Annotated in this window: 54 protein-coding genes; 17 read left to right on the plus strand and 37 right to left on the minus strand. The window is 64.8% G+C overall.

The window, feature by feature from the left end; genetic code table 11:
• From BLS61_RS23760 to BLS61_RS12780, 7 genes are all read right to left on the minus strand, one after another.
• Window positions 1-247: hypothetical protein (locus BLS61_RS23760; protein WP_208598802.1), on the minus strand; the 247-nt coding region annotated here is incomplete at its 3' end.
• 19 nt (window positions 248-266) lie between these two features.
• Window positions 267-452 carry a PA3371 family protein gene (locus BLS61_RS12755; protein WP_090431383.1) on the minus strand — a complete coding sequence of 62 codons (186 nt, stop codon included), beginning with the start codon at window positions 450-452 and terminating at the stop codon, window positions 267-269.
• A gap of 18 nt (window positions 453-470) precedes the next feature.
• Window positions 471-770 carry a hypothetical protein gene (locus BLS61_RS12760; RefSeq protein ID WP_090431385.1) on the minus strand — a complete coding sequence of 100 codons (300 nt, stop codon included), beginning with the start codon at window positions 768-770 and terminating at the stop codon, window positions 471-473.
• A 172-nt stretch (window positions 771-942) separates the two neighbouring features.
• Window positions 943-2,130, minus strand: coding sequence for a hybrid sensor histidine kinase/response regulator (locus BLS61_RS12765; protein WP_090431387.1), 1,188 nt, complete (start codon window positions 2,128-2,130; stop codon window positions 943-945).
• Window positions 2,124-2,735, minus strand: coding sequence for a chemotaxis protein CheB (locus BLS61_RS12770; RefSeq protein ID WP_090431389.1), 612 nt, complete (start codon window positions 2,733-2,735; stop codon window positions 2,124-2,126). Before BLS61_RS12770 ends, BLS61_RS12765 begins: the two co-directional genes overlap by 7 nt.
• Window positions 2,732-3,541 carry a CheR family methyltransferase gene (locus BLS61_RS12775; RefSeq protein WP_090431391.1) on the minus strand — a complete coding sequence of 270 codons (810 nt, stop codon included), beginning with the start codon at window positions 3,539-3,541 and terminating at the stop codon, window positions 2,732-2,734. Before BLS61_RS12775 ends, BLS61_RS12770 begins: the two co-directional genes overlap by 4 nt.
• Window positions 3,541-7,032 carry a response regulator gene (locus tag BLS61_RS12780; RefSeq protein ID WP_090431393.1) on the minus strand — a complete coding sequence of 1,164 codons (3,492 nt, stop codon included), beginning with the start codon at window positions 7,030-7,032 and terminating at the stop codon, window positions 3,541-3,543. Before BLS61_RS12780 ends, BLS61_RS12775 begins: the two co-directional genes overlap by 1 nt.
• A gap of 128 nt (window positions 7,033-7,160) precedes the next feature.
• Here BLS61_RS12780 and BLS61_RS12785 point away from each other — a divergent pair, with 128 nt between their 5' ends.
• Window positions 7,161-7,568, plus strand: a complete 408-nt coding sequence (locus BLS61_RS12785; RefSeq protein WP_090431395.1) for a response regulator — start codon at window positions 7,161-7,163, stop codon at window positions 7,566-7,568.
• 114 nt (window positions 7,569-7,682) lie between these two features.
• A complete protein-coding gene (locus tag BLS61_RS12790; protein WP_090431397.1) occupies window positions 7,683-8,087 on the plus strand; it encodes a DUF1330 domain-containing protein in 405 nt (134 codons plus the stop codon).
• Between the two features lie 3 nt (window positions 8,088-8,090).
• Here BLS61_RS12790 and BLS61_RS12795 read toward each other — a convergent pair whose 3' ends face one another.
• Entirely contained in the window at window positions 8,091-8,873 is a 783-nt protein-coding gene (locus BLS61_RS12795; protein ID WP_090431399.1) for an N-acetylmuramoyl-L-alanine amidase, read from the minus strand.
• Complete coding sequence (locus tag BLS61_RS12800; protein WP_037001645.1) at window positions 8,870-9,460, minus strand: MarC family protein; 591 nt, start codon at window positions 9,458-9,460, stop codon at window positions 8,870-8,872. Before BLS61_RS12800 ends, BLS61_RS12795 begins: the two co-directional genes overlap by 4 nt.
• Window positions 9,461-9,689: 229 nt before the next feature.
• On the opposite strand from BLS61_RS12800, the gene BLS61_RS12805 reads away from it, so the two are divergent.
• A complete protein-coding gene (locus BLS61_RS12805; RefSeq protein WP_090431401.1) occupies window positions 9,690-11,207 on the plus strand; it encodes a nucleobase:cation symporter-2 family protein in 1,518 nt (505 codons plus the stop codon).
• A gap of 18 nt (window positions 11,208-11,225) precedes the next feature.
• On the opposite strand, the gene BLS61_RS12810 is transcribed toward BLS61_RS12805, so the two are convergent.
• From BLS61_RS12810 to BLS61_RS12830, 5 genes are all read right to left on the minus strand, one after another.
• Window positions 11,226-13,061 (minus strand): GGDEF domain-containing protein, encoded by a 1,836-nt coding sequence (locus BLS61_RS12810; protein WP_090431403.1) that lies wholly within the window; start codon window positions 13,059-13,061, stop codon window positions 11,226-11,228.
• Between the two features lie 5 nt (window positions 13,062-13,066).
• On the minus strand, window positions 13,067-13,939 hold the full coding sequence (locus BLS61_RS12815; protein ID WP_090431404.1) for an endonuclease/exonuclease/phosphatase family protein: 873 nt from the start codon (window positions 13,937-13,939) through the stop codon (window positions 13,067-13,069).
• Between the two features lie 18 nt (window positions 13,940-13,957).
• The gene (locus BLS61_RS12820) at window positions 13,958-14,584 is read right to left on the minus strand and encodes a thiol:disulfide interchange protein DsbA/DsbL (RefSeq protein WP_090431405.1); all 627 of its coding nucleotides are present in this window, start codon (window positions 14,582-14,584) and stop codon (window positions 13,958-13,960) included.
• Between the two features lie 163 nt (window positions 14,585-14,747).
• A complete protein-coding gene (locus BLS61_RS12825; protein ID WP_090431407.1) occupies window positions 14,748-15,353 on the minus strand; it encodes a c-type cytochrome in 606 nt (201 codons plus the stop codon).
• A 50-nt stretch (window positions 15,354-15,403) separates the two neighbouring features.
• A complete protein-coding gene (locus BLS61_RS12830; protein ID WP_090431409.1) occupies window positions 15,404-15,694 on the minus strand; it encodes a c-type cytochrome in 291 nt (96 codons plus the stop codon).
• A gap of 241 nt (window positions 15,695-15,935) precedes the next feature.
• Between BLS61_RS12830 and yihA the strand changes: the two genes are divergently transcribed.
• Window positions 15,936-16,583 carry a ribosome biogenesis GTP-binding protein YihA/YsxC gene (gene yihA / locus BLS61_RS12835; protein WP_090431411.1) on the plus strand — a complete coding sequence of 216 codons (648 nt, stop codon included), beginning with the start codon at window positions 15,936-15,938 and terminating at the stop codon, window positions 16,581-16,583.
• A gap of 401 nt (window positions 16,584-16,984) precedes the next feature.
• Here the strand turns inward: yihA and polA are convergent, their stop codons facing one another.
• Entirely contained in the window at window positions 16,985-19,780 is a 2,796-nt protein-coding gene (gene polA, locus BLS61_RS12840; protein ID WP_090431412.1) for a DNA polymerase I, read from the minus strand.
• Between the two features lie 216 nt (window positions 19,781-19,996).
• Here polA and BLS61_RS12845 point away from each other — a divergent pair, with 216 nt between their 5' ends.
• Window positions 19,997-20,281 carry a DUF2782 domain-containing protein gene (locus BLS61_RS12845; RefSeq protein WP_090431415.1) on the plus strand — a complete coding sequence of 95 codons (285 nt, stop codon included), beginning with the start codon at window positions 19,997-19,999 and terminating at the stop codon, window positions 20,279-20,281.
• Window positions 20,282-20,297: 16 nt separating this feature from the next.
• Complete coding sequence (locus BLS61_RS12850) at window positions 20,298-21,248, plus strand: homoserine kinase (RefSeq protein WP_090431417.1); 951 nt, start codon at window positions 20,298-20,300, stop codon at window positions 21,246-21,248.
• 173 nt (window positions 21,249-21,421) lie between these two features.
• Here BLS61_RS12850 and BLS61_RS12855 read toward each other — a convergent pair whose 3' ends face one another.
• Genes BLS61_RS12855 through BLS61_RS12875 form a run of 5 tightly spaced genes read right to left on the minus strand, consistent with a single transcriptional unit; the run spans window position 21,422 to window position 25,381 of the window.
• Complete coding sequence (locus tag BLS61_RS12855) at window positions 21,422-22,054, minus strand: SCO family protein (protein WP_090431419.1); 633 nt, start codon at window positions 22,052-22,054, stop codon at window positions 21,422-21,424.
• An 8-nt stretch (window positions 22,055-22,062) separates the two neighbouring features.
• The gene (gene cyoE, locus BLS61_RS12860; RefSeq protein WP_090431421.1) at window positions 22,063-22,962 is read right to left on the minus strand and encodes a heme o synthase; all 900 of its coding nucleotides are present in this window, start codon (window positions 22,960-22,962) and stop codon (window positions 22,063-22,065) included.
• Window positions 22,963-22,985: 23 nt separating this feature from the next.
• The gene (locus BLS61_RS12865) at window positions 22,986-24,041 is read right to left on the minus strand and encodes a COX15/CtaA family protein (protein WP_090431423.1); all 1,056 of its coding nucleotides are present in this window, start codon (window positions 24,039-24,041) and stop codon (window positions 22,986-22,988) included.
• Window positions 24,042-24,096: 55 nt separating this feature from the next.
• Window positions 24,097-24,675 carry a hypothetical protein gene (locus BLS61_RS12870; protein WP_090431424.1) on the minus strand — a complete coding sequence of 193 codons (579 nt, stop codon included), beginning with the start codon at window positions 24,673-24,675 and terminating at the stop codon, window positions 24,097-24,099.
• A complete protein-coding gene (locus BLS61_RS12875; protein ID WP_090431426.1) occupies window positions 24,650-25,381 on the minus strand; it encodes an SURF1 family protein in 732 nt (243 codons plus the stop codon). The genes BLS61_RS12870 and BLS61_RS12875 overlap by 26 nt, the downstream gene beginning before the upstream one ends.
• Window positions 25,382-25,452: 71 nt before the next feature.
• Here BLS61_RS12875 and BLS61_RS12880 point away from each other — a divergent pair, with 71 nt between their 5' ends.
• A complete protein-coding gene (locus BLS61_RS12880; RefSeq protein WP_013713318.1) occupies window positions 25,453-25,656 on the plus strand; it encodes a twin transmembrane helix small protein in 204 nt (67 codons plus the stop codon).
• Window positions 25,657-25,673: 17 nt separating this feature from the next.
• Here BLS61_RS12880 and BLS61_RS12885 read toward each other — a convergent pair whose 3' ends face one another.
• The 4 genes from BLS61_RS12885 to coxB are packed head-to-tail and all read right to left on the minus strand — an operon-like array spanning window position 25,674 to window position 29,871.
• Window positions 25,674-26,570, minus strand: a complete 897-nt coding sequence (locus BLS61_RS12885) for a cytochrome c oxidase subunit 3 (RefSeq protein ID WP_090431430.1) — start codon at window positions 26,568-26,570, stop codon at window positions 25,674-25,676.
• Window positions 26,571-26,581: 11 nt separating this feature from the next.
• On the minus strand, window positions 26,582-27,148 hold the full coding sequence (locus BLS61_RS12890; RefSeq protein ID WP_024306257.1) for a cytochrome c oxidase assembly protein: 567 nt from the start codon (window positions 27,146-27,148) through the stop codon (window positions 26,582-26,584).
• Between the two features lie 10 nt (window positions 27,149-27,158).
• A complete protein-coding gene (gene ctaD, locus BLS61_RS12895) occupies window positions 27,159-28,742 on the minus strand; it encodes a cytochrome c oxidase subunit I (protein ID WP_090431432.1) in 1,584 nt (527 codons plus the stop codon).
• Window positions 28,743-28,746: 4 nt separating this feature from the next.
• Window positions 28,747-29,871, minus strand: coding sequence for a cytochrome c oxidase subunit II (gene coxB, locus BLS61_RS12900; protein ID WP_090431434.1), 1,125 nt, complete (start codon window positions 29,869-29,871; stop codon window positions 28,747-28,749).
• 405 nt (window positions 29,872-30,276) lie between these two features.
• On the opposite strand from coxB, the gene BLS61_RS12905 reads away from it, so the two are divergent.
• A complete protein-coding gene (locus BLS61_RS12905) occupies window positions 30,277-30,918 on the plus strand; it encodes a hypothetical protein (RefSeq protein WP_090431436.1) in 642 nt (213 codons plus the stop codon).
• Here the strand turns inward: BLS61_RS12905 and BLS61_RS12910 are convergent.
• Window positions 30,908-31,837, minus strand: coding sequence for an AEC family transporter (locus BLS61_RS12910; RefSeq protein ID WP_090431438.1), 930 nt, complete (start codon window positions 31,835-31,837; stop codon window positions 30,908-30,910). The two genes, BLS61_RS12905 and BLS61_RS12910, sit on opposite strands and share 11 nt — an antisense overlap.
• Before the next feature lie 142 nt (window positions 31,838-31,979).
• On the opposite strand from BLS61_RS12910, the gene glsB reads away from it, so the two are divergent.
• Window positions 31,980-32,888, plus strand: coding sequence for a glutaminase B (gene glsB, locus BLS61_RS12915; protein WP_090431440.1), 909 nt, complete (start codon window positions 31,980-31,982; stop codon window positions 32,886-32,888).
• A 176-nt stretch (window positions 32,889-33,064) separates the two neighbouring features.
• On the opposite strand, the gene BLS61_RS12920 is transcribed toward glsB, so the two are convergent.
• From BLS61_RS12920 to BLS61_RS12930, 3 genes are all read right to left on the minus strand, one after another.
• Window positions 33,065-33,508 (minus strand): GNAT family N-acetyltransferase, encoded by a 444-nt coding sequence (locus BLS61_RS12920; protein ID WP_090431442.1) that lies wholly within the window; start codon window positions 33,506-33,508, stop codon window positions 33,065-33,067.
• Window positions 33,509-33,535: 27 nt separating this feature from the next.
• On the minus strand, window positions 33,536-34,525 hold the full coding sequence (locus BLS61_RS12925) for an asparaginase (protein WP_090431444.1): 990 nt from the start codon (window positions 34,523-34,525) through the stop codon (window positions 33,536-33,538).
• Between the two features lie 122 nt (window positions 34,526-34,647).
• Window positions 34,648-36,087: an alanine/glycine:cation symporter family protein gene (locus BLS61_RS12930; protein ID WP_090431446.1), complete on the minus strand. Its 1,440-nt coding sequence runs from the start codon at window positions 36,085-36,087 to the stop codon at window positions 34,648-34,650.
• A gap of 160 nt (window positions 36,088-36,247) precedes the next feature.
• Here BLS61_RS12930 and BLS61_RS12935 point away from each other — a divergent pair, with 160 nt between their 5' ends.
• Window positions 36,248-37,066 (plus strand): helix-turn-helix domain-containing protein, encoded by an 819-nt coding sequence (locus tag BLS61_RS12935; protein ID WP_090431448.1) that lies wholly within the window; start codon window positions 36,248-36,250, stop codon window positions 37,064-37,066.
• 8 nt (window positions 37,067-37,074) lie between these two features.
• Here BLS61_RS12935 and BLS61_RS12940 read toward each other — a convergent pair whose 3' ends face one another.
• Both BLS61_RS12940 and BLS61_RS12945 read right to left on the minus strand, forming a co-directional pair.
• Window positions 37,075-37,515, minus strand: a complete 441-nt coding sequence (locus tag BLS61_RS12940) for a GNAT family N-acetyltransferase (RefSeq protein WP_090431450.1) — start codon at window positions 37,513-37,515, stop codon at window positions 37,075-37,077.
• A 19-nt stretch (window positions 37,516-37,534) separates the two neighbouring features.
• Window positions 37,535-38,167, minus strand: coding sequence for an FMN-binding negative transcriptional regulator (locus BLS61_RS12945; protein WP_090431452.1), 633 nt, complete (start codon window positions 38,165-38,167; stop codon window positions 37,535-37,537).
• A gap of 97 nt (window positions 38,168-38,264) precedes the next feature.
• Between BLS61_RS12945 and pdxR the strand changes: the two genes are divergently transcribed.
• The gene (gene pdxR, locus BLS61_RS12950) at window positions 38,265-39,731 is read left to right on the plus strand and encodes a MocR-like pyridoxine biosynthesis transcription factor PdxR (RefSeq protein ID WP_090431454.1); all 1,467 of its coding nucleotides are present in this window, start codon (window positions 38,265-38,267) and stop codon (window positions 39,729-39,731) included.
• 115 nt (window positions 39,732-39,846) lie between these two features.
• Here pdxR and BLS61_RS12955 read toward each other — a convergent pair whose 3' ends face one another.
• Together BLS61_RS12955 and aspA are read right to left on the minus strand one after the other, a co-directional pair.
• Window positions 39,847-41,100 carry a dicarboxylate/amino acid:cation symporter gene (locus BLS61_RS12955; RefSeq protein ID WP_090431456.1) on the minus strand — a complete coding sequence of 418 codons (1,254 nt, stop codon included), beginning with the start codon at window positions 41,098-41,100 and terminating at the stop codon, window positions 39,847-39,849.
• Between the two features lie 129 nt (window positions 41,101-41,229).
• The gene (gene aspA, locus BLS61_RS12960; protein WP_011920457.1) at window positions 41,230-42,654 is read right to left on the minus strand and encodes an aspartate ammonia-lyase; all 1,425 of its coding nucleotides are present in this window, start codon (window positions 42,652-42,654) and stop codon (window positions 41,230-41,232) included.
• A gap of 298 nt (window positions 42,655-42,952) precedes the next feature.
• Here aspA and BLS61_RS12965 point away from each other — a divergent pair, with 298 nt between their 5' ends.
• Window positions 42,953-43,858, plus strand: a complete 906-nt coding sequence (locus tag BLS61_RS12965) for a LysR substrate-binding domain-containing protein (protein WP_090431458.1) — start codon at window positions 42,953-42,955, stop codon at window positions 43,856-43,858.
• 142 nt (window positions 43,859-44,000) lie between these two features.
• Here BLS61_RS12965 and BLS61_RS12970 read toward each other — a convergent pair whose 3' ends face one another.
• Window positions 44,001-45,095: a polyamine ABC transporter substrate-binding protein gene (locus BLS61_RS12970; RefSeq protein ID WP_090431460.1), complete on the minus strand. Its 1,095-nt coding sequence runs from the start codon at window positions 45,093-45,095 to the stop codon at window positions 44,001-44,003.
• A 63-nt stretch (window positions 45,096-45,158) separates the two neighbouring features.
• On the minus strand, window positions 45,159-46,187 hold the full coding sequence (locus BLS61_RS12975) for a histone deacetylase family protein (RefSeq protein WP_090431462.1): 1,029 nt from the start codon (window positions 46,185-46,187) through the stop codon (window positions 45,159-45,161).
• Between the two features lie 212 nt (window positions 46,188-46,399).
• Here BLS61_RS12975 and BLS61_RS12980 point away from each other — a divergent pair, with 212 nt between their 5' ends.
• Genes BLS61_RS12980 through BLS61_RS13000 form a run of 5 tightly spaced genes read left to right on the plus strand, consistent with a single transcriptional unit; the run spans window position 46,400 to window position 50,932 of the window.
• A complete protein-coding gene (locus tag BLS61_RS12980; RefSeq protein ID WP_090431464.1) occupies window positions 46,400-46,669 on the plus strand; it encodes a PepSY domain-containing protein in 270 nt (89 codons plus the stop codon).
• A gap of 53 nt (window positions 46,670-46,722) precedes the next feature.
• On the plus strand, window positions 46,723-47,025 hold the full coding sequence (locus BLS61_RS12985; protein WP_090431465.1) for a PepSY domain-containing protein: 303 nt from the start codon (window positions 46,723-46,725) through the stop codon (window positions 47,023-47,025).
• A gap of 10 nt (window positions 47,026-47,035) precedes the next feature.
• The gene (locus BLS61_RS12990) at window positions 47,036-48,316 is read left to right on the plus strand and encodes a sialidase family protein (protein WP_090431467.1); all 1,281 of its coding nucleotides are present in this window, start codon (window positions 47,036-47,038) and stop codon (window positions 48,314-48,316) included.
• Window positions 48,309-48,899 carry a hypothetical protein gene (locus BLS61_RS12995; RefSeq protein ID WP_090431469.1) on the plus strand — a complete coding sequence of 197 codons (591 nt, stop codon included), beginning with the start codon at window positions 48,309-48,311 and terminating at the stop codon, window positions 48,897-48,899. Before BLS61_RS12990 ends, BLS61_RS12995 begins: the two co-directional genes overlap by 8 nt.
• Window positions 48,896-50,932 (plus strand): LTA synthase family protein, encoded by a 2,037-nt coding sequence (locus BLS61_RS13000; protein ID WP_090431471.1) that lies wholly within the window; start codon window positions 48,896-48,898, stop codon window positions 50,930-50,932. The genes BLS61_RS12995 and BLS61_RS13000 overlap by 4 nt, the downstream gene beginning before the upstream one ends.
• Before the next feature lie 412 nt (window positions 50,933-51,344).
• On the opposite strand, the gene BLS61_RS13005 is transcribed toward BLS61_RS13000, so the two are convergent.
• From BLS61_RS13005 to adhP, 3 genes are all read right to left on the minus strand, one after another.
• A complete protein-coding gene (locus BLS61_RS13005) occupies window positions 51,345-52,337 on the minus strand; it encodes an AraC family transcriptional regulator (protein WP_090431473.1) in 993 nt (330 codons plus the stop codon).
• Window positions 52,338-52,417: 80 nt separating this feature from the next.
• Window positions 52,418-53,212 carry a hypothetical protein gene (locus BLS61_RS13010; RefSeq protein ID WP_090431475.1) on the minus strand — a complete coding sequence of 265 codons (795 nt, stop codon included), beginning with the start codon at window positions 53,210-53,212 and terminating at the stop codon, window positions 52,418-52,420.
• A gap of 114 nt (window positions 53,213-53,326) precedes the next feature.
• Entirely contained in the window at window positions 53,327-54,349 is a 1,023-nt protein-coding gene (gene adhP, locus BLS61_RS13015; RefSeq protein ID WP_090431477.1) for an alcohol dehydrogenase AdhP, read from the minus strand.
• Between the last annotated feature and the right edge of the window lie 143 nt (window positions 54,350-54,492).

Raw genomic sequence — 54,492 nt, forward strand, 5'->3', positions numbered from 1 at the left:
CTTTCTTTGCACAAGCAAGAGCTACGAAGCGCAGCGAAGTAACAGCCGCAGGCTGGCCCGAAGGGTGAGCGCAGCGAATCAAGTGAGTCGCCCGTGAGGGGCGAAACCAAGACGAAAGATCGACACGCCAATGATCTTTGCCCGGATATAAATAGCGCAACAAACTTGCCAGTCCGGTGTCAAGCGTATCTTCCCCGCGAGAACGCGAAGAATCATGAAAAACGCCGCGATCTTCGCGGCGTTTCAATTGGCCTTGCTGATCAGGCTCAGCGCAGCACCGGGTCGAACTTGATGCGCCGCCCGGCCATCAGTGCCACCAGAAAGGCCAGGCCGAAAATGACGCTGGCGCCCTTGAGCAGCAGGGCGCCCCCCTCTTCCAGGCCTGGGCTCAACCATAGCGCAATCAGGCTCGACAGGGTCATGATCAAAAACAGGATGGCACTTCGGGACATGGCGGGACTCCTTGTCGGTCAGAACACCCAGCGCGGGGTGCCGTTGGCGGGACGCTCGCGGTTGGCGATGGCGGCGTCGCCCTCGTTGGAGATGCGCAGCCATTGCGCATCGTCACCCAGGCTGCGGCTGCCCTGCTGGCTCGACTCGGCGGCGCCATTGGGCTGGACCGCAACGCGCGACTCGCGCAGCGACGAGTTGGAGAGGGTGAGTTCGGCCGTCTTGGCGCTGGCGCCGGACGAATCGCTGAAATCCTTGGCGTAAGCCCCGTTGACCAGCAATGCAGCGACGCAGAACAGGCTCAGTCGGATAATGTACATGACGCTTCTCCATAGCAGGTCAGTCGGGGCTTACGGGACTGAAGCTGCAGCGCTCATGCCAATTTCAAATATAAAAAATATCCTTATTTTTCAACGATTTATATAGGTAATAAGCCCCCTTTCCCATGCACTTTGCAAGATGCATGAATTGCGACACATGCAATTTGCACGATCAGCTGCGGCGCGGCAGCACGACGCTGAAGCAGGAGCCCTCGCCCAGGCGGCTGCTCAGCTCGATACGGCCACCATGGGCCTGGACGATCTGCTCGCTGATGAACAGGCCAAGCCCCAGCCCCTGGGGAGCATCGGCAGAAGAAACACGCTCGAACTGTTCGAACACTCGCCGCTGATCCGCTTCGGAAATGCCGATACCCTGATCACGCACCTCGGCACGCACCTTCTCGCCCTCGGTGCGGACCCGTACCGATACCGGCTTGCCGTCGCCATAGCGCAGGGCATTGGTCAGCAGGTTGGCCAGCACCTGCTCGATGCGGAACTCGTCCATCATCACCGGTGCCGGGCCATCGACCTGCAGATCGACATGACTGCCGGTGCTGGTGAACTGCGCAGCCAGGCTCTCCACCACGTTGCCGGCCAGCACGCCGAGGTCGCCCGGCTCCGGGCGCACGGAAAGCTTGCCGGTACGAATGCGCGAGACATCCAGCATGTCGTCGATCAGCCGGCTCAGGCTGCGAATCTGCCGCTCGTCGCGGGTGATCATCTCGCGCAACTTGTCGGCGCTGAAGGCATCCATGCGCCCCTGCTCCAGGCGCAGCCGGCGCAGTTGCACGTCGAGGATCAGACCGTTGAGCGGCGTGCGCAGCTCGTGCGAGGCGATGGACATGAACACGTCGCGCATCTTCACCGCCTTCTGCAGCTCGGCCTGGGTTTCGCGCAGTTCGGTAAGCAGGGCCTCCTGCTCGCGGCGCGCGGCCTCGACCACCTCCAGCTGCATGCTCAGGGCTTTGCGGTGGCGATACAGGTCGACGAACATCGACACCTTGCTGCGCACCTCGAAGGGCGACAGCGGCTTGTGCAGGAAGTCCACCGCGCCGCTCTCGTAGCCGCGGAAGGCGTAGTCCATGTCACGACCGACCGCGCTGACGAAGATGATCGGAATGTGCTTGGTCTTCTCCGTACCGCGCATCAGCTCGGCCAGTTCGAAACCGTTCATCCCCGGCATCTTCACGTCGAGGATCGCCAGGGCGAATTCGTGTTCGAGCAGGAGTGACAGGGCCTCGTCGGCGCTGCTGGCCTGGAACAGGGTGCGGTCCTCGCTCTGGATCAACGAGCGCAGCGCCAGCAGGTTTTCCGGCAGGTCGTCGACGATCAGTACCTTGGCTTCGATCTTCCTTAACATGGCAGGGCATCCAGTTCGGCCAGCAGCGAGCGCATGGCGTTGATAGGCAGGAGAAAATCCGGTTCGAGCAGTGCCAGCGCGGCATTCGGCATGGTCGGTACCAGCGCGTCGGCCGGGTCCTGGACCAGGGTCAGGCCGCCGGCCTGGCGAATGGCCAGCAGGCCGGCGGCACCATCCTCGTTGGCGCCGGTCAGCAGCGCGGCGGCCAATTGCTCGCCGTAGGCGTCGGCAGCGGACTCGAAGAGAATATCGATGGACGGCCGGGAAAAATGCCGCGGTTCTTCACGACTCAGGGAAAAACTGCGCTCGGTTTCGATGGACAGGTGATAACCGGCAGGCGCCACGTAGACCACGCCGCCACTCAGGTATTCCTTGTCCTCGGCTTCCTTGACGGGCAGCCACAGGCGCCGCGCGAGCAGCTCGGCGAGCAGGCTGTCGTTGCGATCGGGCTGGTGCAGCAGACATACCACCGGCAGGCGATAGTCCGCCGGCAGATCCTGCAGCAGGCTGAGCAAGGCTTCCACGCCGCCGGCCGACGCCCCGATCAGCAAGGCCTGCAACGGCGCACGAAGCTGCCCGCGCAGATTGATCCGCGGGCCGCTCATCGCTTGCGAAAGATCCGCTCGGGCCGCGACACCGCCTCGAACTGCCGGGCATAGGCGGAAAAATCCAGGCTTTCCTTGCTGCCCAGGCCGAGAAAACCGCGGTGGCAGAGCGATTCGTGGAACAGGCCGAGGGCACGGTCCTGCAGGTCGCGGTTGAAGTAGATGAGCACGTTGCGGCACGACACCAGATGGGTTTCGGCGAATACGCTGTCGGTGGCCAGGCTGTGGTCGGCGAAGGTCACGTTGGCGCGTAGCGACTTGTCGAACAGCACGCGGTCATAGGCTGCCGAGTAGTAGTCGGAAAACGCCCGCTTGCCGCCGGACAGCTGGTAGTTCTGGGTGTAGGTGCGCAGGTTGTCGAGGGCGAAGATGCCCTGCTCGGCCTTTTCCAGCGAATGCGGGTTGATGTCGGTGGCGTAGATCATGGTGCGTTCCAGCAGGCCTTCCTCGTGCAACAGGATAGCCAGGGAATACACCTCCTCGCCGGTGCTGCAGCCGGCCACCCAGACCTTCAGCGACGGGTAGGTATGCAGCAGCGGCACCACCTGCTCGCGCAGGGCAAGAAAATAACCAGGGTCGCGAAACATCTCGCTGACCGGGATTGTGAGGTACTGCAGAAGCTGCATGAAGGCCTGCGGCTCGTGCAGGATGCGCTCCTGCAGCGCCGAGATGGTCGGGCAACCGAGCTGCGCCTGGGCCTGGCGCACGCGGCGCTTGAGCGAGGCTTTCGAATAATCGCGAAAGTCGTAGCTGTAGCGCAGATAGATCGCTTCGATCAGCAGGCGCAGCTCGATTTCATCAGGCATCAGAGACGCTCCAGCTTGGGCATCCACACGCGGATCAGGGAGAACAGGCGATCCAGGTCGATGGGTTTGGCCAGGTAATCGTTGGCGCCGACCGCGCGGCAGCGCTCCTGATCGTCCTTCATCGCCTTGGCCGTCACCGCGATGATCGGCAGGTTCTTCCAGCGCGGTTCCAGGCGAATCAGGCGGGTGGCCTCGTAGCCGTCCATCTCCGGCATCATCACGTCCATCAGCACCAGGTCGATATCCTCGCGCGCGCGCAGCTTGGCCAGCGCCTCATGGCCGTTGCGCGCCACCTCCACCGCAGCGCCCTTCTGCTCCAGCGCGCTGGAGAGGGCGAAGATGTTGCGCACGTCGTCATCCACCAGCAGCAGGCGCCGGCCCTCGAACAGCTTGTCGCGACTGCGGGCAGTCTTGAGCATGCGTTGATGCTCGCTGGACAGCTCGGCCTCGACCTTGTGCAGGAACAGGGTGACTTCGTCCAGCAGCCGCTCCGGCGAGCGCGCGCCCTTGATGATGATCGAGCGCGAGTACTTGAGCAGCTCGGTTTCCTCGTCGCGAGTCAGGTTGCGCCCGGTGTAGACGATCACCGGCGGGAAGGAGCAGATATCCTCCTCGGCCATGCGCCGCAGCAGTTCGTTGCCGAGCATGTCGGGCAGCTTGAGGTCGATGATCATGCAATCGAACACGGTGTCGCGCAGCTTCTCCAGCGCTTCGCCGGCCAGGGCGACGGCGGTGATTTCGACGTCTTCGTCGTTGATCAGCCGCGCCACGCTGTCGCGCTGCAGCGGGTCGTCCTCCACCAGCAGGACGCGCTTGACCTGCTGGTTGAGCTTGGCTTCCAGCTTGCCGAACACCTCCTTGAGCTGGTCGCGGCTGGTGGGCTTGAGCGCATAGCCGACTGCGCCCAGGTGCAGCGCCGCCTCGCTCTGATCCTCGACCGAGATCACGTGTACCGGAATGTGGCGGGTCTGTGCATCGTCCTTCAGGCGCTGAAGCACGCTGAGGCCGGAGCCGTCGGGCAGGCGCATGTCGAGCAGGATGGCATCGGGGCGGTACTGCCGCGCCAGCTCCAGGCCTTCGTCGGCGCAGGTAGCGACCAGGCAGGCGTAACCCAGCTCGTGGGCCAGATCGAAGAGAATGCGGGCGAAACGGACCTCGTCCTCCACCACCAGCACGCGACGACCGCCGCGCTCATCGAGATGCTCGCGATCATCGGCGAACGGCGCCGGGAGACGCGGCATCGCCGTAGTGGCCGGCACCTCGGGAGTCGCCGGCAGCGCGGGCGGCGGGGTCATCGCCAGCGGCGTCGCCGGCGGGGCAGCACCCTCGACCATCCGCTCGGGCAGCAGCAAGGTGAACAGGCTGCCCTCGCCGGGCACGCTGCTGACGGAGATGGAGCCACCCAGCAGCCCGGCCAGGTCGCGCGAGATGGAAAGCCCCAGACCGGTGCCGCCATAGCGGCGATTGGTGGTGCCATCGGCCTGGCGGAACGCCTCGAAGATGGCCTGTTGCTGATCCGCGGCGATGCCGATGCCCGTATCACGCACGGCAAAGGCCAGATAGTCGGCATCCCGGCGCGACACGCTGAGGGTCACGCCACCGCGGTCGGTGAACTTGAAGGCGTTGGACAGCAGGTTGCGCAGAATCTGCTCGGCACGCTGGCGATCGGTGAACAGCGTCTGCGGCAGCTCGTCCTGCTGCTCGATGGTGAAACTCAGGCCGCGCTCGCCAGCCAGCGGCGTGAACACGTCGCGCAGGCTTTCCAGCATGCTCGCCAGAGGCGTGCGCTCGGGGCGCACCTCGAGCTTGCCAGCCTCGACCTTGGCAATGTCGAGGATGTCATTGATCAGATTGAGCAGGTCGTTGCCAGCCGAATAGATCGACTCGGCGAACTTCACCTGTTCATCGTTGAGGTTGCCGCCAGCGTTCTCTGCCAGCAATTTGGCCAGGATCAGCGAGCTGTTCAGCGGCGTGCGCAGTTCATGGCTCATGTTGGCGAGGAACTCGGACTTGTAGCGACTGGCGCGCTGCAGCTCCTCGGCACGCTCCTCCAGCTGCGCCTGGATGCGGCCCAGGGTGGTGTTGCGCTGGTCCAGCTCGTCACGCTGGTCGGCCAGGGTCTGCGCCTGCTCGGAAAGCTTCTCGTTGGTCTGTTCCAGCTCGGCCTGTTGCGTCTCCAGGTGGGCCTGGGACTCCTTGAGCACCCGCGCCTGCTGTTCGAGCTCCTCGTTGGCGGCGCGCAACTCTTCCTGCTGGGTCTGCAGCTCCTCGTTGAGCTGCTGGGTATGGCCGAGCACCTCCTGCAGGCGCTGACGGTAGCGCGCCGCTTCCAGCGCCGTACCGATGCTGCCGGAGATGGCTTCGAGGAATTCGCGTTCGCGCGGCTCGAGCCTGCGCATGAAGGCCAGTTCGATCACGCCGTTGATACGATCCTCGGATTGCAGCGGCACCAGCGCCACGCTGACCGGTTGGCCTTCACCCAGGCTCGAGGCCACCTTGATGTAGTCCGCCGGCAGATCCTCCAGGCAAACCAGACGGCGGCCGCGCGCGGCCTGCCCGACCAGCCCTTCACCGCGGTAGAAATGCTCCTTGAGGTTGGCGTCCTGGCTGAAGCCGTAGCCGGCTACCCGTCTCAGGTCGCCGCCTTGGCTATCGCGCAGGTAAAGGGCGGCCACCACGCAGTTGAGATACTCGGCGAGAAATTCGAGGGAGCGATCGGCCAGCTCCTGCACCTGCGGCTGGCCGAGCAGACGCTCCGACAACAGCGTCTGCCCCCCGCCAAGCCAGGCGCGGCGCCCCTGTTCCTCGGCATGCTCGGCCTGCCGCGCCAGGGCCTGGGAGTAGGTGCGCGAAAGGTTCAGCAGTTCGCGGCGACCGAAAAAAGCCAGCAAGGCGCTGAACAGGATGCTGATCACCAGGTAGGTGCCGGCGCCCCAGCTCGTGGTGCTGCTGACCTCGGCGTTGCGCACCCGCCGCAGCTCGCGCTCGCTGTTGATGAAGGTGTCGAGCTCGCGGCGCATGCCATCGGTGAGGTTCTTGCCGCGACCGCGACCGACCTCGGCCAGATAATCGCCATCATTACGCCGGATACCTATGATCTCCTGGGAGAAACGGTCCCACTGTTCCTGCAGCGCCAGCAGGCGCTCGATTCGCTGCACCTGCGGCGGGTTGTCGCCGACCATGCCGATGATCTGCTCGGCCAGCGGACGATATTTGCCGCGCGCTTGCTCGTAAGGCGCGAGGTACTCCTCGTTGCCACTGAGCAGGAAGCCGCGCATGCCGGTTTCCAGATCCAGGGTCAGCTTGTACAGCTCGCTGGCCCGGTTGAGCACCTGGTCGGTGTGCTCGACCCAGCGAATGACGTTGAGCAGATAGCCAATCAACAGCGCGAAGAACAGCGCGCCAGCCAGCCCCAGACCGAGCGGCAGCCCGACGTTACGATTGAGAATGCGGCGAAAACCTCTTTCGTCCATTGCGGACTCATTCGACATTGGGGCATCCATTCGATGATTGTCTCGCTCTTCTTGTCTATCCGGGGAAGGTGTGTGGCACACTGGCTGCGCATGAACGTCGAAGTTTGCCAAACATTTGCGCATTCTGCGCGCTAACAGAGAGCCTAATGACCGAAATCGATTGCGCCAGCGCCAAGACCATTCTGCTGGTCGAGGACGACAATGTCGTGCGCGAACTCACCGCAGAAGTGCTTAGCGAGTTCGGCTATCGCGTGCATGCCCTGCGTGACGGCCCCAGCGCCCTCGATTTTCTGCGCAGCGCACAACAGGTCGACCTGCTGATGAGCGACATCGGCCTGCCCGGCATGGACGGGCGCGAGCTGGTGGAGGCCGCGCGCCAGTTGCGGCCGACTCTGTCGGTTCTGTTCGCCAGCGGCTACGACGAGCGTGAACTGCTCGAGGAAGTACGCGCCCGCGACAGTGCAGCAGCCACTGGCAGTATCGTCAAACCCTATGATCTCAAGGTGCTGGCCAGCCGCCTCTCCGAGCTGACTGATCAGGGCGGCGGCATCTAGCCTGAAGCCCCCGGTAAACGCTGCGGATTACCAGGCATCAGGCGCATCGATAGCACTTGCGGCCGGTTACCAGCCAGGCCAGGCTTGGGAGGACACGACAAGCAGAGACCTGCCATGCCCAGTATCAACCCCAGCCGAGCGGACCTGGCCGAATTCGCCAGGCGCATGCCCAGCGATACACCGATCCTGATGCTCAACCTGCTGCGCTTCAACAGCCAGGCCGAGTACCCTGCGGACAGTTCGCATGTGCCCTGCAGCGGCCGCGAGGCTTATGCACGCTACAGCCGCACGGCACTGGCCAAGGTACGCGGCGTGGGCGGCGAGGTGCAGCTGCTGGCCAACGCGCACATGGCCCTTATCGCACCGGCCGAGGAGCACTGGGACCAGCTCGTGCTGGTGCGCTATCCCTCCACCGCCGCCTTTGTGAGCATGCTGGCCGACCCCGAATACCAGGCCGCCACCGTGCATCGCAGCGCAGCGCTGGCCGACTCCCGGCTGATCGGTACTACGCCTGCCTAAACGCTAGCCCGCCGCCTGCAGATTGAGCACCTGCAAGCGCGCTGCGGTTTCCGCGTCCGGCTGACCGTCGTACCTGGCCGGACGGTACTTCATCTGGAAGGCGGCGATGACGTTGCGCGTCGCCTCGTCCAGCTCGCCATGTCGCGGCACGCTGTAACCCTGCTGGGCCAACTGTTCCTGGAACCACTCGATGCCGGGCAGGCTGATGTCGAACAGCGCCTGCTGGCGCGCCACCGCGTCTTCGTTGGGCCAGGGCACCAGGCCCTCGTCTGCCAGGCGTTTCCAGGGGAACAGCGGGCCCGGATCGACCTTGCGCTGCGGCGCCACGTCACTGTGGGCGATGATCGAGCCCAGCGGCAACTGGTGACGCTTGACGATGTCCTTGAGCAGCACGATCAGGGTGTCGATCTGCTTCGGCGCGAAAGGCTGCCAGTAACGGCCGGCCGGGGTTTCGTAATAGCCCTGGTTGACCAGTTCGATGCCGATGGTCGACGCGTTGAGCCAGGTGCGCCCCTGCCATTCGCTGACGCCGACGTGCCAGGCGCGGCGATTCTCGTCCACCAGGCGGTAGACGGTCGGCGGCGCATCGCCGATCAGGTAGTGGCTGCTCACCTCGGTCTGCGTCAGCAGGTCGAGCGAACGCTGCAGGTCGGCGGAGGTGTAGTGCAGCACGACGTACTGCACGCGGCTGTTCTGGCCGGTGGCGGTATGACTGTCGTCGATACGCAGGCCACCGGTGCAGCCGGCGAGCAGAACGAGAACGAGGGCAAGGCAGAGAGACTTCATGCGTGACCGAATACGCTTTGCAGGTTGTCCAGCAGCATGTCGACGCTGAGCATGATCAGCAGCATGCCCATTAGGCGTTCCACCGCCATCAACCCGCGATTACCGAGAAACCGCTGCAGGAACGACGCCTGCAACAGGATGAATGCCGTCGCCGCCCAGGCCAGGATCAGCGCCAGGTAAAGCTCCCAGAGCGGCCCGGTGTGGGTGTTGCGCAGGGTCATCAACACCGCCAGGGCCGAAGGCCCTGCCACCGCTGGCGTGGCCAGCGGCACCAGCATCGGCTCGCCATCCGGCACGTCGCCGAGCAGGCCCTGCGGGCTGGGGAAGATCAGGCGCATGGCGATGACGAACAGGATGATACCGCCGGCGATAGCGGTTGCCTCGCGTGACAGCCCGAGGCTGGTGAGGAATTTGTCACCAAAGGTGAGGAACAGCAGCAGCAGGCCGAGGGCGAACAACAGCTCGCGCGCGGCGATCCACAGGCGTCGACGCGGCTCGACGTTCTTCAGCGCGGCGATATAGATGGCGATGTTGCCGAAGGGGTCGGTGACCAGAAAGATCAGCACGGCGATGCTGAAGATGTCCATGGGTATCTCCGCTGAAAGGTACGCATAGTCTAGGGCCTGACAGGGTCAACTCGCGAGCCGGCGCATGGCTCCGATAGCGGGATTTTCTGCGGTAGCGGATTTTTCATGACCGAAAACGCTGCAGTGTTCATCGAAACGACCATTTGGAAAAATGTATACAAAGCAGTAGCCAGGATGATAACAAAATGTCTACAGTGACTGCACAAGAACAACAGCGAGTAGTTTTTCCATGACCTCCACCGCTCTGCGCCCCGAGGACGAGAACCTCGGTATTGCTTCCAATCTGCTCTACGGCCTGCAACACGTACTGACCATGTATGGCGGCATCGTTGCCGTGCCCCTGATCGTCGGCCAGGCGGCCGGCCTGTCACCTGCCGATATCGGCCTGCTGATCGCCGCCTCATTGTTCGTCGGCGGCGCGGCCACCCTGCTGCAGACCATCGGCCTGCCCTTCTTCGGCTGTCAGCTACCGCTGGTGCAGGGCGTATCGTTCGCCAGCGTCGCCACCATCGTCGCGATAGTCGGCGCCAACGGTGACGAAGGCGGGCTACCGGTGGTATTCGGCGCGGTGATAGGCGCTGCGGCGATCGGCCTGCTGATCACCCCGGTATTCTCCAAGATCACCAAGTTCTTCCCGCCGCTGGTGACCGGTATCGTCATCACCACCATCGGCCTCACCCTGATGCCGGTAGCCGCGCGCTGGGCCATGGGCGGCAACAGCGCAGCGGCCGACTTCGGCAGCATGGCCAATATCGGCCTGGCCGCCTTCACTCTGGCCACCGTTCTTCTCTTGAGCAAGGTGGGCAGCGCCACCCTCTCGCGCCTGTCCATCCTGCTGGCAATGGTGATCGGCACCCTGGTCGCCCTGGCGTTCGGCATGGCCGACTTTTCCAGGGTCGGCGAAGGGCCGGTGCTGGCCTTCCCGGCACCGCTGCACTTCGGCATGCCGGTATTCGAGGTGGCGGCGATCGTCTCGATGCTGATCGTGGTGATGGTGATCCTGGTGGAAACCTCGGCCGACATCCTCGCGGTGGGCGACATCATCGAAACCCGGGTCGACTCCAAACGCCTCGGCAATGGCCTGCGCGCCGACATGATCGCCAGCATGGTCGCGCCGCTGTTCGGCTCCTTCACCCAGAGCGCCTTCGCCCAGAACGTCGGCCTGGTGGCCGTCACCGGGGTCAAGAGCCGCTACGTGGTGGCCACCGGCGGGCTGATTCTGGTCACCCTCGGCCTGCTGCCGATCATGGGCCGGGTCATCGCCGCGGTGCCCACCTCGGTGCTGGGCGGCGCGGGCATCGTGCTGTTCGGCACGGTCGCGGCCAGCGGTATCCGCACCCTGGCCAAGGTCGACTACCGCAACAACATGAACCTGGTGATCGTCGCCACCTCGGTCGGCTTCGGCATGATCCCCATCGCCATGCCCAGTTTCTACCACCACTTCCCGGCCTGGTTCGAAACCATCTTCCACTCCGGCATCAGCTCCGCGGCGATCATGGCGATCCTGCTCAACCTGCTGTTCAACCATTTCACCGCGGGCAACTCCGACCAGCAGTCGGTGTTCGTAGCCGGCACCGAGCGCAGCCTGCGCTACCGCGACATCGCCGCCCTGCACGAGGGCGACCATTTCGTTGGCGGCAAGCTGTACGACGCGCAGGGCAATGAAGTGCCGCTGCAGGACGATGACGACCATGCGCCAAGCCCCCGCAGCAAGTTGTCTGCCGGCAAGGTGGAGGCGGCGACCTAGCCTGGCCGCGCCTTGCGGTCAGGCCTGTTCGACACGATTACGCCCGGCACCCTTGGCGCGATACAGGGCCTGGTCGGCACGCTCGAAGGTGACCTCGGTGGCCTCGCCATTGCGAAATTCCGCGATGCCGGCGGACAGGGTGATGGTCACCGGCTCGCCCTTGAAGTGGAACGGACAGGCCTCGACCGCGGCACGCAGGGTTTCCAGCAACTGCACGCCACCTTCCAGCGGCGTTGCCGGAATCAGCAGAACGAATTCCTCGCCACCGAAGCGGGCGATGAAATCGGTCTTGCGCAGGCGCTTGTGCAGTTCGCCGGCGATGATCTTCAGCACCCGGTCGCCTGCCAGGTGGCCGTAGCCATCATTGATGCGCTTGAAGTGGTCGATATCCAGCACAGCCATCAGCAACTGGCCGCCGTAACGCTGGCGGCGAGCGACTTCCAGGTCCAGGCGCTCGCTCCAGGCGGCGCGGTTGGGCAGGCCGGTGAGGGGGTCGAGCAGGGATTTCTGCCGCTGCTCCTCGATATGCTGGCGAAACTGCTGCGCCTCGCGCTCCATTTCGGCAACACGCTTGACCAGGCCCTGCAGGCGCTCGGCCACGTCGTCTTCATTGCTGTCGCGCTGGCGCTGGTGGGCGCTGACGCTCTGCAACAAGCCCTCCAGGCGTTGCTCCAGGGCCTGCTTGAGCGCCTCCAGATCGGCCGCTTCCTGCACGCTGCTCTGCAGGTCGCTGACCTGATCGCGCAATTGCTGGTTGAAGCTGCGCGTGCTCTCCACCGACGCGGTGTAGCCCTCGTGCGCCTCGCTGAGGGTGTCGATGAAGGCGGCCAGACGCTCGTTGAGCTGCTTGAGATAGCCGGCAAATTCGCGCTGGCCACTGTCGGTGACCGCCAGTACCAGCACAGCCAGATCATCCAGCACCGGTACCAGTTCGTACCAGTTGAGGTTGCCCTCCAGACGCTGGCGCAGCGCATCGCCCTGCGGCTGATGACGTGCCGGCAGCTCCAGCTCGTCGAGCAGGCTGCGCAGGCTGTTGGCGATATGCGGAGCCACGGCACTGTAGCCCGGCTCGCTGCTGGGCAGGGAAAACGGGCTGTCGCCGGCATGCTTCTGGGGTACCAGGCCAGGGGGTAGCGGCAGGCTGTCGAGCAGGGCCGCGGCGTCACTGGCCTGACGCTGCGCGCTTGGCGCTGCAGCGACAGCCTGTGCCTGGCTCGCAGGTGCGGCGACCGCCGGCGCCTGCGCTGCGCTCTCGGTGCCAGCTGCAGATTCAGGCTCGGAAACAGGTTCCGTTGGCGCAGGGCTGGGGCTTGCCGCCTCTTCGCTGCTTTCGCCACGCGAGCCGAACAGGCGTTGCAGCAGGCCAGGCTGCTCCTGCACCGGCGTTTGCAGAACGGTCAGCGCCTGCCCCTGCAGGTTGCTCAGCTGGCTGAGCAGCGCGGGCAGCAGGTACTGGTGGCTGGTGGCATCCTGCAGCTGCTTGCCGAGTGACTTGAGCGCCTTGCGCACCTCACGCGGCGGCTGCAGGCGTTGCAGCTGTTCGATCAGGCCGGCCAGTGCCGTGGCGGCCTCGCCGGCACGCTGCTGGCGGCGCTGCTCGGAATCCAGTACGGCCTTTTCCAGGCGCGGAATGAGGCCACCCAGGGCGGCGTCCATGTCGTCGCGGCGCAGGATTTCGCGCATCTCCTGCATGCACTGATCGACCGCCTTGTCGGCGCCCTCGGCGGCCAGGCTGCTGCGTACCAGGCCGCGGCGCAGCAGGTCGAGGCGCGACTCCCAGCGACGCTCTAGCTTTTCCTGTTGCTCCAGGCTGCTCAGGTATTTGTCTTTCCAGCGTTGCGCGTCGTCGCTCATGCGGCTTACTCGGGAGATGGCGTCTTCAGCATAGGCATTTGCGCGCCATTCTGTGCTTCCGGCAAGCGGATTTCCACGGCTACGGGGAGGTGATCGGAAATCGGCTGGCTGAGGACGTCGACACGCCCCAGTTCGAGCTCCGAGCTGAGCAGGATATGGTCGAGACAGCGCTGCGGGCGCCAGCTGGGGAAGGTCGCCTCGACCTGCGGGGCGAGCAGGCCGAGATCGCGCAACGGCGAGTTTTCCAGCAGGTCGACGGCATGGGTGTTCATGTCGCCCATCAGCACCAGATGGCGAAACTCGCTGACCCGCTCACGGATGTAGGCCAGTTGCCGAGTGCGGGTGCGAGCGCCCAGGGCCAGGTGCATCATCACCACACCCAGCGCATGCTCGCCCTCGCCCAGCCGCAGAACGATCGCCCCGCGTCCGGGCGGCCCGGGCAGCGGATGGTCCTCCAGCAGGGTCGGGCGCAGGCGGCTGAGTACGCCGTTGCTGTGCTGGGCGAAGCGCCCGAGATTGCGATTGAGCTGCTGATACCAGTAGGGAAAGGCGCCCAGCTGGGCCAGGTACTCGACCTGATTGACGTAGCCCGAGCGCAGGCTGCCGCCATCGACCTCCTGCAACGCCACCAGGTCGAAGTCGGCGAGCAGATCACCGATGCGCTGCAGGTTGCCGGTACGCCCGGCATGTGGCAGCAGGTGCTGCCAGCTGCGCGTCAGGTAGTGGTGATAACGCTGGGTATTGATGCCGACCTGAACGTTGAAGCTGAGCAGACGCAGGAGGCCGTCGGCTGGCCAGTCGACCTGTGGCGAGCACTGTGGGTTGACCTGTGGATCACACAGGCCAACGGCACGGGTCTTTCGCCAGCGGCGCAGCATGCCTTGCTGTGCGGCCGCTTACAGCGCGGCGCGTTCCTTGGCGATCAGGTGGTCCGCCACTTCGAGGGTCTGCTGCGGGCCACCGGCCGAACCCAGGTCGAAACGATACTTGCCGCCGACGATCATCACCGGTACGCCGGTGATCTGGTAAGCCATGGCCAGTTTCTTGGCCTTCTCCATCTGGCCCTTGACGGCGAAGGAGTTGAAAGTCTTGAGGAAGGCGTCGCGGTCCACGCCCTGGGTGGCGACGAAGTCGGCGAACTCTTCAGCCGAGGCCAGTTTCTTCTTCTCCTGGTGGATGGCGTTGAACACGGCGTCATGCACCTTGTGCTCGACCTTCATCATTTCCAGGGTGATGAACGCCTGGCCATGCACGTTCCAGATACCACCGAACAGCGCCGGGACACGAACGAAGTTGACGTCATCCGGCAGCTTCTCGACCCAGGGGTTGAGCGTCGCCTCGAACTGATAGCAGTGCGGGCAGCCATACCAGAACAGTTCCACCACCTCGACCTTGCCAGGCTTGGACACCGGCACCGGGCTCTTCAGCTCGACGTACTGCTGGCCAGCCACCGGCTCGGCGTGAGCGGTGATACCGAACAGACTGCTGATCGCCAGAGCGGCGCCGAGAATCAGGTTACGCATGGGGTACTCCTTGGTAGTAGGCATCGCCTCGTGGCGAATCGCTAGTAAGACCGGGCGAGACGAGGCAGGTTCCGGCCATTGTAGCCGCGGCGCAAATGAAAAAGGGTGGCCTCGGCCACCCTTTGTCTTACCAACTGCAACAGTGGTCGCCTGCGACAGCTTCTCAGTGCAGACCCTGGATGAAGCTGGAAACGGCTTCGATATCCTTGTTGCTCAGCTTGGCGGCGATGGAGCGCATGATCATCGCATCGCCGTCGTTGGTGCGGTTGCCTTCGCGGAAATCGGTCAGCTGCTTGGCCACGTACTGGGCGTGCTGGCCACCCAGTTTGGGGAAGCCTGCAGCAGCCAGGCCGGCGCCGTCGGGGGAATGGCAACCGGTGCAGGCCGGCATGCCTTCTTCCAGCTTGCCGCCGCGGAACAGCGCTTCACCGCGCTCGACCAGCTTGGGATCGGCAGCGCCGACGCTCATCTTCTGGCTGGCGAAGTAGGCGGCGATATCGGCCATGTCCTGGTCGCTGAGGTTGTCCAGCATGCCGGTCATCTCGACCACCGGACGCACACCGGACTTGATGTCGTGCAGCTGCTTAAGCAAGTAACGCTCGCCCTGACCGGCCAGCTTGGGGAAGTTTGGCGCAGGACTGTTGCCATCGACACCATGGCAGGCGCCACAGACAGCGACTTTGCCCTGACCGGCTTCGGCATCGCCAGCAGCCTGAGCCACGCCGGTGAGGCCCAGGGTCAACAGCAGACTCACGAGTACTTTGTTCATCAGCTAATCCAATTACGGCTAAGAGAGAAAGGGTTATCGGCCGGGCTTACTCATTCGGTCATCAACTTGATGACCGCCTGGTAATCTTCGGCCGTGCAATCCATGCACAGGCCGCGCGGCGGCATGGCGTTCAAACCATTGGTGACGCTTTGCACCAGCGTATCCATGCCCTTGGCCAGGCGGGGCTCCCATGCGGCCTTGTCGCCCTTCTGGGGCGCCGTGGGAATCTGGCCGTTGTGGCATACGCCACAGGCGCGGTCATACACAGCTTGCGGATCCTGAGCAGCATAGCCATGGCAGGACAGCGTCATGACGGCAGCTGCAAGCAGCATTTTCTTCATCAGATCAACCTCATCAGGGTGGGAAGCGGCCTGCTTTCTAACGAGCAGAGATCTCATCGCTCCCGGCAATCGGGTTCCTGCGGGTGGGACAAAGCGCACACAAAATCTGCGGCATTATATACTGGCGACGCTGAAACGGAAACGACGCCGCTTGCCACGCCACCTGGCGCGCAGCAGGTGCGCGGAAATGTCGCAAGTCCTCCAACGCCTGAATCGTTCGAGGCAACCACCGGAAACCTCCATGCTCCCGAAGAATCCCATCATCGGTCTGTGCCAGCAGGCCAGCTTCCTCATCAGTGCCGCCAAGGTCGACCAGTGCCCCGAGGACAGCGGGCTGGAAGTTGCCTTCGCCGGTCGCTCAAACGCCGGCAAGTCGAGCGCGCTGAATACCCTGACCCATGCCAGCCTGGCGCGCACCTCGAAGACACCGGGGCGTACGCAGCTGCTCAATTTCTTCCGCCTGGATGACGAGCGCCGCCTGGTCGACCTGCCCGGCTACGGCTACGCCAAGGTGCCGATCCCGCTCAAGCAGCACTGGCAGAAACATCTGGAAGCCTATCTGGGCAGCCGCGAGAGCCTGTGCGGCCTGGTGCTGATGATGGATATCCGTCACCCGCTGACCGAGTTCGACCAGATGATGCTGGACTGGTCGGTCGCCAGCGGCATGCCGCTGCACATCCTGCTGACCAAGGCCGACAAGCTGGCCTTCGGCGCGGCGAAGAACGCGCTGCTCAAGGTGCGCCAGGACATTCGCAAGCAGTGGGGCGAAGGCATCAGCATCCAGCTGTTCTCGGCGCCCAAGCGCATGGGCGTGGAAGAAGCGCAGATGGTGCTGGCCGGTTGGCTGGATCTGTTGCCGGAAGAGGACGAGGAAAGCGCTGAGGCCTGAAGTAGGGTGCGCTGTGCGCACCGAGACCGTAGGGAGTATCCGGTGCCCACTACGGAACAGCAGGAGCAAGCCCCACCCTCTCCCGCAAGCGGGAGAGGGTCATCAGAATGCCGCTAGCGGCAGCTTTTTTTTGGGCAAAAAAAACCCCGAGCTTCGTATGGGGAGGGAGAAGTTCGGGGTTCAAGGTCTGAACCGCTAGGGCGGGGTTCAGATGTCTGCCAACACTTAACACAACAAAGGAGCATTGAAGGGCTTAACGGCCATTCATGAACTCTGACCGGGCGGGTTTGCGGAAAGTTCATCGCTGTCTTAAAAACCATTTGCAATAAGAAAACGCCTTTTGATGCCCCGGAACCCCAAAGCCAGAGCGGCCGCGGCCTTGCGCCGCGGCGCTGGCTCACTCAGTGCGCCTCGTCCCAATTGCTGCCGACGCCCACTTCCACCAATAGCGGTACATCCAGATCGGCGGCGCCGCTCATCAGGCTCTTGAGCTGGGCGCTGACCTCGTCGACCAGGTCTTCGCGCACCTCCAGCACCAGTTCGTCGTGCACCTGCAGGATGATGCGCGCATCGATGCCGCTGTCCTGCAGCCAGCCGTCCACTTTGATCATCGCGCGCTTGATGATGTCCGCCGCGGTGCCCTGCATCGGCGCGTTGATCGCCGCGCGCTCGGCGCCCTTGCGCAGGGCCTGGTTCTGCGCGTGGATTTCCGGCAGGTACAGGCGACGGCCGTAGACCGTCTCCACATAACCCTGCTCGGCGGCCTGGGCGCGGGTGCGCTCCATGTAGCTCAGCACGCCGGGGTAGCGGGCGAAGTAACGGTCGATATAGGCCTGCGCCTCCTTGCGTTCGACATCGATCTGCTTGGCCAGGCCGAAGGCGCTCATGCCGTAGATCAGGCCGAAGTTGATGGCCTTGGCCTTGCGCCGCTGGTCGCTGGTCACCTCCTCCAGCGCCACGCCGAACACTTCGGCAGCCGTGGCCTTGTGCACGTCCAGGTCATGACGGAAGGCATCCAGCAAACCTTCGTCCTTGGCCAGGTGGGCCATGATGCGCAGCTCGATCTGCGAGTAGTCCGCCGCCATCATCCGGTAGCCCTTGGGCGCGACGAAGGCCTGGCGGATGCGCCTGCCTTCGGCGGTGCGGATCGGGATGTTCTGCAGGTTCGGGTCGCTCGACGACAAGCGGCCGGTCGCTGCCACCGCCTGATGGTAGCTGGTGTGAATGCGCCCGGTGCGCGGGTTGATCTGCTCCGGCAGCTTGTCGGTGTAGGTGCTCTTGAGCTTGCTCAGGGAGCGGTACTGCATCAGCACCTTGGGCAGTTCGAAGTCCTGCTCGGCCAGCTCGGCGAGCACCGCCTCGGCGGTGGAGGGCTGGCCCTTGGCGGTCTTGCTGATCACCGGGTAGCCAAGTTTCTCGTAGAGGATCACGCCCAACTGCTTGGGCGAAGCCAGGTTGAATTCCTCACCGGCGATTTCGAAGGCCTTGCGCTCCAGCTCCACCAGTTTTTCGCCCAGCTCGACGCTCTGCTCACCGAGCAGCTTGGCATCGACCAGCGCACCATTGCGCTCGATGCGCGCGAGCACCGGCACCAGCGGAATTTCGATCTCGCGCAGCACCTTGGCCAGGGCCGGCACGGCCTCGAGCCGGCCCCACAGTTCCTGGTGCAGGCGCAGGGTCACGTCGGCGTCCTCGGCGGCGTAGGGGCCGGCCTGTTCCAGGGCGATCTGGTCGAAGGTCAGCTGCTTGGCGCCCCGGCCGGCAATGTCCTCGAAGCGGATGGTGCTGTGGCCCAGGTATTTCAGGGCCAGGCTGTCCATGTCGTGGCGGGTGGCGGTGGAATCGAGCACGTAGGATTCGAGCATGGTGTCGAAGGCCACGCCCTGCACGGCGATGGGCGTGCTGGCATTGGCCAGGACGTTGATGTCGTACTTGGCGTGCTGGCCGACCTTGGCCTTGGCCGGGTCTTCGAGGATCGGCTTGAGCGCCTTGAGCACGGCGTCGCGGTCGAGCTGCTGCGGCACGCCCATATAGCTGTGCGCCAGCGGCACGTAGGCAGCCTCGCCGGCCTTGACCGCGAAGGACAGACCGACCAGCTGCGCCTGCTGGGCATCGATACTGGTGGTCTCGCTGTCGAAGGCGATCAGCTCGGCCTGCTCCAGCTTCTGCAGCCAGGCGTCGAACTGTGCCTGTTCCAGCACCAGCTGGTAATCGCCGGCGCCCATCGGCGGGGTCTCGGACGCTTGCTCGGTTGCCGGCCCGGCAGGCTCGGCGAACAGGTCGCCAGCCGGGGTCACAGCCTTCGCCGCCAAGGCCTTGTTCTGGCGCAGCAGTTCGTCCAGCCAGTTCTTGAATTCCAGCTGGCCGTACAGCTCGACCAGGGCGGCCTGATCCGGCTCGCCGGGATGCAGCGAGTCGATCTCGATATTCAGCGGCACGTCGGTCTTGATGGTCGCCAGCTGATACGACAGATAGGCCATCTCGCGATGTTCCTCGAGCTTGGCCGGCAGGCCCTTGGCACCGCGGATCGGCAGCTCGGGCACCTTGTCGAGATTGGCGTAGAGCACATCGAGTCCGCCGCCGACACCGACCAGCAGGCCCAGCGCGGTCTTTTCGCCGACCCCGGGCACGCCGGGGATGTTGTCGACCTTGTCGCCCATCAGCGCCAGGTAGTCGATGATCAGCTCAGGGCCGACACCGAATTTCTCTTTCACGCCACCTTCGTCATAGACGCTTCCGGTCATGGTGTTGACCAGCGTAACGTGCGGGCAGACCAGCTGCGCCATGTCCTTGTCGCCGGTGGAGATCACCACGTCGCGCTTCTCTGCGGCCGCCTTGCGGGCCAGGGTGCCGATCACGTCATCGGCCTCCACGCCTTCGACGCACAGCAGCGGCAGGCCCAGGGCGCGCACGCTGGCGTGCAGCGGCTCGACCTGAACGCGCAACTCGTCCGGCATGGATGGGCGATTGGCCTTGTACTCGGCGAACAGCTCGTCGCGGAAGGTGCCGCCCTTGGCGTCGAAAACCACGGCAAAGGGACTGTCCGGGTACTGTTTACGCAGGCTCTTGAGCATGTTCAGCACGCCCTTTACCGCTCCGGTGGGCATGCCCTTGGAGGTGGTCAGCGGCGGCAGGGCGTGGAAGGCGCGGTACAGGTACGAGGAACCGTCGACCAGAACGAGGGGAGCTTGGCTCATGCGCGGGATCAACCTTTTCGGCGGGTGCAGCTAACAGGTAGTTGAAAAACGTAGGCGAGGCGGCCAGTGCAAGGCAAAAGCGGGCGAGGAAGCGCAGTTTACGAGCTGTAAATGAGCACTCCGAGCCTGCTTTTAACGCAGCAATGGCAACGCAGGTAGTTTTTCAGCAGCCTGTTAGAATGGCTGCATCGGTGAATATTAAGGAGCAAGGTTACCATGGGTACATTGAATCGCCTTTTGCTGGTCGGCCTGCTGGCCTGCCTGCCACTTGCCGCTCATGCCGAGGATCCGGTCTCGGGCGACCCGGACGTGACCATCCGCCAGGACGGCGACCGCACCATTCAGGAATACCGGGTCAACGGCTTCCTCTATGCCATCAAGGTCATCCCGAAGAACGGTAAACCCTACTTCCTCGTTCGCGCCGATGGCAGCGACGGCAACTTCGTACGTTCGGACGATCCGGACATGCTGATCCCATCATGGGAAATCTTTAGCTGGTAAGCGATTAAGGTCTGATATGTCGGTATTCACCCCCCTGGAGCGTCATGAGCTCGAAGTCTTCCTGGCGCCCTACGGGCTTGGTCGGTTGCGCGATTTCCAGGGTATTGCTGCAGGCAGCGAAAACAGCAACTTCTTCGTCAGCCTGGAGCAGGGCGAGTACGTTCTGACCCTGGTGGAGCGCGGCCCGGTGGCCGACCTGCCGTTCTTCATCGAACTGCTCGACGTACTCCACGATGCCGGTCTGCCGGTGCCCTACGCCCTGCGCACGCAGGACGGCGAGGCACTGCGCAGCCTGGCGGAGAAACCGGCGCTGTTGCAGCCGCGCCTTTCCGGCAAGCATGTGCGCGAGGCCAACGCCCACCACTGCCAGGAGGTGGGTAGCCTGCTGGCGCGCATTCACCTGGCCACGCGTGATGCGCCGATCGAACGGCGCAGCGATCGCGGGCTGGACTGGATGCTCGCCGAAGGTCCGAGCCAGGCACTGAAGCTCGACGCGCAGGCTTTGCCGCTGCTGCGTGATGCACTGGCCGAGATCGCCGAGCTGAAGCCGCGCATCCTCGCCCTGCCGCGTGCCAACCTGCATGCCGACCTGTTCCGCGACAATGTACTGTTCGACGGCCCCCACCTGGCCGGGGTGATCGACTTCTACAACGCCTGCTCCGGGCCGATGCTCTACGACCTGGCCATCACCCTCAACGACTGGTGCTCGCACGAAGACGGCAGCCTCGACGGCGCTCGCGCCCGCGCGCTGCTCGGCGCCTATGCGGCGCTACGGCCGTTCAGCGCTGCCGAAGCGGAGCTGTGGCCGGCCATGCTGCGCGTGGCCTGTGTGCGCTTCTGGCTGTCGCGCCTGATCGCCGCCGAGTCGTTCGCCGGGCAGGAAGTGCTGATCCACGACCCCGCCGAATTCCAGCGCCGCCTGGCGCAGCGCCAGCAGGTCAACCTGCCGCTACCATTCGCGCTGTAGGGTGCGCCGTGCGCACCAATACCAATGCCTTGGAACGCTAGCCGGTGCGCGCGGCGCACCCTACGAGCTGTTCCTGCGGCGGCGTAACCCACCCGGATCTGCCTCGCGGCCGTAGCCCGGATGAAATCCGGGAAACTCTGGTAATAGCGGTGCGTAAGCGCACCCCAGACGGATCAGCTACCGGAAACCAGCGCCGGCAGTTGCTCGGCCAGCTTGGCGTTGTTGATCGGTGCACGGATGAAGCCGCGCTGGGTGCCATCCGGGCCGATGATCACCAGATTGCCGCTGTGATCGACGGTGTAGTTTTCCTTGCTGGTATCGGCCGGGATATAGGGAATGCTCACCGAATTGGCGAATTTCTGCAGGGTTTCCTCTTCGCCGGTCAGGCCCTTGAAGCCCGCATTGAAGAAGCCCAGGTACTTGCTCAGCTGCTCCGGCGTATCGCGATGCGGGTCGACGCTGACCATCACCACCTCGAGCCGCGCGCGCGTTTCCTCGGGCAATTGCGTCTGCAGCTGACGCAGCTGGGCGAGGGTGGCCGGGCAGATGTCCGGGCAGAAGGTATAGCCGAAGAACAGCAGTTTCCAGTCGCCCTTGAGCTGATCGACCGCGACTTCCTTGCCGTGCTGATCGACCAGGGTCAGCGCCGGCAGGCTGCGGCTCTGTGGCAGCAGGACGATACCCGCATCGAGCAGCGCCGCCGGATCGCCCTGGCTCTTGCTGCTCAGCACCTTGTTGACGGTTAGGCCCAGCACCAGGGCCACGATGGCGACAAGAACGAAAACCGTAGTGTGGGTACGCGTCATGTAGAGCCTTAGATATTCAGCAGCAGGTAATGGTCCGCGAGTAGCGCGATAAACAGCAGGAACAGGTACCAGATACTGTACTTGAAGGTGTTGATCGCCGCGTGCGGTTTGCTGTCACGGTACAGCACCCAGGCCCAGTGCAGGAAGCGACCGCCCAGCAGCAGGGCGCAGACCAGATAGAGCGGCCCGCTCATGTGAATGGCGTAGGGCAGCAGGGTCACCGCGAACATCACCAGGGTGTAGAGCAGGATGTGCACCTTGGTGTAGTGCTCACCGTGAGTCACCGGCAGCATGGGAATGTCGGCCTTGGCGTATTCGGCCTTGCGGTGGATGGCCAGGGCCCAGAAGTGCGGCGGCGTCCAGGCGAAGATGATCAGTACCAGCAGCAGCGGTTCGGCACTCAGGTGACCGGTAACGGCAACCCAGCCCAACAGCGGCGGCGCGGCACCAGCCAGGCCGCCGATGACGATGTTCTGCGGCGTGGCGCGCTTGAGAAAGCCGGTGTAGATCACCGCGTAACCGAGTAGCGAAGCCAGGGTCAGCCAAGCGGCCAGTTCGTTGGTGAACACCATCAGCAGGCTCATGCCGGCAATGGCCAGAGCCAGAGCAAACGTCAGTGCAGCCACCGGCGAAACGCGCCCAGCCGTGACCGGACGCTTGTGCGTACGCGCCATGATCGAGTCGATGCGCCGGTCCACCACGTGATTGACCGCCGCAGCCGCGCCAGCGCACAGGCCGATGCCGAGGTTGCCGAACAACAGCACGGCCCAGGGTACGCCGGCACGGGTGGCGAGGAACATGCCGACCAGCGAGGTGATCAGCATCAGCATCACCACCCGTGGCTTGGTCAGCTCCAGATAATCGCGCCAGGTGGCACGTTCGGAGTGAGTGCGCAGCATCGTCGCCATGGCATTTCTCCTTGATTCGTTATTTACCGGCCTTGAACCAGACCGCTGGAAACCAGAGTCGTGCGCCTTTGCGCCGGATCGGATGCCGCACGAGCGGCCGCAGAGGGTGCCCTCAGGCGATAGTTGATCAGCACCATGGTCAGCAGCAGAGCGGCGCCGCCAGCGTTATGCGCCACCGCCACCAGCAACGGCAGGTGGAAGATCACGTTGCTGATCCCCAGGCTGACCTGCACGGCCAGCGCCAGCAGCAGCAGGCCGGCCAGGCGCGACAGCCCGGCCGTATGCAGTCGCCAGGCCAGCACCAGCAGCGCCAGCGTCACCAGCAGCGCGCCTATGCGATGGCTCATGTGAATGGCGGTGCGGGCGTCACTGTCGAGCTGCCCGCCCAGGTAGTTGGGGCCGATATGCTGGGTCAGGTGAAAACCCTTGCCGAAGTCCATCGCCGGCCACCATTCACCATGGCAGGTGGGCAGGTCGACGCAGGCGACCGCGGCGTAGTTGGAGCTGACCCAGCCGCCAAGGGCGATCTGCCCGATCACCAGCAGCAGGCATGCCGCCGCCAGGGCACGCAGGCGCCCCGGCAATTGCAGCGGGGCGAAGCGCCCGGACAGGCGCAAGGTGAGCAAAGTCAGCAGACTGAGGGTGGCGAAGCCGCCGAGCAGGTGGGCGGTGACCACCTGCGGCCACAGCTGCAGGGTGACCGTCCACATGCCGAACGCGCCCTGCAGGATCACCAGCGCCAGGATCGCCAGCGGCAACTTGAGCGGTTGCGCCGGGTCTGCACGGCGGCGCACGGCCTGCACGGCGATACCGAGGATCACCAGCCCCAGGGCACCTGCGAAGTAGCGATGGATCATCTCGTACCAACCCTTGGCGACTTCCACCGGTGCCTCGGGGAAGCGCGCCTCGGCGATGGCCTGCTTGTGCTCGCTCATCGGCACGCCGAGAAAACCGTAGCAACCCGGCCAGTCCGGGCAACCGAGGCCAGCATGGGTCAGGCGGGTGTAGGCACCTAACAGCACCACCACCACGGTCAGGAGGGTCGCGAACAACGCTAGGCGATAACCGGGTTTGTGCATGTCGACTCCTTGGGCACGGGGCTTGGCGCGCTGTCGATATGGACAGGACGAAGCGTCAGCCGATCAGGGAAATTTTCAGCAGGTAACGCAGATCATCGAGAATCGCCTTGCCGTTGCTGCCGGCCGGATAGCGCAGCACCAGATTGCCGTGCGGGTCGACCAGCCACAGCTGCGCACCGGGCACCGCCTCGGCGGCCTTGTCGTAGGCCTGCAGATCCAATTGATAGCGCCCAAGCTGCGGGTACTCGCGCTTGAGCGTGGCGTCGTAGTCGTCCGGCAGTGGCTCGGCCAGCGCCAGACCATGGCTGGCACGGGACGTTTCGCGGTTGAGGCCGATCTGGATCTGCCGCGCGAGGTAAACCAGCTGCTTACAGTCGGCCTCACAGGCGCCCGGTGCCGTCACCAGAATCTGCCAGCGCGGCTCGACTTCGCCCTTGACGCCGAGGTCGGCCAGGGTGCGGCCGTCGCCGATCAGCACGCCGTGGTAGCTGCGCGTTTCCGGCACCCAGAAGCGCCACTGATACATGGCACTGGCGAGGAACATGGGCCCGACGGCAATGGCCAGGATCAGCAGCAACTGCAGGCGCCCACGGCCCTTGCGCGAAGCCTCAGGCATGGCGATGGCTGGGTTCATGACGGCTCTCCCGTGCGTTGTGAATTCCGAGATAGATGAACAGGCCCAGCAGCGCGGCCGCCAGGGCGAACCACTGCACCGCATAGCCCAGATGCTTGCTCGGGCTCATGGCCACCACCGGCCAGTCGACCCGATAGCTGGCCGGACCATCCTCCAGCCGCGCTTCGAACGGCAGGCCACCGCGGCCCAGTTGCTGCCAGAGATTTTCCGCCTCGACCTGAGTGATCAGCCGCGGCCAGCCATCGGTCGCTGCACCGGAGCGCAGATTAAGACCGCCAGAAGGTGCGACATAGACCCAGGCCGTGAGTTGCAGCACGCCATCCGGGGTATCGAATTGCGGTGTTGTGCGCCGGTCCGGCCAGGGCAGCCAACCGCGGTTGAGCAGTACCCAGAGGCCACTGGACTGGTCATAGAAAGGTTGCAGCAACTCGACGCCGGCATGGCCATCGCGGACGCGGCTATCGAGCAACAGGCTGTGCTCGCTATCGAAGTGCCCGCGCAGCTGCACGCGGCGGTAAGCCGGATCGCGCATGGGTTCGAGCTGCTCGAGACTAATCGGCTCGGCCTGACGCCTCGCCTCGAAGCTGGCCAGCAGCTGGCGCTTCTCGTCGCCACGCTGCAGCTGCCAGAAGCCCAGCCAGACCAGGCCCGGCAACAGCAGGGCGACCAGCAGGCTGGGTAGCCAACCGGGACGGAAGGCGCTCATTGCGCCCTGCCGTTACGATCGGGGTTGCTGGCTATACTGCATTGCATCACTTCAATCCCCCGGAGTCTCGCATGCTCAAGGCCGCGATCATCCTCATGCTGCTGGCCACTCTCGCCAGCCTGTTCAGCGGCCTGTTCTTCCTGGTCAAGGACGAAGGCCATGGTTCCCGCGTGGTAGGCGCTCTGACTGTCCGTGTCGGCCTGACCGCCATTACCGTTGCCCTGATCGCCTGGGGCTTCTATTCAGGGCAACTGGTCTCTCACGTCACCTGGTAGGCCACAAGCGGCAGCCGCTAAAGCACATAGACGAAGATGAACAGGCCGAGCCAGACCACGTCGACGAAGTGCCAGTACCAGGCGGCCGCTTCGAAACCGAAATGCTGATCGGGATCGAAGTGCCCGCGCATGATGCGCACCAGCATCACCACCAGAATCAGCGTACCGAGCGTCACGTGCGCACCGTGGAAGCCGGTGAGCATGAAGAAGGTCGCGCCGTAGATGCCTGAGCCAAGCGTCAGCCCAAGCTCGGTGTAAGCCTCGATGTATTCCACGACCTGGAAGAACAGGAACGCCAGGGCGAGCACGATGGTTGCCGCCAGCCAGGCCTTGAGCGGGCCGCGGTGGTTTTTCTTCAGGGCATGGTGGGCGAGGGTGATGGTGAAGCTGGAAGACACCAGCAAGATGGTGTTGACCAGCGGCAGATGCCAGGGGTCGATCACCGCGCTGGGCGGCGGGAACAGTTTGGAGTCGGGGTTCTGCAGCATCGGCCAGCTGTATTCGAAACCTTCCCAGAGCATGTTGGCCACGCCCTTGGAACCTTCACCGCCGAGCCATGGCCCGGACCACATGCGGATGTAGAACAGGGCGCCGAAGAAGGCAGCGAAGAACATCACCTCGGAGAAGATGAACCAGCTCATGCCCCAGCGGAAGGAGCGATCCATCTGCGCACTATAGAGGCCGGCACGGCTTTCCTTGATGACGTTGCCGAACCAGCCGAACAGCATCCAGGCCAGGATCAGCCCGCCGACGAAGAAGATCAGCGGGCCGTTTGAGCCTTCGCGCCCGGCCGACAGGTCGTTGAACCAGGTGCCGACGCCAAAGAAGCTCACCAGCAGACCGATGGTGGCGACAATGGGCCATTTGCTTTGTGCCGGTACGTAATAGTTCTCGTGACTTTGGTGACTCGACATTGTTGTTCTCCTTATGGAGTCGCCCGAGCAAGGGTCGCCTGTGCCACTGGCGGTTTGCGTTCGGTGATATCGAACAGGGTGTAGCCCAGGGTCAGGTGCTTCACGTCCTGCGGCAGGTCGCGGTCGACGATGAAGCGCACCGGCATCTCGATGCGCTCACCCGGTTGCAGCACCTGCTGGGTGAAGCAGAAGCACTCGGTCTTGTGAAAGAAGGCCGCCGCTTTCGAGGGCGATACGCTGGGAATCGCCTGCGCGCTCATTGGCTTGTCGCTGGGGTTGTAGGCGACGAACAGCATGTCGCGCGCTTCCCCCGGATGGACCAGGATCTCGTCGGCCTGCGGGCCGAACTCCCAAACCATGCCGGCAGCGTTGGTGGCGAGAAACTGCACACGCACCTGGCGCTGCTCGTCCACCAACTGCTCGCCCTGGTAAGCCCCGGCCGTCTTGCCGTTGATGCCGAATACCCGGCACATGGCGTCGTAAAACGGTGGCAGAACGAAGATGCCGAAGCAGAACATCACCACCACCACGAGCAGCAGACGGGTAACCAGGCGACGAGTCGCGATGACCTCGCTCACGGCAGACCTCCTATTTCACTTCCGGTGGCGTGCTGAAGGTGTGATAGGGCGCCGGTGACGGCACCGTCCACTCCAGGCCTTCGGCTCCGTCCCAGGGCTTGGCCGGGGCCGGCTTGCCGCCACGGATGCACTTGATGACGATGAACAGGAACAGCAACTGGGTAGCCCCGAACATGAAGGCGCCGATACTGGAAACCATGTTGAAGTTGGCGAACATCATGTTGTAGTCGGGGATACGCCGCGGCATACCGGCCAGACCGACGAAGTGCATCGGGAAGAACGCCAGGTTCATGCCGATGAAGCTCATCCAGAAATGCAGCTTGGCCAGGGTTTCGTCGTACATGTGGCCGGTCCACTTCGGCAGCCAGTAATAGGCCGAGGCGAAGATGCCGAAGATCGCCCCCGGCACCAGCACGTAGTGGAAGTGCGCCACCACGAAGTAGGTGTCGTGGTACTGGAAGTCCGACGGTGCGATGGCCAGCATCAACCCGGAGAAACCACCGATGGTGAACAGGATGACGAAGGCCACCGAGAACAGCATCGGTGCCTCGAAGGTCATCGAGCCCTGCCACATGGTGCTGGCCCAGTTGAACACCTTCACCCCGGTGGGCACGGCGATCAGCATGGTGGCGTACATGAAGAACAGCTCGCCGGTCAGCGGAATGCCGACGGTGAACATGTGGTGCGCCCAGACGATGAACGACAGGAAGGCGATCGCCGCGGTGGCGTAGACCATCGAGGTGTAGCCGAACAGCGGCTTGCGCGCGAAGGCCGGGATGATCGAGCTGACCGCGCCGAAGGCGGGCAGGATCATGATGTACACCTCGGGATGGCCGAAGAACCAGAACACGTGCTGGAACAGCACCGGATCCCCGCCGCCGGCGGCGTTGAAGAAGCTGGTGCCGAAGTGGATGTCCATCAGCATCATGGTCACGCAACCGGCCAGCACCGGCATTACCGCGATCAGCAGGAAGGCGGTGATCAGCCAGGTCCAGACGAACAGCGGCATCTTCATCAGGGTCATGCCGGGGGCGCGCAGGTTGAGGATGGTGGCGACCACGTTGATCGCCCCCATGATCGAACTGATGCCCATCAGGTGAATGGCGAAGATGAAGAAGGTGGTGCTCTCCGGCCCGTAGGTGGTCGACAGCGGCGCGTAGAAGGTCCAGCCGAAGTTCGGCCCGCCGCCTTCCATGAACAGCGTCGAAACCAGCAAACCGAAGGCCGCCGGCAGCAGCCAGAAGCTGAAGTTGTTCATCCGCGGTAGCGCCATGTCCGGCGCGCCGATCATCAGCGGGATCATCCAGTTGGCCAGGCCGACGAACGCCGGCATCACCGCGCCGAAGACCATGATCAGGCCGTGCATGGTGGTCATCTGGTTGAAGAATTCCGGCTGCACGATCTGCAGCCCCGGCTGGAACAGCTCGGCGCGGATGACCATGGCCATCGAGCCGCCCAGCAGGAACATGCAGAAGCTGAACCACAGGTACATCGTGCCGATGTCCTTGTGGTTGGTGGTCAGCACCCAGCGCATCAGGCCCTTGGCCGGGCCATGGTGGTGGTCAGTATGACCGTGGTCGATCACTGCACTCATGTCCTTACTCCTGCGCCTTGGAGAAATCGAGAATGTCCTTGGGCGTGACCATGTCACCGACATTGTTGCCCCAGGCGTTGCGCTCGTAGGTGATGATGGCGGCCAGGTCGACCGGCGACAGCTGCTTGCCGAAGGCAGCCATGGAGGTGCCCGGCTTGCCGTGGTAGACGATGTCGATATGACCCTCGGCCGGCCCCTTGGCGATGGCCGAGCCCTTGAGCGCCGGGAACATCGGCGGCAGGCCCTCACCGGTGGGCTGGTGGCAGGCTGCGCAGGAGGTGTTGTAGGCCTTCTCGCCGCGCGCCATCAGCTCGTCCATGGTCCACTCCTTGCTGGTCAGCTCGCGCTCGGCGGCCGCAGCCTGCTTGCGTTCGGCCAGCCAGGCGTCGAAGTCTTCCTTGGACTTGGCCTCGACCACCACCGGCATGAAGCCGTGGTCCTTGCCGCACAGCTCGGTGCATTGGCCGCGGTAGATGCCCGGCTCCTCGATGCGCGTCCAGGATTCGTTGATGAAGCCGGGGATGGCGTCCTTCTTCACCGCCAGTGCGGGCACCCACCAGGAGTGGATGACATCGGCCGCGGTGATCAGGAAGCGCACCTTGGTGCCGACCGGCACCACCAACGGCTCGTCGACCTCAAGCAGGTAGTGTTCGCCCTTGGCTTCGCGGTTGTTGATCTGCGAGCGTGGCGTGGTCAGGTTGCTGAAGAACTCGACATCCTGGCCCAGGTACTTGTAGTGCCACTTCCACTGGTAGCCGGTGATCTGGATGTCCAGTTCGGACTCGGAGGTGTCGTAGATCTCGATCAGCGTCTTGGTCGCCGGGATCGCCATCACCACCAGAATGGCCAGTGGCACGACGGTCCAGAGAATCTCGACGGTGGTGCTTTCGTGAAAGTGCGCGGGCTTCTGGCCGGTGGAGCGACGATGCATGATCATCGACCAGAACATGGCGCCGAACACCAGTATGCCGATCACCACACAGATCCAGAAAATGGTCATGTGCAGGTCGAATACGGAGCGGCTGACGTCGGTTACACCGGGCGTCATGTTGACCGTCCACTGGGCGTGCGCCGAGCCCAATGCCAGCCACAGCAGGAGGCCCATCCAGACTCGTGGATGTCGCATCATTGCGGGTTCCCCTTGATTGTTCTTGTTATCCCGCCGGCGGAGCCTGCGGCTAAGGGATCGACTGCCATAGGACACGGCGGCGGACTCATTGCCCGCGAACCACGCCCAGACTGCTGGCGACTGCTGCCGAAACCTCTCCGTGCCTGAGCCCGTCCGGTTCCATCAGGTACTGCCTTTCGAAATCGAGTATAGACGGCGACTTGCAGCCCGCAACGTGCAAGAAAAAATGGCCGAAGCCGCGCAGGCCTTGTCCTAAACGCCCCGGCTGGCGCGGGCTGTAGCATTTCTGAGACAGATGTTTATAGCGGACTCGCATAAGTACTAAAAAGTTATGACAATCGCGTCTTAGCCGACCGCCGGAGCCGGCTAAGGTTCACGTCCATGTCCTGAACTGTGGGAGTAGTCATGAACACCGCCGCCCTTCGTCAAATGATCGCCCAGGCTCGCCAGCAGGAAAGCGGCAGCCAGGCACTCGCCCACTTCCTGCAGGCGCAGCTGGAGCCCCTGCACCCGTCCATCCGCCTGCCCGCGGACGATGCGCCGGGCGCACTGACCGCCTTCGTCATCGCCTACATCGAACAGGTGCCGGACGTGCTCGACGCCGCTGCCGAGGTGGCGCGCGAGGCTGGAATCGAGGCCGCGGTAAAGCCCGTGCTGAAGATCGCCGAGCACTTCTTCCTGCAGCCACCGGCGCTGATGGAGGGTCACGAAGGGCTTGAGGGCCTGCTCGACGAGGCCTATCTGGCCCATCGCCTGGTGGAAGAGGTCAATGATCGCTATATCGCTCACCTCGGCCAGCCGCTGATCCCGCTGGACACCACACGCGCCAACCTGATCGCCCACCAGCTGATCGGCGAACCCTTCGCCAACCAGCTCGACGAGTCCGTGCATCACGCCCTGGCCGGCATGCTCGATGACGCCAGCTTCGACCAGCCCTCGGTGCAGGCCTACCGCGAGCGCCTGGCGGCGCCGGATACCGCATCGGCCTGGCAGCGCTGGCCCTGCCTGTCGCAGCAGTTGGGGGTGGAGCTGCAGCTCAAGGGCTGATCGCCAGCAGAATCAGCGACAGGGTCAGCAGCGAGCCGAGGGTGGAAAACAGGATTGCCCGCGACACCAGCGCCGCCTGGCGCTGGTAATACTCGGCGAGCATGAACGGCCCGGTGCCGGTGGGCAGTGCGCTGAGCAGCAACGCGGCGTGCGCCCAGAAGGCCGGCAGGTCGAGCAGCACGAAGGCGATGAACCAGGTCACCAGCGGCTGCAGTACCAGCTTCAACGCCACCAGTGGCCAGGCGCCCTCGCTCGGCCCGCTCTGCCGCTGCGCCAGGAACAGGCCCAGCGACACCAGCGCACAAGGCACGGTGGCCGCGCCGAGCAGGCGCAGGAACTCGTCCAGCGCCGCCGGCAGCTGCACGCCGCCCAGTGCCCAGGCCGCACCAAGCAAAGGCGACACCACCAGCGGGTTCTTCAACAGCGCCATGACCACCTGAGCGATAGCGCCGCCCAAGCCCTTCCTGCTCTGCAGGCCCACCTCGATGCACACCAGCGCCAGGCCGAACAGCACGCAGACCACGAGCAGCGAAGCGATCAACGCCGGCGCCATGCCATCCTCGCCCAGCACCAGCACGCACAGCGGAATGCCGATGTAGCCGGTATTGGCATAACCGGCGCTGAGCCCGTCTATGCTGGCGTCGACCAGGCTGCCGGTGGTTTTCCAGCGATACACCAGGGTGACCAGAAACACCGCGAGCATGCCGCCGGTGAAGGCGAGCAGGAAGCCGGGCTGCCAGATGTGCGCCCAGTCGGCCTTGGCGGTGAGGCTGAACAGCAACGCCGGCAGCCCCAGCCAGACCACGAAGCGGTTCATTTCCGACGCGGCGGTCGGCCCCAGGCGATTGGTTCGCCGACAGACGAATCCGACCAGGATCAGGCCGAAGATCGGCAGCAGCACATTGAGAACGGTGGACATCGGGCTACGTCTTCAACGAGGGAGGGCCGAGACTAGGCGGCCGCGCCACTCAGGGCAAGCGCCTGCCTGTGATTCCGCAGCGTCCGCAGGCGTCTAGCACTGACCTGCCGGGACGCTCCCCGGCCTACTCGCGAGCCCGAACATGCAAGCGCTGTTGCACGAAATTCTCGATGAAGTCCGCCCGCTGATCGGCCAGGGCAAGGTGGCCGACTACATCCCCGCGCTGGCCAGCGTGGTGCCCGATCAACTGGGCATCGCCGTATATGGCAACGATGGCCAGCTGCATGTCGCCGGCGATGCGCACATGCCCTTTTCCATCCAGAGCATTTCCAAGGTGTTCAGCCTGGTGCAGGCCATCGGCCACAGTGGCGAGGCGATATGGCAGCGCCTGGGCCATGAGCCGTCCGGCCAGCCGTTCAACTCGCTGGTGCAGCTCGAGTTCGAGCGGGGCAAACCGCGCAATCCGTTCATCAATGCCGGCGCCCTGGTGATCTGCGACATCAACCAGTCGCGCTATGCCGCCCCGGCGCTGTCGATGCGCGATTTCGTCCGGCGCCTGTCGGGTAATCCCGAAGTGACGGTGGACAACCACGTCGCCGAATCCGAGTACCAGCACCGCGCGCGCAACGCGGCGGCGGCCTACCTGATGCAGTCGTTCGGCAATTTCCACAACGAGGTAGAAGCCGTGCTGCGCAGCTACTTCAGCTGCTGTGCGCTGCGCATGAGCTGTGTCGACCTGGCGCGTGCCTTCGGCTTTCTGGCCAACCAGGGTTTCTGCAAGCACAGCGGCGAGCAGGTGCTGTCGCCCCGGCAGAGCAAGCAGATCAACGCCATCATGGCCACCAGCGGGCTGTACGACGAGGCGGGCAACTTCGCCTACCGCGTCGGCCTGCCAGGCAAGAGCGGCGTCGGTGGTGGCATCGTCGCGGTGGTGCCGGGGCAGTTCAGCGTCTGCGTGTGGTCACCCGAGCTGAACGCCGCCGGCAATTCGCTGGCCGGCATGAAAGCACTGGAGCTGCTCAGCCAGCGCATCGGTTGGTCGGTTTTCTGACCCTTCGTCCGCCGCCCCTTTGCCTGAGGGCGCACGGTATCACCTGCGGGCTCGACCTTAACCCGTAGGGTGCGCCATGCGCACCGGGTCTCGCCCTGCCGAGCAGGCATTGTCCGGTGCGTGCGGCGCGCCCTACGAGACTGGCGCGTCGCCCACCGCTGCAAAAGGTCGTGCCTCTACAGCAGCTTGCGATACTGCACGAACCCCGAGCGCTCGCCGATGCGCTCGTAGAGCAGCATGGCCTGGCTGTTGCTCTCGTGCGTCAGCCAGTGCACACGCGAGCAGCCGGCGGCGCGGGCGTGGTCGTAGACGTGCTGGATCAGCTTGCGGCCGATACCGCCACTACGTTCGCCCTTGGCGACGAACAGATCCTGCAGGTAGCAGTAGTCGCCAGTGGTCCAGGTCGAGCGGTGGATGACCCAGTGCACCAGGCCAATGGCCTGGTCACCCTGCCAGGCCAGTGCGGCGCCCATGGGTTCGGCGGGGTCGAGAAAGCGCTGCCAGGTGACGGCGCTGGTCTCGGCCGGGATCTCGGTCATGTAGAAGCGCTGGTAGCCCTGCCACAAGGGCAACCAGGCTTGGTGATCGGCAGCGACTACAGGGCGAATTTCGATGCTCATCGTCCTTCCTCTGTTCGGGCAGGTGGATCAGTCGCTCATCTCACCACAGAGATCGCGCGCCAGCCAGTGCTCCACCTCGGCCTGAGTCAACCCGGCGCCGAGCAGGGCGAACAGCTTGCCCAGTGCGGCCTCACGGGTCATGCCACCGCAGGAGACCAGGCCGACCTCGGCCAGACGGCTGCCGGCAGCGTACACGCCGAACTGCACATGACCCTGCGGGCATTGGCTGATCGCCGCCAGCACCACACCACGCGCATGCGCATCGCGCAGCACCGCCATCAGCTCGGCATCACCGGCCGGGCCGGTGCCGCTGCCATAACACTCCAGCAGCACGCCCTTCACGCCGCTGTCGAGCAATGCGCTGAGATGGCTCGCCTGCAGTGCCGGATGCAGCGGCAGCACGGCCAGGTTCACCTGCTCTCGCGCCTGACGGTAGTCGATGAGGGCGCTGATCCCGACATGCTCGGCCTGACGCTGACGCGGCAGCACCTGGAAGGCATCGAAGGCATCGCTGCGCAGCTTCGAACAGCGTGCGCCATGCAGCAGCTGACCGTCGAAGTACAGATGCACGCCAGGCGCGACACCGCGATGCAACGCACGCATGGCGCCGAACAGGTTGGGCCAGGCATCGCCACCGGCCACGCCGGCTGGCTGCATGGCGCCGGTCAGCACCACCGGCACGTCGAGGCCGAGCAGCAGGAAGCTCAGCGCCGCGGCGCTGTAAGCCAGGGTATCGGTGCCATGCAGCACCAGCACGGCGTCGTGGCCGTGGGTTTCCACAGCGCTGACGATCTCGTCACGCAGCGCCAGCCAGTGGCCGGGGTTCATGTTGGCGCTGTCGATCAGCGGCAGCAGCTCGCGGAACTGCCAGTGCGGCAGCTCGCTGGCGTTTTCGCCGGCTTGCTGGGCGCGCATGCGCGCCTCGAAGCCCGAGGCCGGCGCCAGGCCGTCTGCACTCATCTGCATGCCAATGGTGCCGCCTGTGTACAGCACCAGGAGTTTTTCTGGGGTCGCCATGGGCTCTCCTCGCAAATCACGGGGCAGGCGCAGCGTCGCTCGCGACTGCCTGCAGAATGGCTGCCAGAGTTGGCAGGCCAAGAAAAAGGGGGCCTTGCCCCCTTCTTCCCATCCGAGTCAGATCAACGCTGGTAGGCGCGATCACCGATCTCCGCCGGGTCGGCGGCGTTGCTCGGCTGATTGCCCCATACGGCGGGGTCGAGGTCCAGATCGGCGAACTGCTTGGCGTCGAACACCGGAGACTCGACGCCAGCCTTGATCTGGCTATCGTAGTCGCGCATCAGGCGCACGCCCACCTTGAACAGCAGCGCCAGGGCGATCAGGTTGGCGATGGCCAGCAGGCCCATGGTCACGTCGGCGAAGGCGAACACGGTGCCCAGATCCTGCACCGAACCCCACAGCACCAGGCCGACCACCAGCACGCGGTAGATCATCACCGGGCCACGCTTCTGGCTGAAGAAACCCAGAGCGTTTTCACCCAGGTAGTAGTTGTAGATCAGCGTGGTGAAGACGAACAGCAGCAGCGCCAGGCTGACGAATACGCGGCCCCACTCGCCGACCACGGCGGCGACCGCACTCTGGGTCAGGACCACACCGGCCTGTTCCATACCCGGCTGATAGACGCCCGACAGCAGGATGATCAGCGCGGTGCAGCTGCACAGGATCAGGGTGTCGATGAACACGCTGAGCGACTGCACGATGCCCTGCGCGACCGGGTGCTTGACCTCGGCGACCGCGGCCACGTTCGGCGCACTACCCAGGCCGGCCTCGTTGGAGAACAGACCGCGCTTGACGCCCATGATGATGGCCGCGCCGATACCACCGGCAAAGGCCGGCTCGAGACCGAAGGCGCTCTTGATGATCAGGGCGAAGGTGGCCGGCACCTCGCTGATGTTCAGGCCGATCACCAGCACCGCCATGGCGATGTAGGAGAAGGCCATCACCGGCACCAGCACGTCGGCGAACTGGGCGATGCGCTTGATGCCGCCGAAGATGATCAGACCGATCACCACGGTCAGGGCGATGCCGCTGGCCAGGGTCGGGATGCCGAAGGTGTCGTGCAGCGAGCTGGCCACGGTGAAGGACTGCACCGCGTTGAAGCCGAAGCCAAAGGTCACCAGCAACAGGATCGACACGAGGATGCCCAGCCAGCGCTGACCAAGACCGTGCTGGATGTAGAAGGCCGGGCCGCCGCGATAGCCGCCGTCGGCCTCGCGACGCTTGTACAGCTGCGCCAGGGAGCACTCGAAGTAGCTGGTGGCCATGCCGACCAGGGCCACGACCCACATCCAGAAGATGGCGCCCGGGCCACCGAGCATGATCGCTACCGAGACACCGGCGATGTTACCCGCGCCGACGCGGCCGGCCACCGACAGCATCAGCGCCTGGAACGAGCTGAGCTGGCCCGGCTGACGCTGGAAGGCTTCGCTGAAGATACGGAACATGCTGCCGAAGTAGCGGAACTGGACGAAGCGCGAGGCGATGGTGAAGTACAGGCCGAGACCGATCAGCATCACGATCAGCAGCTTGCTCCAGATAAGGTCATTGAGAAGATCGAGCATGGAGGCTTTTTCTCTTGTTGTTCTGAATGGGAATACGCCCCGCCGGGCGGATTGCGGAATGGTTCGTGATAGAGGCCTCATCGGGCAATTTCGCAGGTCGCGGCGATCTGATGCGAGTTGATGCTAGAATCGCGTCATTCGCATCAGCTGGAGCGGCCATATGTCCGATTCCCTCGGCAGCAACCTCAAACTGCTCTGCAGCCATTACCGCTCGATTGCCGAGGTCTGCCGCAAGCTGGCGATCAACCGCGCGCAGTTCAATCGCTACCTGGCAGGGCAAAGCCGACCGACCCCACACAACCTCAAGCGCATCTGCGATTTCTTCGGTGTCGAACCCTTCGAACTGGCCATGCCGGCCGACCAGTTTTCCCGCCTCATCGGCGCCCGCAGCGGCACTGCGCAGCTGCAAAGCGGCACTGACCCGCTGCTGGAACTGTTCGCCCCGCTGCGCCGCCAGGCCAGCCCGATGGAGCGCTACTGCGGCTACTACTTCGAGTACTCCAACTGCATGTCGGTGCCCGGGCACGTGCTGCTGTCACTGGTGCACCTGCGCGAGGAGCGCGGCAATTACCTGTTCGAGCGCCAGGAACGCCAGGAGCGGCAGGAACCCACGCGCGGCGGCAGCGAGGACTGGGTGCGCTGTCGCTACCTGGGCACGGCGTTCTTCCTGCAGGACCGCCTGTTTCTGGTGGACTACGAATCGCTCACCGGCAACGAGATGAGCCAGACCATCCTGATTCCCAGCTTCAAGAGCCGCATCATCCGCCTCAACGGCATCAAGACCGGCGTCTCCAGCGGCGACCGGCGCACCCCGGCCTGCACCCGGGTGGTCTGGCAGTACCTGGGCAACGAGATCAACCGGGTCAACGCCTATCGCCAACTGATGCTCTACGCCCCCGACGACCCACGCATCGACGACGACATCCGTCAGCGCCTGGGCGGCGCGCAGCTACGGGGTGGGTTGTTCGAGATGGAGTGAGGTCGGCCTCAGAAGAGCTTCCTGTACTGGATGAAACCGGAGCGGTCGCCGATGCGGTCGTAGAGCATACGCCCCTGGTAGTTGGTTTCCTGGGTCAGCCAATGTACGCGGCTGGCGCTAGCGGCGCGTGCTTGGGCGTAAACGTGCTCGATCAGCGCGCGACCGATGCCGCCGCCGCGAATGTGCTCGGCGACGAACAGATCCTGCAGGTAGCAGTAGTCACCACTCGTCCAGCAGCTGCGGTGGTAGATGAAGTGCACCACGCCGACTGCCTCGCCGTCCTGCCAGGCCAGGGCGGCGTGCATCGGCTCGGCCGGGTCGAGAAAGCGCTGCCAGGTGAGGGCGCTGGTCTCGGCTGGAATTTCGGCCTGGTAGAAGCGCTGGTAAGCCTGCCAGAGCGGCAGCCAGACGGCGTGATCAGCAGGGGTGACAGGGCGGATATCGAGCATGAGGGCCTTCCTTTGGTGATCAGTCGGTGGGATTCATCTGCGCCGCCAGTTCCCGCTCTTGCGGGTTGGCTGAGGCGGCCAGGCCGTTGCGCACGCCGACCCGGTCAGCCGCCGAACGGTTCTGGCTGAGCTTCCATTTGCCTTCGAGCCGACGAATCGGCAGGGCGAAGCCGACGATGGCGCGCAGCATGCTGTCGATGTAGTCGCGCGGCGCATCGCTGACCGCCCAGGGCTGCGGGCGCCTTTGTTCGTGGCGCTCGCTGAGACGTCTGACCAGCTCGAGCAGGCGCTCGGGCTCGTCGAACACCTCGGCCTGGCCCCAGGCATGCACTGCGATGTAGTTCCAGGTCGGCACCACCTTGCCGTGCTCGGCCTTGGCCGGATACCAGCCGGGATGCACGTAGGCGTCCGCACCGCTGAACACCACCAGCGCCTCGGCGCCGGCGGCCAGGTCGCGCCAGTGTCCATTGGCGCGGGCGAAGTGGCCGTACAGGGTGCCGAACTCGCCTTCGCCAGGCTCGAGCAGCAACGGCAGATGGCTGGCCTGCAGGCCCTGCGCACCGCTGCTGGTCACGATGGCCAGGCCGCTGGCGTGGATCTGCGCGTGCAGGCTGGGCAGATCGTCCTGGCGAAAGGCGGCGGGGCAATACATGGCGGCATCTCCTGGTGTGATGGAGCCATGCTAGGCAGGATATTGGCCTGACGTAAGATCCATTTTCGACAACTTCGATAGAGCCAATTTATCCATCATGAGACGCTCGCCCGCCTTGCCATTCGACCTTTCCGGCATTCACCTGCAGCCCGGCCAGGGGCTGGCGCGCCAGCTCTACCAGGCCTTGCGCGAGCGCATCCTCGACGGTCGCCTGGCCGGAGGCACGCGCCTGCCGGCCAGCCGCGAGCTGGCCGCGCTGCTCGGCATCTCGCGCAATACCGTGACCCGCGCGCTGGACCAACTGTATGCCGAGGGCTACGTGAACGGGCGGGTCGGCGATGGCACCTACGTCGCCGCGCTGACGCGCCAACGGCCTGCCCCGGTGGCAGCCTTCGCCCCGGCAGCGGCCAGCCCGGCGCTGCAGCTGTTGCACAACCATCACCTGGCGATGCCCGCCGCGGGCGCACCGCGCGCCTTTCGCATCGGCGTGCCGGCTTTCGACCTGTTCCCCTTCGAGACCTGGTCACGTCTGCAGGCGCGCTTCTGGCGCAAACCCTCGCTGGCACGGCTGGGCTATGGCGACCCTGCCGGTGACCTGCAACTGCGCGAATTGATCGCCGCCTACCTGCGCAACAGCCGCGGCCTGACCTGCGAGGCGCCGCAGGTACTGATCACCTGCGGCTCGCAGCAGGCCATCAGCCTCTGCGCGCAGTTGCTGATTCAACCGGGCGGCCGCGTGGCCATCGAAAACCCCGGCTACCGCGCGGCGGGCCATGCCTTCGCCGTGGCCGGCGCACAACTGTGCGGCGTAGCGGTGGACGGCGATGGCCTGGACGTCGACGCCCTGCAGCGTCTGAACGATTGCCGGCTGGCCTATGTCACGCCCGCGCATCAATACCCCACCGGCGTCACCCTGTCGCTGCCCAGGCGCCTGGCCTTGCTGGAGTGGGCCAAGCGCGTGAACGGCTGGATCATCGAGGACGATTACGACGGCGAGTACCGCTACAGCGGTACGCCACTCGCGCCACTGGCAGCGCTGGATGACCAGCAACGGGTGATCTACATCGGCACCTTCGGCAAGCTCGCCTTCCCGGCACTGCGCCTGGGGTATCTGGTGCTGCCGCCCGCGCTGGCCGAGAGTTTCGCGAGGCGCCAGGCGCTGGAGATACGCCACTCGGAGGTTGGCACCCAGGCGGTCATGGCCGAGTTCATCGCCGCCGGGCACTTCCAGCGCCATGTGCGGCGCATGCGTCAGGCGGCGCGCAGCCGCCGCGACGCGCTGATCGAGGCCTGGCCGCAGGCGATTCCCGGATGCTCGCCGCTGCCGAAGGTTGAGGCCGGTCTGCACCTGAGTATCAGGGTCGAGAGCCTGGCCCGTGAGCGTGAGCTGATCGGCGCTGCCCGCGCAGCCGGTATCGAGATGAACCCCTTGAGCGATTACTGGCTACCCGGCAGCGAAGCGGCCGAGAACGCCCGCGCCGGGCTGGTGCTGGGTTTTGCGGCAGTGCCCGAGGCGCAGATCGTCGAGGCGGCGCAGACGCTACGCCGGGCTTGGAAGCTGTAACGCAGGCCAACCGGCGGTGCGCGCGGCGCACCCTACGGCGGCCACAAAAAAAAGGGATGGCCGAGGCCATCCCTGAAGGTTGAGGCTGGTGAAGGCCTCCTATGAAAGCGGTTGCTCAGGCAGCGTTGTCGCTGTTGTAGATCTCGCGATCCAGCTCCTTCTCGCTGCTGCCCACCAGGGTGGTGGTCATCAGGTCGCCGGCGACGTTCACCGTGGTGCGCGCCATGTCGAGGATGCGGTCGATACCGGCGATCAGCGCCACGCCTTCCAGCGGCAGGCCGACCGAGGTCAGCACCAGGCCGAGCATGATCAGGCCGGCGCCGGGTACGCCGGCGGTGCCGACCGAAGCCAGGGTGGCGGTGAGGATGATCATCAGGTACTGGCCGGCATTCAGGTCGATGCCGAAGGCCTGGGCGATGAACAGCGCCAGCACGCCCTGGTAGATCGCGGTGCCGTCCATGTTGATGGTGGCGCCCACCGGCAGCACGAAGCCGGCCACGCCCTGCGATACGCCGAGGTTCTTGCGCGCGCACTCGATGGACACCGGCAGGGTGCCGGAGCTGCTCGAGGTGCTGAAGGCCACCGCCAGCGCCGGGGCGATGCCGCGGAAGAAACGCAGCGGGCTGAGGCGCGCCAGGCCGCCGATCAGGCCACCATAGATCAGCAGCATATGGGCGATGCTGGCCAGGTAGATCACCCCGATCACCCCGGCCAGCGGCAGCAATACCTCGATGCCGTGGGAAGCGACCACGCCGGCGATCAGCGCAAACACGCCGATGGGGGCGAAGCGCATCACCAGGTCGGTGAGCTTGTAGAACACCTCGGCCAGGCTGTCGAACAGCTTGACCACCGGCGCGGCCTTCTCGCCGATCAGGTTCATGCTCACGCCCAAGGCAATGGCGAAGACGATGATCTGCAGGATGTTGCCTTCGGCGAAGGCCATCACCGGGTTGGTCGGCACCAGGCCCACCAGGATCTGCACCAGCGAGGGCGCCTGCTTGGCCTCTTCGCTGCCGCTGGCGACCATGTTCATGCCTTCACCGGGGCTGAACAGGGTGCCGAACGCCAGGCCGATGCTCACCGCGAAGGCGGTGGTGATCAGGTAGATGGCGATGGTCTTGACGCTGATGCGGCCCAACTTGGCGCTGTCGCTCATGGCGGTGATGCCCGCCACCAGGGAGACGAACACCAGCGGTACGATCAACATCTTGATCGCGTTGAGGAACAGCGCGCCGACCGGCGCCAGCGCCAGGGCGAGACTCTTGAACAGCATGCCGACGACCACGCCGAGCACCAGGCCGACGAGAATCTGCTGCCACAAAGGCACGCGCGCAAGGAAGGAAGAGGAAGTGGTGTTGCTCTGACTCATATGTTGTACACCCGGATTGTCGTTTTTGTGGGGCCGTCTGCGCGGCCTTCAGCGGTGCCGCCCCATGAACAGGCTCGAGGGCGGAAATGAACACGCCGCCCAAGGGGGCGGCGTGTGTCATTCGATGAATCAGCCCTGCAGCGGTACCAGGCGCGGGGCGATCATGTTCTCGGGGCGCAGGATGTCGGCCAGGGTGGCCTCGTCCAGCAGCTGCTCCTCGCGTACCAGCTCCAGTACGCCGCGCCCGCTTTCCAGGGCGACCTTGGCGATGCGGGTGGCGTTCTCGTAGCCGATGTAGGGGTTGAGCGCGGTGATCAGACCGATGGAGTTCTCCATCAGTTCGCGGCAGCGCGTCTCGTTGGCGGTGATGCCGTCGATGCACAGCTCGCGCAGCATATCCATGGCGCGGGTCAGCAGGCGGATCGAGTCGAAGATCTTGTAGGCGATCAGGGGCTCCATCACGTTCAGCTGCAGCTGGCCGCCCTCGGCCGCCATGGTCAAGGCCAGGTCGTTACCGATCACTTCGAAGGCAACCTGGTTGACCGCCTCGGGGATCACCGGATTGACCTTGCCCGGCATGATCGAGCTGCCCGGCTGACGCGCCGGCAGGTTGATCTCGTTGATGCCGGTACGCGGGCCGCTGGACAGCAGGCGCAGGTCGTTGCAGATCTTCGACAGTTTGACCGCGGTGCGCTTGAGCATGCCGGAGAACAGCACGAAGGCGCCCATGTCGCTGGTGGCTTCGATCAGGTCGGCAGCCGGGGTCAGCGGGTGGCCGCTGATGATGGCCAGGCGCTTGACCGCCAGGGCCTGGTATTTCGGGTCGGCGTTGATGCCGGTGCCGATGGCGGTACCGCCCAGGTTGACCTCGGTGAGCAGGGTCGGCGCCAGCAGTTTCAGGTGCTGCAGGTCTTCACCGAGGGTGGTGGCGAAGGCGCGGAATTCCTGGCCGAGGGTCATCGGCACGGCGTCCTGCAGCTGGGTGCGGCCCATCTTCAGCACGTGGCCGAACTCCAGGCCCTTGGCGGCGAAGGACTGGATCAGCTTGTCCAGCGCGCTGAGCAGGCTGTCGTGGCCGAGCAGCAGGCCGAGACGGATGGCGGTCGGGTAGGCGTCGTTGGTCGACTGCGCCATGTTCACGTCGTTGTTCGGGTGCAGGTGCTGGTACTGGCCCTTCTCATGCCCCATGGCCTCGAGGGCGATGTTGGCGATCACCTCGTTGGCATTCATGTTGGTCGAGGTGCCGGCGCCGCCCTGGATCATGTCGACCACGAACTGCTCGTGGAACTCGCCCTGGATGATGCGTGCGCAGGCGGTGCTGATCGCCGTGTGCTTGGCCGCGGACAGGTGGCCCAGCTCGCGGTTGGCGTCAGCCGAGGCCTGCTTGACCATGGCCAGGCCGATCACCAGTTTCGGGTAATGCGACAGCGGCACGCCGGACAGGCGGAAGTTCTGCACGGCGCGCAGGGTCTGGATGCCGTAATAGGCATCGGCGGGGACTTCGAGGGTGCCGAGCAGGTCTTTTTCGACGCGAACAGATGCAGCAGAGGACATGATAGAGATGGCTCTTGGGAAATACGGCGAGTGCCGCGATGCCCATAGAATAGGGGCCCTGGCCGCCTCGCTACCAATGCCGTTGCTTGCTGCCCTATGCACAATCGGCATAATGTGGATGTGACGTCGATCGCCGCTGCGGCGTACATGACCTCCGTGGGAGGGGTTTCAGCGGCGAGCGCTCCGCCGCTGAAGCGCCTCCCACGATTCGCACCCTGCCCATAGTGCGTAGCCCGGATGCAATCCGGGGGCAACGTGACGGGCCAACCCCGGATTGCATCCGGGCTACGGAGACTCGATGAACCTGGAAACCAAGTGGCTGGAAGACTTCGTCACCCTGGCCGGTACCCGCAGCTTCTCCCAGGCCGCGGAGAAGCGCTTCGTCACCCAGCCGGCGTTCAGCCGACGCATCCGCAGCCTGGAGGCGATGCTCGGCCTGACCCTGGTGGATCGTTCCTGCACCCCCATCGAACTGACCGAAGCAGGGCGGCTGTTTCTGGTTACCGCGCGCAGCCTGGTCGAGCAACTCGGCGAAGTGGTGCGCCACCTGCACAACCTGGAAGGCCAGCAGGGCGAAGTGCTGTCGATCGCCGCCGCGCACTCGCTGACCCTCGGCTTCTTCCCCGAATGGATCGCCCGCCTGCGCCGCGAAGGCCTGCCCCTGACTACCCGCCTGGTGGCGACCAATGTCGGCGAGGCGGTGCACTCGCTACGCGAAGGCGCTTGCGATCTGATCCTCGCCTACTACGACCCGGATGCCGCGTTGCAGATGGACCCGGCGATCTTCCCCTCGCTGCACCTGGGCGCCACCTCGATGTTGCCGGTATGCGCGGTTAACGAGTCTGGCGCGCCGCTCTACGACCTCGACGGCGGGCAGAGCGTACCGCTGCTGGCCTATAGCGCCGGTGCCTTTCTCGGGCGCTCGGTCAACCTGCTGCTGCGCCAGCGCGCGCTGCGCTCGACCACCGTGTACGAAACCGCCATGGCCGACAGCCTCAAGAGCATGGCCCTGCAGGGCATGGGCGTGGCCTGGGTGCCACGCCTGTCGGTCACCGCCGAACTGGCTCGCGGCGAACTGGCCATCTGCGGCGGCGAGCAGTGGCAGATCCCGCTGGAAATCCGCCTGTACCGCTGCGCCCTGGTACGCAAGGCAGCAGTGCGTTTGCTGTGGCGCAAGCTGGAAACGGGGGAGGTGGGGGGCTGAGCTTTCGCGTAGGGTGCGCTGCGCGCACCGGCTTTCCCGGGGCAAGGACATTCGCGGCTGAAGCCGCTCCTACAGAAAACTGCAAAGTTTGTAGGAGCGGCTGGGCGGCATCGCGCTTCAACCGCGAGCCGTTAGCGACGAATCATTTACCCGACTTGATCGAGGTCCACGCCCGCGTACGTACGCGCTCGATCTTCTGCGGCAGCGGCTGCACCACGTACAGCGACTTCTGCAGCTCCGGGGTCGGGGTCAGATCGTGATCGTCGGCGATTTCCGCGCCCACCAGCTGCATGCCCGGCACGTTGGGGTTGGGGTAGCCGAGGAAGTCGCTGATCGGCGCGATCACCTTGGGTTCGAGCAGGTGGTTGATGAAGGCGTGGGCTTCGTCGACGTTCTTCGCGCTCTTGGGGATGGCCCAGGTGTCGAACCAGATCGGCGCGCCTTCTTTCGGCAGACGCCAGTTGATCACCACGCCGTTGCCGGCTTCCTTGGCGCGGTTGGCGAACTGGTAGAAGCTGCCCGAATAGCCGATGGCCACGCAGATGTCGCCGTTGGCGATATCGGTCATGTACTTGGCCGAATGGAAGTAGGCCACGTACGGACGCACTTTCAGCAGCAGCTCGGTGACCTTGTCGTAGTCGGCCGGGTTGGTGCTGTTGGGATCAAGGCCCAGATAGTGCAGGGCGATGGGGATGATCTCGGTAGGCGAGTCGAGCATGGCCACGCCGCAGGATTTCAGCTTCTCCATGTACTCGGGTTTGAACACCAGATCCCAGCTGTTGACCGGCGCATCGTCGCCGAGTGCGGCCTTGACCTTGTCCGGGTTGTAGCCGATCAGCACGGTGCCGTACATGTAGGGCACGCCGTACTGGTTGCCCGGGTCGTTCTTCTCCAGCAGGCCGAGCAGCACCGGGTCGAGGTTCTTCCAGTTGGGCAGCTTGGACTTGTCCAGCGGGGCGAATACGCCGGCCTTGATCTGGGTTTCGAGGAACTGGTTGGATGGGATCACCAGGTCATAGCCGGAGTTGCCGGTAAGCAGCTTGGCTTCCAGCGCCTCGTTGGTTTCGAAGGTGTCCCAGGTGATCTGGATACCGGACTCCTTCTGAAAGTCCTTGGGTACCTCCGGGAGGATGTAATCCGCCCAGTTGTACACGCGCAGCTCCTTGGCCTGCACCGCGCCGCTGAGCAGGGTGGCGCCGCACAGGGCGGCGCCGAGCATCTGTTTGATGGCTTTCATCGTTTCTCACCCTTGAAATGTTGCTCTTGTTTGGCAGGTTCTTGATCGCGAACAAGGCGCCGCTCAGGCGCCCTCGAAACCTTCCAGCACGTTGACCGCGTTGACGCCGATGGCCTCCACCGCGTAGCCGCCTTCCATGATGAACAGGGTCGGCAGGCCCAGCGCGGCGATGCGCCGGCCCATGGCCAGGTAGTCCGGGCTGTCGAGCTTGAACTGCGAGATCGGGTCTTCCATGTAGGTGTCCACGCCCAGCGACACCACCAGCACCTCGGCGCCGTAGTCGGCGATGCGCTGGCAGGCCTGCTCCAGCGCCGCGCTCCAGGTTTCCCAGGTGCTGCCCATGGGCAACGGGTAGTTGAAGTTGCAGCCCTCACCGGCGCCCTCGCCCAGTTCGTCGGCATAGCCCAGGAAGAACGGGAATTCCTCGGCGGGATCGCCGTGAATCGAGGCGAACAGCACGTCGCTGCGCTGGTAGAAGATGTCCTGAGTGCCGTTGCCGTGGTGGTAATCGACATCGAGGATGGCGACCTTCCTGCGGCCCTGATCGAGGAAGGCCTGGGCGGCGATGGCGGCGTTGTTCAGGTAGCAGTAACCGCCCATCACGTCGCCAGCGGCGTGGTGGCCTGGCGGACGGCACAGGGCGAAGGCGCTGTGGGCGCCATTGGCGATCTCGGCCTGGGCGCTGAGCGCCACCTGCGCGGCGCTGTAGGCGGCCTGCCAGGTACCGGCGGTGATCGGCGCACCGCCGTCGAAACTGTAGTAGCCGAGCTGGCCGTGCAGGTCATTGGGGATCATCCGCCGCAGGGTGCGCGCCGGCCAGGTGAACGGCAGCAGGTCGCCCTTGCCGCCCTGCTCCTGCCAGCTCGCCCAGGCGCCCTTGAAGAATTCCAGGTAGGCCTTGCTGTGGATGCGCTCGATGGGCGCCAGGCCGAAATCCCTGGGTGCGCGAACCTCGCCGAGCTGGCGATTCTTAACGCGCGCGAGGATGTGGTCGGCGCGCTGCGGCTTCTCGAAGCAGGGCATCAGTTGCCCGTCGATCAGCTCGCATTTGCCGTGGTGCAGGTGGTGGTCGTCGCTGTAGTAGGTGAGCATGCAAAGCGCTCCAGGCTCGTTGTTGTGCCTGCATTGTTCGCCTGCTCGGCCGGCGTCGAGAACGCTGGCAACGGCCAAAAGGGGATCGAAATGGCCAAATTGCGCTACCGCGCGGATGCCCGTTGGCAAGATGTAACGAGGTGTGAGGCTTAAGCTTTCGTTAAGCCTGCGCGCCGAAGGTGGCGGCTCCGAACCCCATGAGGAGCCTCACCATGCGTCGTCTACTGCTCGCTTCCGCCCTGCTGGCCTGCACCGCGCCGGCCTTCGCCAAGACCGAATGCACCACGACCGACCGCTCCACCTGGCAGGACCCCGACCAGTTCCAGGCCAAGCTCGTGGCCGATGGCTACAGGATCAACAAGTTCAAGATCACCGAAGGCAACTGCTACGAGATCTACGGCTTCGACAGGGAGGGCCGCAAGGTCGAGATCTACCACGACCCGGTCAGTGGCAAGGCCGTGAAGACCGAGATCGAAGACTGATCGCAGCCCTGGCGCCGGCCCTGGGGCCGGTGCCCCGTGACGAGAGAGCCGCCATGTCCCACCTTGCCCGTACCGCCCTCGGCGGCCTGCTGCTGCTCGGCGCTACGCCGCTGATGGCCGATACCGATTGTGCCCGCCCCGACCGCAGTGCCTGGATGCCCGAGTCGCAGTTTCGCGAGCAGATGAAACGCCAGGGCGTGCAGATCACCAAGTTTCGCATCACCCCCGGTCACTGCTACGAGATCTATGGCTTCGATGCCACCGGTCGCAAGCTGGAGATCTACTACGACCCGGTCGATGCCCGCCCGGTAGAAGAAGTCGCCAGCTCGCACCTGGCCTCGCCAAGACATCCCTGAACCACCGATCATGACCTCGACCTTCAAGACCTGCGCCCTGCTGCTGGGCGCAGCCACGGTGTTCACCTGGGCCTGGCTCGGCGCCACGCCCCATGCGCTGGCCCCCTTCGCCAGCCAGTCGGCGACGCCCGCAACCGACTCTGCACCCGCCCTGGCCGCGCACTTCGCCTCATCAGACCTGGAGGATTTCGTTCACTCCGCCTCCATCACCGGCCTGCCCGGCGGCGATCTGATGGCGGCCTGGTTCGCCGGAACACGCGAAGGCGCAGCCGATGTGCAGATCCGCGCCGCGCGCTTCGATGCCGCCAGCGGCCAGTGGAGCGCCGAACGCGTACTGGCCACCCGTGAGGCCACCCAGCGTGCGGTCGGCAAGCACATCCGCAAGCTGGGCAACCCGGTGATCAGCCTGGCGCCAGACAACCGCCTGTGGCTGTTCTACGTCTCGGTGTCTCTCGGTGGCTGGGCCGGTAGCGCGGTCAACGCCATGGTCTCCGAGGACCTCGGTGAAACCTGGTCGGCGCCCCGCCAACTGGTCACCAGTCCCTTTCTCAACATCAGCACCCTGGTGCGCGCCGCGCCGGTGTTTCATGCCGACGGCAGCATCGGCCTGCCGGTTTACCACGAGTTCCTCGGCAAGTTTCCCGAATACCTGCACCTGAGCGCGAAAGGTGAAGTATTGGGCAAGTACCGCATCGGCAAAGGGCGCTATTCGTTGCAGCCCACCGTAGTGCCGCTGAACGAAAATCGTGCCGTTGCCCTGCTGCGTTACGCCGGTGAGGAGCATCACCGTGTACTGGCCAGCTACAGTGAGGACGCCGGGCGTAGCTGGAGCCGGCCGCAGCCAGTGGAGCCGAGCAACCCCAACTCGTCCCTGGCGGCGGTCGGTCGCCCCGACGGCAGCCTGCTGGTGGCGATGAATGACCTGGAGGACGGCCGCTTCCGTCTGACCCTCTACGCCACCGATGCCAAGCTAGGCAACTGGCGCACCCTGGGCGAGCTGGACGAGACGCCCAACCCCTGGGGCGAACCGATCCCGCGCGACGAATTTCCTGCCGTGGTCAGCGAAAAATTCCGCACCAGCGGCGGCAAGCCCGAGCAGCAGGCGCAGTTCCTCGAGCGGGTGAGCGCGCGCATGTGCAGCGCCGAAGGCTGCACCTTCGACTACGAGTACCCCTACTTCACCCGTGACCGCGAGGGTACCTACCACCTGGTCTATTCGTGGAACGACATGTTCATCAAGCACCTGGCCTTCAACGAGGCCTGGCTGTCGGAGCGCCGCCCGCATGACTGACTTCTGGCTGCCGCACCTGGCCTTTGCCCTGCTGGCTTTCCTGATCTTCACGCGACTGACGCGCAATACGACACAACGCGGCGTCCTGCTGACGGGCTGTCTGCTGCTCAGCCTGGTGCCGCTGCAGGGCATCAGCCTGGCGTTGCAGTTGCGCACCTACATCGGCGACCTGTCGGTGGCCAGCCTGGTGCTGCTGGGCTGGGCGACCCTGTGCCGCTTCGGCGTGCCTCCTGCCGGCGCCCGTGATCGCCTGGCCAGCCTGGCACTGTTCGCCGGCCTGGCCGTGCTGCTCTACCCGGCGGCGCTGGGCCTGAGTTATGCCGACCCCTACCAGCTCGGCTTCGCGCCGCGACCAATGCTGCTGGTGCTGGGCCTGCTGTGCGCGGTGCTGATCGTCCAGCGTAGCTGGCTCGGCGCGCTGGCCTTGGTGCTGGCGACCCTGGCCTTCGCCCTGCGCCTGGGTGCCTCGGAAAACTACTGGGACTACCTGATCGACCCCTACCTGGCCCTCTATAGCCTGGGCGCCTTGCTCAGCGCCGCTGTGCGCTGGCTGCTGGCCCGACCGACAAGGAAACTCGCATGAGCTGGCTGAAATCCCGCCGCCTGCATTATCTCGCAGGCCTGACGGCGCTGCTGTTCGTCCTCTTCGCGGCCCTGCGCGGGCTGTTTCTACTGGGCTTCTCCGCCGTCGACAGCCTCAGCGACCCGGACGTGCTGCGCACCCTCGGCATCGGCCTGCGCTTCGACCTGCGCCTGGCCCTGCTGCTGATGCTGCCGGCAGGCCTCCTGCTGGCGCTGCCGAAGCTGCGCCTGGCGCGCTTTCGCGCGGTGCGCTGGCTGCTGCGCGGCTACCTGCTGCTGGCCGTGGCGTCGCTGGGCCTGCTGTATATCATCGACTTCGGCCACTACGCCTACCTGGGCGTGCGCCTCAACGCCACCGTGCTGCGCTTTGCCGGCGATGCGCAGATTTCCGCCGGCATGCTCTGGCAGACCTACCCGGTGCTGTGGATCACCCTGGCCTGGCTGGCCGGTGTGACGCTGTGGGCCTGGGCGCTGCTGCGTCTGGAACGCGTCACCCTGGATCGCCCGCAAACGCAGCGGGTAGGCGCGTTGCCGGCAATCGGCGGTACGGCGGTGGTGAGCGTGCTGGTGTTCTTCGGCCTGCTCGGCCGCGTCAGCGCGCTGAACCTGGAAAACCCGGTGCCGCTGCGCTGGAGCGATGCCTTCTACAGTGGCAACGGCCAGATCGGCGCGCTCGGCCTCAACCCGGCGCTGTTTCTCTTCGACACCCTCAAGCTCGAACCCGCCGCCTTCGACGAGGCCGCCACGCGCGAGCACTACGACGTGGTGGCCGATTACCTGGGCGTCAGCGAACGCGATGCGCAGGGGCTGAACTTCTTCCGTCATCAGCCGGTGCAGGCACATCGCATCCAGGCCGAGCGCCCGCCCAACGTGATTTTCGTCATGCTCGAATCCCTCGGCACCAGTGCCGTGGGTGCCTACGGCAACCCGCTGAACCCGACGCCGAATCTGGATCGCCTGGCCCAGCAAAGCTGGTTCTTCCGCCACTTTTACGTGCCGGTCACCGGTACCGCCAAGACGGTATGGGCGAGCATCACCGGCATCCCAGACGTGTCGCGGCAGGAGACCGCCACACGCAACCCATTGATCGCCCGCCAGCGCACGCTGATCAACGCATTGGACGGGTATGAGAAGTTCTACATGATCGGCGGCAATGCCGGCTGGGCCAACATCAACGCGCTGATTCGCCAGAGCATCGACGGCGTGCAGCTCTATGAGGAGCGCCACTGGCAGTCGCCACAGGTGGACGTGTGGGGCATATCCGATCTGGATTTCTTCAAGGAAAGTACGCGCATCCTCGGCGCCCTACCCAAGGACAAGCCGTTCTTCGCCTACCTGCAGACCTCCGGCAACCACAGGCCCTTCACCATCCCCAAGTACAACGACGGTTTCGAGCCGCTCGACCTGCCGCTGGAGCAGGTGCAGCAGGCCGGTTCGCGCAGCGTCGAGCAGTACAACGCGGTGCGCCTGCTGGACTTCAATATCGGTCGCCTGATGGAGCTGGCGAAGGAGCAGGGCTTCTACGACGACAGCATTTTCGTCTTCTTCGGCGACCACAACACCCGCATCAGCCAGATCCCGCACATGGCGCCGGCCTTCGAGCAACTGGGGCTGGAGAGCAACAACGTACCGCTGCTGATCCACGCGCCGAAATGGCTGGCGCCACGTGAGTTCGACGAAGCCGTGGGCCTGGCCGACCTGCTGCCGACCGTGGCCGGCCTGGTGGGCGTGCCGTTCGACAACGGCGGTCTCGGTCGCGACCTGCAACTGCCAGCGCCGGAAGGCGAGCGCGTGGTACCGCTGGTGCTGCAGGAAGGCAGCTTCCCGGTGATCGGCGCGGTGACCCGCGATTTTCTCGTGCAGATGCAGCACGACGGCAGCTCGCCGACCCTGCACGACCTGCGCTCGCCGACGCCACGCGACAACGTCGCCAAACGCCACCCGGAGGAATTCCAGCGCCTGCTGGCACTGAGCCGTGGCCTGCACGAGGCCGCGCGCTTGCAGATGTACCGCAACGTGCAGGCGGAGGAGTGAGCGCACCTGTAGGAGGCGCTTCAGCGGCGAGCCTTATATCGCGGCTGAAGCCGCTCCTACGGTGATCGTCCGTAGCCCGGATACAGCCGAGCGACGCGCTGCAGATGTATCGCAACGTACAGGAGAGGGATGAGCCCCGTGGGAGGCGCTTTAGCGGCGAGCTTTATCGCGGCTGAAGTCGCTCCCACGGTAATCTCCCGTAGCCCGGATGCAATCCGGGGATAAGGTGCCGGATATTCCCGGATTACATCCGGGCTACGCGCCGCAGATGTACCGCACCGTGCAGAGCCCGACCTGTAGGAGCCGCTTCAGCGGCGAGCTTTATCACGGCTGAAGCCGCTCCCACGGCGATTACCCGTAGCCCGGATGCAATCCGGGAAAAGGTGCCGGGTATTCCCGGATTACATCCGGGCTACGCACGAAAGCGACTCGGCGGCACGCCGCTCCAGCGTTGGAAGGCATGACGAAAGCTGGCGGTTTCGCTGAAGCCCAGCACCTCGGCGATGCGGTACACCGGCCATTGCTCTTCGTTGAGTAGCGCCTTGGCGCGCTCGAAGCGCAGCTCATCGAGCAGGCCCTGGTAGCTGGTGCCCAACTCCTGCAGGTGACGGCGCAGGGTACGCGGCGAACAGTGCATCTGCTGCGCCAGGTTCTCCAGCCCCGGCGGCTCGGCCAACTGCGCGGCGAGTAGCTGGCGTACCCGCTCCAGCCAGGCCTGGCGGCTGCTGAACTCGGCGTTCAGGCGCCGGCAGCGTTCCACCATGTCGCCATGGGTGACGCTGTCGGCCAGCGGCAGGCGGCGTTCCAGCCACTCGGCGGGAAAGGCGAAGGCGTTGCGCTGCGCGGCAAAACGCAGTGGGCAGGGAAAGCTGTGCGCATAGCGCTTCACGTAGCGCGGCCGGGCATGGGTGAACTCGGCAGCCTTGAGCGGCAGCGGCTGGCCCAGCAGCTCGTCACCGATCAGTTTCAGCGAGGCCAGGCACATCTCCACGTTGAACACCTCCAGCGTCGCGGCATCGCGATAGCCACCCGCGCAGATCCAGGCCAACTCGCCCTCCACCTGCAGCTCCAGGCGGAAGTAGGTACCGAGCAGGGCCGGGTACTGCAGCAGCAGGCGCCAGGCGTCACCAAAGGTGGCAGCCGAGAGCGCGGCGTAACCCAGCAGCCCATAGGAGGAAACATGCAGACTGCGCCCCAACTCCAGCCCAAGGTCGGCCCGCAGGGCCAGGGCATTGGCGCATACCTGCAGCTCCTGCACCCGGGTGATGCGCGCGTCGGCATTGTCCAGATCGGCCGCACCAATCCCGCTCCCGGCCAGCAATTGCGGGTGCAGCTCGGGCTGGTCGGCGAAGCGTTGCAGGATCAGGGAAACCACGTGCAGGGTGGTCAGCGAGGCATGCAGCATGATGCGTTCCGTCGGTGCAGATGGACAAAAGAACGCAAGAAATATGCCGCAGGTGGCGGGCCGCAGCCCGCCACCGAAGATCAGCGATTACGCAGGATGGCGTTGATGAAGTCGCCCTGGTTGGCTTCATCCGGGTGGGTGGTGAACTGCAGCTGGCCGTCCTTCTCGTGCAGTTTCAGCGCCTCGCCGAAGCGGCAGTCGACGCCCTTGAGGGTCTTGGCTTCGGCCTTGTAGCGATCGTCACGCCCGCACAGATAGGCCATCTGGTTGACCACTTCGCCACAGAAGCTCGGCACGCTGAGGCCGATCAGCTGATCGTCGCTGATCGCGCTCCAGTCCACCTGGGTCTTCAGCGGCGTACCGCAGGCCTTGGAGGCTTCGCCATCCATCTCCTGCAGGCGGGCACTGTAGTCGGCCAGGCGCTGCTTGCGATCGAAGGCCGCCAGGCGCGCCTGAACGCCGTCCTTCTCCTGCTTCTGGTAGATCGCCAGCAGGTCCTTGGGCTTCAGCGCCTTGGTCTTGTCCTCGCTGTAGCTGAGCTCGAAGCCCTGGGTATTGGGCAGGTTGAGCTGGTAGCTCTCGCCGCTCCAGGCGCGGCGCTTGTTCAGCAGGTTGTAGTCACGACCATCGAGGCGAATGCCGTAGTCGCGCTGCTCGTTGCCCAGCTCGCGGACGTCGGTGAGAAACACCACTTCGTCGAGCGGGTGGTTGATGCCGCGGACCTGCACCAGGGCCTGCTTGCCGTCGGCAGAGGGCGCCAGCGCCAGGCTCACGCCCTGACCGGCATCGAATACCTGGGGATGCTTGGCCAGTTCGATGGCCGAGACCTGGACGGACAGCAGAGAAAGGGCGAATAACGCAAGGCAGGGTTTCATTGGGCACGTCCTTGTACGGATGAAGAGCGCACAGTATAGCCAGCCGCCAACCGACGATCTGTGCGCCCTTGCGCGTCTGCCCTGTAGGAAATTACCTGTCCGTGATCACTCGGCTCAGAACCTCAGCACCACGCGCCCCTCGATCTGCCCACCGCGCATCTGTTCGAAGATGCCGTTGATGTTGTCCAGGCTGTCGCTGTGCACCGTGGCCTTGACCAGGCCCTCGCCGGCAAAATCCAGCGCCTCCTGCAGATCGGCGCGGGTGCCGACGATCGAGCCGGTGATGCTGATGGCCTTGAGCACCACATCGAAGATCGGCGTGGGGAAGTCGCCCGGCGGCAGGCCGACCAGCGCGATCGTGCCGTGCCGGCGTGCCATGCCGATGGCCTGGCCGAAGGCGGCGTTGGACACCGCGGTGACCAGCACGCCGTGAGCGCCACCGATATCACGCTGCACCACTTCGGCTGGGTCTTCCTTGCGTGCATTGATGGTCAGGCTGGCGCCGAGCTTGCGCGCCAGTTCCAGCTTGGCATCGTCGACATCCACCGCGACCACGTGCAGGCCCATGGCGCGGGCGTACTGCACAGCCACATGACCGAGGCCGCCGATGCCGGAGATGGCCACCCACTGGCCAGGGCGTGCCTTGGTTTCCTTGAGGCCCTTGTACACCGTCACGCCTGCGCAAAGGATCGGTGCGATTTCAAGGAAATCGACGTTCTTCGGCAGGATACCGACATAGTTGGGGTCAGCCAGCACGTACTCGGCATAGCCGCCGTTGATCGAATAACCGGTGTTCTGCTGACTCTCGCAGAGCGTCTCCCAGCCGGTCAGGCAGTGCTCGCAGCAGCCACAGGCGGTGTAGAGCCAGGGCACACCGACACGGTCGCCTTCCCTCACCCGAGTCACGCCGCTGCCGACCGCCACCACGTAGCCGACGCCCTCGTGACCGGGAATGAACGGCAGGCTCGGCTTCACCGGCCAGTCGCCTTCGGCGGCGTGCAGGTCGGTGTGACATACACCCGACGCTTCGATCTTCACCAGAATCTGCCCCGGGCCGGGTAGCGGGGTTTGCACCTCCTCGATACGCAGCGGCTGCCCGAAGGCGTGGACGACTGCGGCTTTCATGGTCTGGTTCATACGCTGTTCCTCTTCCATGCGAGTGTCTGCCCAGTGTGCGCGCGCAGCCCACGCCGGCATTGCTCCAGAGCAAGGTTTGCGCGGTTTTATCCCTCTGCCCCCACGCCGCATGACAAACGGTCATCGCCCCTGCCCGCCAGCGC

This window comes from Ectopseudomonas guguanensis, assembly GCF_900104265.1.
Taxonomy (GTDB): domain Bacteria; phylum Pseudomonadota; class Gammaproteobacteria; order Pseudomonadales; family Pseudomonadaceae; genus Aquipseudomonas; species Aquipseudomonas guguanensis.

Excerpts from the sequence above, each read along its gene's own strand:
- BLS61_RS12755 (WP_090431383.1), bottom strand. The coding sequence starts at position 452 with ATGTCCCGAAGTGCCATCCTGTTTTTGATCATGACCCTGTCGAGCCTG.
- BLS61_RS12760 (WP_090431385.1), bottom strand. The coding sequence starts at position 770 with ATGTACATTATCCGACTGAGCCTGTTCTGCGTCGCTGCATTGCTGGTC.
- BLS61_RS12765 (WP_090431387.1), bottom strand. The coding sequence starts at position 2,130 with ATGTTAAGGAAGATCGAAGCCAAGGTACTGATCGTCGACGACCTGCCG.
- BLS61_RS12770 (WP_090431389.1), bottom strand. The coding sequence starts at position 2,735 with ATGAGCGGCCCGCGGATCAATCTGCGCGGGCAGCTTCGTGCGCCGTTG.
- BLS61_RS12775 (WP_090431391.1), bottom strand. The coding sequence starts at position 3,541 with ATGCCTGATGAAATCGAGCTGCGCCTGCTGATCGAAGCGATCTATCTG.
- BLS61_RS12780 (WP_090431393.1), bottom strand. The coding sequence starts at position 7,032 with ATGTCGAATGAGTCCGCAATGGACGAAAGAGGTTTTCGCCGCATTCTC.
- BLS61_RS12785 (WP_090431395.1), top strand. The coding sequence starts at position 7,161 with ATGACCGAAATCGATTGCGCCAGCGCCAAGACCATTCTGCTGGTCGAG.
- BLS61_RS12790 (WP_090431397.1), top strand. The coding sequence starts at position 7,683 with ATGCCCAGTATCAACCCCAGCCGAGCGGACCTGGCCGAATTCGCCAGG.
- BLS61_RS12795 (WP_090431399.1), bottom strand. The coding sequence starts at position 8,873 with ATGAAGTCTCTCTGCCTTGCCCTCGTTCTCGTTCTGCTCGCCGGCTGC.
- BLS61_RS12800 (WP_037001645.1), bottom strand. The coding sequence starts at position 9,460 with ATGGACATCTTCAGCATCGCCGTGCTGATCTTTCTGGTCACCGACCCC.
- BLS61_RS12805 (WP_090431401.1), top strand. The coding sequence starts at position 9,690 with ATGACCTCCACCGCTCTGCGCCCCGAGGACGAGAACCTCGGTATTGCT.
- BLS61_RS12810 (WP_090431403.1), bottom strand. The coding sequence starts at position 13,061 with ATGAGCGACGACGCGCAACGCTGGAAAGACAAATACCTGAGCAGCCTG.
- BLS61_RS12815 (WP_090431404.1), bottom strand. The coding sequence starts at position 13,939 with ATGCTGCGCCGCTGGCGAAAGACCCGTGCCGTTGGCCTGTGTGATCCA.
- BLS61_RS12820 (WP_090431405.1), bottom strand. The coding sequence starts at position 14,584 with ATGCGTAACCTGATTCTCGGCGCCGCTCTGGCGATCAGCAGTCTGTTC.
- BLS61_RS12825 (WP_090431407.1), bottom strand. The coding sequence starts at position 15,353 with ATGAACAAAGTACTCGTGAGTCTGCTGTTGACCCTGGGCCTCACCGGC.
- BLS61_RS12830 (WP_090431409.1), bottom strand. The coding sequence starts at position 15,694 with ATGAAGAAAATGCTGCTTGCAGCTGCCGTCATGACGCTGTCCTGCCAT.
- yihA (WP_090431411.1), top strand. The coding sequence starts at position 15,936 with ATGCTCCCGAAGAATCCCATCATCGGTCTGTGCCAGCAGGCCAGCTTC.
- polA (WP_090431412.1), bottom strand. The coding sequence starts at position 19,780 with ATGAGCCAAGCTCCCCTCGTTCTGGTCGACGGTTCCTCGTACCTGTAC.
- BLS61_RS12845 (WP_090431415.1), top strand. The coding sequence starts at position 19,997 with ATGGGTACATTGAATCGCCTTTTGCTGGTCGGCCTGCTGGCCTGCCTG.
- BLS61_RS12850 (WP_090431417.1), top strand. The coding sequence starts at position 20,298 with ATGTCGGTATTCACCCCCCTGGAGCGTCATGAGCTCGAAGTCTTCCTG.
- BLS61_RS12855 (WP_090431419.1), bottom strand. The coding sequence starts at position 22,054 with ATGACGCGTACCCACACTACGGTTTTCGTTCTTGTCGCCATCGTGGCC.
- cyoE (WP_090431421.1), bottom strand. The coding sequence starts at position 22,962 with ATGGCGACGATGCTGCGCACTCACTCCGAACGTGCCACCTGGCGCGAT.
- BLS61_RS12865 (WP_090431423.1), bottom strand. The coding sequence starts at position 24,041 with ATGCACAAACCCGGTTATCGCCTAGCGTTGTTCGCGACCCTCCTGACC.
- BLS61_RS12870 (WP_090431424.1), bottom strand. The coding sequence starts at position 24,675 with ATGAACCCAGCCATCGCCATGCCTGAGGCTTCGCGCAAGGGCCGTGGG.
- BLS61_RS12875 (WP_090431426.1), bottom strand. The coding sequence starts at position 25,381 with ATGAGCGCCTTCCGTCCCGGTTGGCTACCCAGCCTGCTGGTCGCCCTG.
- BLS61_RS12880 (WP_013713318.1), top strand. The coding sequence starts at position 25,453 with ATGCTCAAGGCCGCGATCATCCTCATGCTGCTGGCCACTCTCGCCAGC.
- BLS61_RS12885 (WP_090431430.1), bottom strand. The coding sequence starts at position 26,570 with ATGTCGAGTCACCAAAGTCACGAGAACTATTACGTACCGGCACAAAGC.
- ctaD (WP_090431432.1), bottom strand. The coding sequence starts at position 28,742 with ATGAGTGCAGTGATCGACCACGGTCATACTGACCACCACCATGGCCCG.
- coxB (WP_090431434.1), bottom strand. The coding sequence starts at position 29,871 with ATGATGCGACATCCACGAGTCTGGATGGGCCTCCTGCTGTGGCTGGCA.
- BLS61_RS12905 (WP_090431436.1), top strand. The coding sequence starts at position 30,277 with ATGAACACCGCCGCCCTTCGTCAAATGATCGCCCAGGCTCGCCAGCAG.
- BLS61_RS12910 (WP_090431438.1), bottom strand. The coding sequence starts at position 31,837 with ATGTCCACCGTTCTCAATGTGCTGCTGCCGATCTTCGGCCTGATCCTG.
- glsB (WP_090431440.1), top strand. The coding sequence starts at position 31,980 with ATGCAAGCGCTGTTGCACGAAATTCTCGATGAAGTCCGCCCGCTGATC.
- BLS61_RS12920 (WP_090431442.1), bottom strand. The coding sequence starts at position 33,508 with ATGAGCATCGAAATTCGCCCTGTAGTCGCTGCCGATCACCAAGCCTGG.
- BLS61_RS12925 (WP_090431444.1), bottom strand. The coding sequence starts at position 34,525 with ATGGCGACCCCAGAAAAACTCCTGGTGCTGTACACAGGCGGCACCATT.
- BLS61_RS12930 (WP_090431446.1), bottom strand. The coding sequence starts at position 36,087 with ATGCTCGATCTTCTCAATGACCTTATCTGGAGCAAGCTGCTGATCGTG.
- BLS61_RS12935 (WP_090431448.1), top strand. The coding sequence starts at position 36,248 with ATGTCCGATTCCCTCGGCAGCAACCTCAAACTGCTCTGCAGCCATTAC.
- BLS61_RS12940 (WP_090431450.1), bottom strand. The coding sequence starts at position 37,515 with ATGCTCGATATCCGCCCTGTCACCCCTGCTGATCACGCCGTCTGGCTG.
- BLS61_RS12945 (WP_090431452.1), bottom strand. The coding sequence starts at position 38,167 with ATGTATTGCCCCGCCGCCTTTCGCCAGGACGATCTGCCCAGCCTGCAC.
- pdxR (WP_090431454.1), top strand. The coding sequence starts at position 38,265 with ATGAGACGCTCGCCCGCCTTGCCATTCGACCTTTCCGGCATTCACCTG.
- BLS61_RS12955 (WP_090431456.1), bottom strand. The coding sequence starts at position 41,100 with ATGAGTCAGAGCAACACCACTTCCTCTTCCTTCCTTGCGCGCGTGCCT.
- aspA (WP_011920457.1), bottom strand. The coding sequence starts at position 42,654 with ATGTCCTCTGCTGCATCTGTTCGCGTCGAAAAAGACCTGCTCGGCACC.
- BLS61_RS12965 (WP_090431458.1), top strand. The coding sequence starts at position 42,953 with ATGAACCTGGAAACCAAGTGGCTGGAAGACTTCGTCACCCTGGCCGGT.
- BLS61_RS12970 (WP_090431460.1), bottom strand. The coding sequence starts at position 45,095 with ATGAAAGCCATCAAACAGATGCTCGGCGCCGCCCTGTGCGGCGCCACC.
- BLS61_RS12975 (WP_090431462.1), bottom strand. The coding sequence starts at position 46,187 with ATGCTCACCTACTACAGCGACGACCACCACCTGCACCACGGCAAATGC.
- BLS61_RS12980 (WP_090431464.1), top strand. The coding sequence starts at position 46,400 with ATGCGTCGTCTACTGCTCGCTTCCGCCCTGCTGGCCTGCACCGCGCCG.
- BLS61_RS12985 (WP_090431465.1), top strand. The coding sequence starts at position 46,723 with ATGTCCCACCTTGCCCGTACCGCCCTCGGCGGCCTGCTGCTGCTCGGC.
- BLS61_RS12990 (WP_090431467.1), top strand. The coding sequence starts at position 47,036 with ATGACCTCGACCTTCAAGACCTGCGCCCTGCTGCTGGGCGCAGCCACG.
- BLS61_RS12995 (WP_090431469.1), top strand. The coding sequence starts at position 48,309 with ATGACTGACTTCTGGCTGCCGCACCTGGCCTTTGCCCTGCTGGCTTTC.
- BLS61_RS13000 (WP_090431471.1), top strand. The coding sequence starts at position 48,896 with ATGAGCTGGCTGAAATCCCGCCGCCTGCATTATCTCGCAGGCCTGACG.
- BLS61_RS13005 (WP_090431473.1), bottom strand. The coding sequence starts at position 52,337 with ATGCTGCATGCCTCGCTGACCACCCTGCACGTGGTTTCCCTGATCCTG.
- BLS61_RS13010 (WP_090431475.1), bottom strand. The coding sequence starts at position 53,212 with ATGAAACCCTGCCTTGCGTTATTCGCCCTTTCTCTGCTGTCCGTCCAG.
- adhP (WP_090431477.1), bottom strand. The coding sequence starts at position 54,349 with ATGAACCAGACCATGAAAGCCGCAGTCGTCCACGCCTTCGGGCAGCCG.